The sequence below is a fragment of the Pseudodesulfovibrio thermohalotolerans genome (assembly GCF_021353295.2).
GTDB lineage: Bacteria > Desulfobacterota > Desulfovibrionia > Desulfovibrionales > Desulfovibrionaceae > Pseudodesulfovibrio > Pseudodesulfovibrio thermohalotolerans.
Map to the genome: position 1 here is coordinate 3,075,355 of NZ_CP120635.1, position 56,491 is coordinate 3,131,845.

At 57.9% G+C, this 56,491-nt stretch carries 53 protein-coding genes and 5 tRNA genes (1 of these 58 cut by a window edge); 38 read left to right on the forward strand and 20 right to left on the reverse strand.

Annotated elements, in window-relative coordinates; all coding sequences use genetic code 11:
• The first annotated feature begins 62 nt into the window (after positions 1–62).
• The 4 genes from proB to LF599_RS14435 all read left to right on the forward strand — a co-directional run bounded on the left by proB (position 63) and on the right by LF599_RS14435 (position 3,438).
• The gene (proB, locus tag LF599_RS14420) at positions 63–1,223 is read left to right on the forward strand and encodes a glutamate 5-kinase (RefSeq protein WP_269943473.1); all 1,161 of its coding nucleotides are present in this window, start codon (positions 63–65) and stop codon (positions 1,221–1,223) included.
• Entirely contained in the window at positions 1,223–2,419 is a 1,197-nt protein-coding gene (locus tag LF599_RS14425; protein WP_279521258.1) for an MFS transporter, read from the forward strand. The genes proB and LF599_RS14425 overlap by 1 nt, the downstream gene beginning before the upstream one ends.
• 6 nt (positions 2,420–2,425) lie before the next feature.
• The gene (locus LF599_RS14430; protein WP_269943471.1) at positions 2,426–2,572 is read left to right on the forward strand and encodes a hypothetical protein; all 147 of its coding nucleotides are present in this window, start codon (positions 2,426–2,428) and stop codon (positions 2,570–2,572) included.
• Positions 2,573–2,670: 98 nt separating this feature from the next.
• On the forward strand, positions 2,671–3,438 hold the full coding sequence (locus LF599_RS14435) for a hypothetical protein (protein ID WP_279521259.1): 768 nt from the start codon (positions 2,671–2,673) through the stop codon (positions 3,436–3,438).
• On the opposite strand, the gene LF599_RS14440 is transcribed toward LF599_RS14435, so the two are convergent.
• Entirely contained in the window at positions 3,416–3,760 is a 345-nt protein-coding gene (locus LF599_RS14440; protein WP_279521260.1) for a helix-turn-helix transcriptional regulator, read from the reverse strand. The two genes, LF599_RS14435 and LF599_RS14440, sit on opposite strands and share 23 nt — an antisense overlap.
• 91 nt (positions 3,761–3,851) lie before the next feature.
• On the opposite strand from LF599_RS14440, the gene LF599_RS14445 reads away from it, so the two are divergent.
• Complete coding sequence (locus LF599_RS14445; protein ID WP_269943468.1) at positions 3,852–4,055, forward strand: hypothetical protein; 204 nt, start codon at positions 3,852–3,854, stop codon at positions 4,053–4,055.
• Between the two features lie 384 nt (positions 4,056–4,439).
• Here the strand turns inward: LF599_RS14445 and LF599_RS14450 are convergent, their stop codons facing one another.
• Entirely contained in the window at positions 4,440–5,291 is an 852-nt protein-coding gene (locus LF599_RS14450; RefSeq protein WP_279521261.1) for an amino acid kinase family protein, read from the reverse strand.
• Positions 5,292–5,391: 100 nt separating this feature from the next.
• Entirely contained in the window at positions 5,392–6,585 is a 1,194-nt protein-coding gene (locus LF599_RS14455) for a putative sulfate/molybdate transporter (RefSeq protein WP_269943467.1), read from the reverse strand.
• Positions 6,586–6,764: 179 nt separating this feature from the next.
• On the opposite strand from LF599_RS14455, the gene argB reads away from it, so the two are divergent.
• Entirely contained in the window at positions 6,765–7,640 is an 876-nt protein-coding gene (argB, locus tag LF599_RS14460) for an acetylglutamate kinase (RefSeq protein ID WP_279523106.1), read from the forward strand.
• 3 nt (positions 7,641–7,643) lie between these two features.
• Entirely contained in the window at positions 7,644–8,897 is a 1,254-nt protein-coding gene (locus LF599_RS14465; protein ID WP_279521262.1) for a molybdopterin molybdotransferase MoeA, read from the forward strand.
• 24 nt (positions 8,898–8,921) lie between these two features.
• Here the strand turns inward: LF599_RS14465 and LF599_RS14470 are convergent, their stop codons facing one another.
• From LF599_RS14470 to LF599_RS14480, 3 genes are all read right to left on the reverse strand, one after another.
• Positions 8,922–9,779 carry a discoidin domain-containing protein gene (locus LF599_RS14470; protein ID WP_279521263.1) on the reverse strand — a complete coding sequence of 286 codons (858 nt, stop codon included), beginning with the start codon at positions 9,777–9,779 and terminating at the stop codon, positions 8,922–8,924.
• A gap of 263 nt (positions 9,780–10,042) precedes the next feature.
• Positions 10,043–11,473 (reverse strand): adenosylhomocysteinase, encoded by a 1,431-nt coding sequence (gene ahcY / locus LF599_RS14475; protein WP_269943465.1) that lies wholly within the window; start codon positions 11,471–11,473, stop codon positions 10,043–10,045.
• Positions 11,474–11,501: 28 nt separating this feature from the next.
• Positions 11,502–12,413, reverse strand: coding sequence for an ArsR/SmtB family transcription factor (locus tag LF599_RS14480; RefSeq protein WP_279521264.1), 912 nt, complete (start codon positions 12,411–12,413; stop codon positions 11,502–11,504).
• A 397-nt stretch (positions 12,414–12,810) separates the two neighbouring features.
• Between LF599_RS14480 and LF599_RS14485 the strand changes: the two genes are divergently transcribed.
• The 6 genes from LF599_RS14485 to LF599_RS14510 all read left to right on the forward strand — a co-directional run bounded on the left by LF599_RS14485 (position 12,811) and on the right by LF599_RS14510 (position 15,227).
• Entirely contained in the window at positions 12,811–13,698 is an 888-nt protein-coding gene (locus LF599_RS14485; protein ID WP_269943463.1) for a universal stress protein, read from the forward strand.
• An 8-nt stretch (positions 13,699–13,706) separates the two neighbouring features.
• On the forward strand, positions 13,707–14,129 hold the full coding sequence (locus LF599_RS14490; protein WP_279521265.1) for a PEGA domain-containing protein: 423 nt from the start codon (positions 13,707–13,709) through the stop codon (positions 14,127–14,129).
• A 3-nt stretch (positions 14,130–14,132) separates the two neighbouring features.
• The gene (locus tag LF599_RS14495) at positions 14,133–14,618 is read left to right on the forward strand and encodes a DUF721 domain-containing protein (RefSeq protein ID WP_279521266.1); all 486 of its coding nucleotides are present in this window, start codon (positions 14,133–14,135) and stop codon (positions 14,616–14,618) included.
• A 38-nt stretch (positions 14,619–14,656) separates the two neighbouring features.
• Positions 14,657–15,007 carry an ATP-binding protein gene (locus LF599_RS14500; RefSeq protein ID WP_269943459.1) on the forward strand — a complete coding sequence of 117 codons (351 nt, stop codon included), beginning with the start codon at positions 14,657–14,659 and terminating at the stop codon, positions 15,005–15,007.
• A 60-nt stretch (positions 15,008–15,067) separates the two neighbouring features.
• Positions 15,068–15,142, forward strand: a tRNA-Gln gene (locus LF599_RS14505).
• Between the two features lie 7 nt (positions 15,143–15,149).
• Positions 15,150–15,227, forward strand: a tRNA-Glu gene (locus tag LF599_RS14510).
• A gap of 79 nt (positions 15,228–15,306) precedes the next feature.
• Here LF599_RS14510 and LF599_RS14515 read toward each other — a convergent pair.
• On the reverse strand, positions 15,307–16,362 hold the full coding sequence (locus tag LF599_RS14515) for a tyrosine-type recombinase/integrase (RefSeq protein WP_279521267.1): 1,056 nt from the start codon (positions 16,360–16,362) through the stop codon (positions 15,307–15,309).
• Between the two features lie 562 nt (positions 16,363–16,924).
• Positions 16,925–17,884: an integrase domain-containing protein gene (locus LF599_RS14520; protein WP_279521268.1), complete on the reverse strand. Its 960-nt coding sequence runs from the start codon at positions 17,882–17,884 to the stop codon at positions 16,925–16,927.
• 804 nt (positions 17,885–18,688) lie between these two features.
• On the opposite strand from LF599_RS14520, the gene LF599_RS14525 reads away from it, so the two are divergent.
• Positions 18,689–19,177 (forward strand): helix-turn-helix domain-containing protein, encoded by a 489-nt coding sequence (locus LF599_RS14525; RefSeq protein WP_279521269.1) that lies wholly within the window; start codon positions 18,689–18,691, stop codon positions 19,175–19,177.
• Entirely contained in the window at positions 19,174–19,911 is a 738-nt protein-coding gene (locus LF599_RS14530) for a DNA-methyltransferase (RefSeq protein WP_279521270.1), read from the forward strand. The genes LF599_RS14525 and LF599_RS14530 overlap by 4 nt, the downstream gene beginning before the upstream one ends.
• A gap of 104 nt (positions 19,912–20,015) precedes the next feature.
• On the opposite strand, the gene LF599_RS14535 is transcribed toward LF599_RS14530, so the two are convergent.
• The 4 genes from LF599_RS14535 to LF599_RS14550 form a co-directional block, all read right to left on the reverse strand.
• The gene (locus tag LF599_RS14535) at positions 20,016–21,830 is read right to left on the reverse strand and encodes a response regulator receiver domain (protein ID WP_279521271.1); all 1,815 of its coding nucleotides are present in this window, start codon (positions 21,828–21,830) and stop codon (positions 20,016–20,018) included.
• Complete coding sequence (locus LF599_RS14540) at positions 21,823–24,762, reverse strand: ATP-binding protein (protein WP_279521272.1); 2,940 nt, start codon at positions 24,760–24,762, stop codon at positions 21,823–21,825. Before LF599_RS14540 ends, LF599_RS14535 begins: the two co-directional genes overlap by 8 nt.
• A 64-nt stretch (positions 24,763–24,826) precedes the next feature.
• Entirely contained in the window at positions 24,827–25,933 is a 1,107-nt protein-coding gene (locus LF599_RS14545; protein WP_279521273.1) for a DNA cytosine methyltransferase, read from the reverse strand.
• Positions 25,934–26,011: 78 nt separating this feature from the next.
• Positions 26,012–26,437, reverse strand: coding sequence for a very short patch repair endonuclease (locus LF599_RS14550; protein WP_279521274.1), 426 nt, complete (start codon positions 26,435–26,437; stop codon positions 26,012–26,014).
• 181 nt (positions 26,438–26,618) lie between these two features.
• On the opposite strand from LF599_RS14550, the gene LF599_RS14555 reads away from it, so the two are divergent.
• Positions 26,619–26,693 (forward strand) — tRNA-Glu (locus tag LF599_RS14555).
• A gap of 310 nt (positions 26,694–27,003) precedes the next feature.
• Here LF599_RS14555 and LF599_RS14560 read toward each other — a convergent pair.
• From LF599_RS14560 to LF599_RS14570, 3 genes are all read right to left on the reverse strand, one after another.
• A complete protein-coding gene (locus LF599_RS14560) occupies positions 27,004–28,065 on the reverse strand; it encodes an IS110 family RNA-guided transposase (RefSeq protein WP_269942321.1) in 1,062 nt (353 codons plus the stop codon).
• A gap of 206 nt (positions 28,066–28,271) precedes the next feature.
• Positions 28,272–29,297 (reverse strand): TIGR00341 family protein, encoded by a 1,026-nt coding sequence (locus LF599_RS14565; RefSeq protein WP_279521275.1) that lies wholly within the window; start codon positions 29,295–29,297, stop codon positions 28,272–28,274.
• A 174-nt stretch (positions 29,298–29,471) separates the two neighbouring features.
• Positions 29,472–31,982 (reverse strand): methyl-accepting chemotaxis protein, encoded by a 2,511-nt coding sequence (locus tag LF599_RS14570; protein WP_279521276.1) that lies wholly within the window; start codon positions 31,980–31,982, stop codon positions 29,472–29,474.
• Positions 31,983–32,380: 398 nt separating this feature from the next.
• Here LF599_RS14570 and LF599_RS14575 point away from each other — a divergent pair.
• The 5 genes from LF599_RS14575 to LF599_RS14595 all read left to right on the forward strand — a co-directional run bounded on the left by LF599_RS14575 (position 32,381) and on the right by LF599_RS14595 (position 34,460).
• A tRNA-Glu gene (locus tag LF599_RS14575) sits at positions 32,381–32,458 on the forward strand.
• A 523-nt stretch (positions 32,459–32,981) separates the two neighbouring features.
• Positions 32,982–33,569: an RNA polymerase sigma factor gene (locus LF599_RS14580; protein ID WP_269943441.1), complete on the forward strand. Its 588-nt coding sequence runs from the start codon at positions 32,982–32,984 to the stop codon at positions 33,567–33,569.
• On the forward strand, positions 33,559–33,861 hold the full coding sequence (locus tag LF599_RS14585; protein WP_279521277.1) for a hypothetical protein: 303 nt from the start codon (positions 33,559–33,561) through the stop codon (positions 33,859–33,861). The genes LF599_RS14580 and LF599_RS14585 overlap by 11 nt, the downstream gene beginning before the upstream one ends.
• A 9-nt stretch (positions 33,862–33,870) precedes the next feature.
• On the forward strand, positions 33,871–34,290 hold the full coding sequence (locus LF599_RS14590) for a hypothetical protein (protein WP_279521278.1): 420 nt from the start codon (positions 33,871–33,873) through the stop codon (positions 34,288–34,290).
• Between the two features lie 76 nt (positions 34,291–34,366).
• Positions 34,367–34,460: transfer RNA gene (locus LF599_RS14595), tRNA-Sec, on the forward strand.
• A gap of 135 nt (positions 34,461–34,595) precedes the next feature.
• Here the strand turns inward: LF599_RS14595 and LF599_RS14600 are convergent.
• From LF599_RS14600 to LF599_RS14615, 4 genes are read right to left on the reverse strand one after another with little or no spacing between them, the layout of a single operon-like run.
• Positions 34,596–35,129, reverse strand: a complete 534-nt coding sequence (locus tag LF599_RS14600; protein WP_279521279.1) for a hypothetical protein — start codon at positions 35,127–35,129, stop codon at positions 34,596–34,598.
• Positions 35,130–35,154: 25 nt separating this feature from the next.
• Positions 35,155–35,763 (reverse strand): hypothetical protein, encoded by a 609-nt coding sequence (locus tag LF599_RS14605; RefSeq protein ID WP_269943437.1) that lies wholly within the window; start codon positions 35,761–35,763, stop codon positions 35,155–35,157.
• 10 nt (positions 35,764–35,773) lie between these two features.
• Complete coding sequence (locus LF599_RS14610; protein WP_279521280.1) at positions 35,774–38,143, reverse strand: tetratricopeptide repeat protein; 2,370 nt, start codon at positions 38,141–38,143, stop codon at positions 35,774–35,776.
• Positions 38,136–38,543 (reverse strand): HIRAN domain-containing protein, encoded by a 408-nt coding sequence (locus LF599_RS14615; protein WP_279521281.1) that lies wholly within the window; start codon positions 38,541–38,543, stop codon positions 38,136–38,138. Before LF599_RS14615 ends, LF599_RS14610 begins: the two co-directional genes overlap by 8 nt.
• 129 nt (positions 38,544–38,672) lie before the next feature.
• On the opposite strand from LF599_RS14615, the gene LF599_RS14620 reads away from it, so the two are divergent.
• Entirely contained in the window at positions 38,673–39,671 is a 999-nt protein-coding gene (locus tag LF599_RS14620; protein WP_279521282.1) for a helix-turn-helix transcriptional regulator, read from the forward strand.
• A gap of 624 nt (positions 39,672–40,295) precedes the next feature.
• Positions 40,296–40,658 (forward strand): hypothetical protein, encoded by a 363-nt coding sequence (locus LF599_RS14625; protein WP_269943431.1) that lies wholly within the window; start codon positions 40,296–40,298, stop codon positions 40,656–40,658.
• Positions 40,659–40,834: 176 nt separating this feature from the next.
• On the opposite strand, the gene LF599_RS14630 is transcribed toward LF599_RS14625, so the two are convergent.
• Positions 40,835–41,200 carry a CGGC domain-containing protein gene (locus LF599_RS14630; protein ID WP_279521283.1) on the reverse strand — a complete coding sequence of 122 codons (366 nt, stop codon included), beginning with the start codon at positions 41,198–41,200 and terminating at the stop codon, positions 40,835–40,837.
• A gap of 462 nt (positions 41,201–41,662) precedes the next feature.
• Between LF599_RS14630 and LF599_RS14635 the strand changes: the two genes are divergently transcribed.
• The 15 genes from LF599_RS14635 to LF599_RS14705 form a co-directional block, all read left to right on the forward strand.
• Positions 41,663–41,851, forward strand: coding sequence for a hypothetical protein (locus LF599_RS14635; RefSeq protein WP_272699389.1), 189 nt, complete (start codon positions 41,663–41,665; stop codon positions 41,849–41,851).
• A 495-nt stretch (positions 41,852–42,346) separates the two neighbouring features.
• The gene (hmcA, locus tag LF599_RS14640) at positions 42,347–43,963 is read left to right on the forward strand and encodes a sulfate respiration complex hexadecaheme cytochrome HmcA (RefSeq protein ID WP_279521284.1); all 1,617 of its coding nucleotides are present in this window, start codon (positions 42,347–42,349) and stop codon (positions 43,961–43,963) included.
• A 15-nt stretch (positions 43,964–43,978) separates the two neighbouring features.
• Positions 43,979–45,034, forward strand: a complete 1,056-nt coding sequence (hmcB, locus tag LF599_RS14645; RefSeq protein ID WP_279521285.1) for a sulfate respiration complex iron-sulfur protein HmcB — start codon at positions 43,979–43,981, stop codon at positions 45,032–45,034.
• On the forward strand, positions 45,035–46,210 hold the full coding sequence (gene hmcC, locus LF599_RS14650; RefSeq protein WP_279521286.1) for a sulfate respiration complex protein HmcC: 1,176 nt from the start codon (positions 45,035–45,037) through the stop codon (positions 46,208–46,210). It abuts the gene before it with no gap.
• Between the two features lie 9 nt (positions 46,211–46,219).
• Positions 46,220–46,351: a sulfate respiration complex protein HmcD gene (hmcD, locus tag LF599_RS14655; protein WP_014322179.1), complete on the forward strand. Its 132-nt coding sequence runs from the start codon at positions 46,220–46,222 to the stop codon at positions 46,349–46,351.
• Between the two features lie 53 nt (positions 46,352–46,404).
• Positions 46,405–47,082 (forward strand): sulfate respiration complex protein HmcE, encoded by a 678-nt coding sequence (gene hmcE / locus LF599_RS14660; protein WP_279521287.1) that lies wholly within the window; start codon positions 46,405–46,407, stop codon positions 47,080–47,082.
• A 33-nt stretch (positions 47,083–47,115) separates the two neighbouring features.
• On the forward strand, positions 47,116–48,507 hold the full coding sequence (gene hmcF / locus LF599_RS14665; RefSeq protein WP_279521288.1) for a sulfate respiration complex iron-sulfur protein HmcF: 1,392 nt from the start codon (positions 47,116–47,118) through the stop codon (positions 48,505–48,507).
• A gap of 35 nt (positions 48,508–48,542) precedes the next feature.
• Positions 48,543–49,436 (forward strand): universal stress protein, encoded by an 894-nt coding sequence (locus LF599_RS14670; protein ID WP_279521289.1) that lies wholly within the window; start codon positions 48,543–48,545, stop codon positions 49,434–49,436.
• A 133-nt stretch (positions 49,437–49,569) separates the two neighbouring features.
• Entirely contained in the window at positions 49,570–49,923 is a 354-nt protein-coding gene (gene divK, locus LF599_RS14675; protein ID WP_269943422.1) for a DVU0259 family response regulator domain-containing protein, read from the forward strand.
• A gap of 141 nt (positions 49,924–50,064) precedes the next feature.
• Positions 50,065–50,421, forward strand: coding sequence for a DVU0259 family response regulator domain-containing protein (gene divK / locus LF599_RS14680; protein ID WP_272699380.1), 357 nt, complete (start codon positions 50,065–50,067; stop codon positions 50,419–50,421).
• Positions 50,422–50,508: 87 nt separating this feature from the next.
• On the forward strand, positions 50,509–52,419 hold the full coding sequence (locus LF599_RS14685) for a response regulator (protein ID WP_279523107.1): 1,911 nt from the start codon (positions 50,509–50,511) through the stop codon (positions 52,417–52,419).
• Between the two features lie 115 nt (positions 52,420–52,534).
• Positions 52,535–52,981: an RrF2 family transcriptional regulator gene (locus LF599_RS14690; RefSeq protein WP_269943420.1), complete on the forward strand. Its 447-nt coding sequence runs from the start codon at positions 52,535–52,537 to the stop codon at positions 52,979–52,981.
• A 36-nt stretch (positions 52,982–53,017) separates the two neighbouring features.
• Positions 53,018–55,282, forward strand: a complete 2,265-nt coding sequence (locus tag LF599_RS14695; RefSeq protein ID WP_279523108.1) for a PAS domain S-box protein — start codon at positions 53,018–53,020, stop codon at positions 55,280–55,282.
• A 217-nt stretch (positions 55,283–55,499) separates the two neighbouring features.
• The gene (locus LF599_RS14700; RefSeq protein WP_279521290.1) at positions 55,500–56,072 is read left to right on the forward strand and encodes a NapC/NirT family cytochrome c; all 573 of its coding nucleotides are present in this window, start codon (positions 55,500–55,502) and stop codon (positions 56,070–56,072) included.
• Between the two features lie 11 nt (positions 56,073–56,083).
• On the forward strand, positions 56,084–56,491 hold the beginning of the coding sequence (locus tag LF599_RS14705) for a multiheme c-type cytochrome (protein WP_279521291.1). 975 nt of this gene lie beyond the right edge of the window; the window shows 408 of its 1,383 coding nt (coding positions 1–408); it begins with the start codon at positions 56,084–56,086; the stop codon falls past the right edge of the window.

The following is a 56,491-nucleotide window of genomic DNA, read 5'->3' on the forward strand; positions in this document are numbered from 1 at the left end:
GTCCCGCCGTCCCGGCAAGTCCTTCCTTGCAGGCCGCAACCAGTTGGAGTACCGTGCGCCCCATGACAAAATCGCGCATCACCAGAGATAATCTCCTTGACGACGTCCGCCGTGTGGTAATCAAGGTCGGCTCCGCCGTCATCACCACCGGCGACGGCCTGAACAACGCCGCAATCAATCGGCTCGCGGACCAGATTTCCATCTTGTCCGACAAGGGCCTTGATGTGGTTCTGGTCTCATCGGGCGCGGTGGCGGCAGGCAAGCAGCGCATCCTGGAGCGAACCCGCAGGCAACGACACAACGGCAAGGACATGGCCTCCCGTCAGGCCGCTTCCTCCGTGGGCCAGGGACGCCTCATGCACGACTACGACGAGGCGTTCGCCCGTCACGGCAAGGTCACCGCTCAGGTCCTGCTTACCCGTAGCGGGCTCAAGCTCCGCGAACGGTTCCTCAATGCCCGCAACACCATGGAGCGACTTCTGGAATGGGGCGTCATCCCCATCGTCAACGAAAACGACACGGTTTCCACCCGCGAGCTGGAATTCGGCGACAACGACACCCTCGGCGCCATGTGCCTCGGGCTGATCTGCGCGGACATCTTCATCAACCTGACCTCGGCCGACGGCGTCTTCGACAAGAATCCAGACGGCAACCCGGACGCCAAGCCCATCCCGCTCATCGAGGACATCGCGTCCATGGATCTTGAAGCCATGTGCGACGGCAAGACCAACGTGGGCACGGGCGGCATGTATTCCAAACTGCGCGCGGCCCGTCGGGCGGCCCAGTTGGGCGTGCCCACCCTGATCGTTTCGGGCAAGGGCCAGTTCGACATCCTAGCCGTGTTGAACGGCGGCGCGGGCGGAACCCTCGTCCTGCCCGACGACCGGGTGGTCTCCAACAAGAAATTCTGGCTGGCCTACCACGACAACCCGTGCGGATCCATTCTGGTGGACGAAGGCGCGGCCAACGCGCTGATGACCAAAGGGACCTCGCTCCTGCCCATCGGCATCACCGAGGTGGAAGGCTGCTTCGACCGGGGAGCCCTCATTTTCATCAAGACCGCGGACGGGAACGAGCTTGGAGTCGGCCAGACAAACTACTCAGCGGACGAACTGCGCCGCATCAAAGGCAAACGCACCGACGAACTGGCTGCCATCATCGGCCCCACGGTCTCCGACGAGGCCGTCCACCGCGACAACATGCTCCTTGACGCGGCCATCTGATGCGCAAAATCTACCTCGACCGCAACCTCCAGTTTGTCTTCGGGGTCACGCTCATGGCCGTGCTCGGGGTGTCGTCCATCATCCCGGCGCTGCCGGACATCATGAAGGGCCTCCATCTCGGGCCGGTGCAGATCGGTCTGGTCATTTCCTCGTTCACCCTGCCGGGAGTGCTCTTCTCACCCCTCGTCGGCATCCTGGCCGACCGCATGGGCCGCAAGGTGCTCCTGGTGCCCTCGCTGTTCATCTTCAGCGGCTTCGGCTTCGCCTGTTTCTTCGCCCAGACCATGCAGCAGCTTCTAATCCTGCGATTCTTCCAGGGAGTGGGAGCGGCGCCGCTGGGCGTGCTCTATTCGACCATGATCGGCGACCTGTACCACGGGCCGGAACGCGGCCAGGCCATGGGCTACAACGCCTCGGTGCTGGCCATGGGCACGGCCGGATACCCCGCCCTCGGCGGGTTCCTGGCGCTGCTCGGCTGGAACTATCCCTTCCTGCTCCCCCTGCTGGCCATCCCCCTCGGACTGGCCATCCTCTTTTTCATGAACACCCCGGAGCCGCAGAAAACCGGTAGCCTCAAGGAATATTTCTCCGACGCCTTCCGCCGAATGAAGACTCGCGAGACCATGGCCCTGTTCGCCACAACCCTGCTGACCTTCATCATCCTGTACGGGCCATTGGTCACCTACCTGCCCATCCTGCTCAGCCACAGGTTCTCGGCCTCTCCGGCGACCATCGGCCTGGTCTTCCTGGTCGCCTCGGGCTTCACGGGCATCGCCTCTTTCCAGCTCGGCAAGCTGACCCAGCGTTTCGGGCAGCGATCCCTGCTCATGGCCGCCGCCGTGCTCTACGGTCTGGCCATGGCGCTCACGCCCTACGCCCCGTCCCTGCTCATGACCATCCCGCCGGTCATCTGTTTCGGCCTGGCCCAGGGGCTGAATATCCCCACGGTCATGACCATGCTGACCACCATCGCCCCCATGGAGCAGCGCGGAGCGTTCATGGCCGCCAACGGCCTGCTCCTGCGCCTGGCCCAGACCATAGCTCCGATGATTATGGGCGGTCTCTACGCCCTGTCCGGCATGAGTGCCGTGTACTGGGGCGGATTCGCCTGCGCCGTCGCCATCCTGGTCCTGGCCCGATTGTGCATCACCAACACCATCCCAACCTCTAATCCTTCGGGAAATTCAAACCGATAAGAGAACATGACCTCCTTCAGATCGCGCCTGCAACACCGCCTCAATCCCCTGCACGTCTATTGCAGACTCCGCTCACTGGGCATGGCCCATCGGGCCGCCATCCTGGTTTCAAACTGCTGGGAACGCGCCCTGTACCGCCACATCCTTTCCTGATCCCCCCTGGTGCCAATGCTTCGGCAGGTGCCGATTTCTTGCCCGCCGCCGCAGGCCATGCCATTATGCTCAAAACAGCATAAGAGGGATAAAAAAACATGCTGATATACTTAGGCTTCGACGACACCGACGATCACGATTCGCCCATTGGCACCGGACGGCTGGTACGGGAATTCGCCAAACTTCTGCCAGAGGGGTACGCTCTGCGGGGCATTGTCCGCCATCAGCTCCCCCGGCTGCGCGACATCCCCTTCACCTCCAACAACAGCTCGGCCTGCGCTCTGATCGACATGAGCGCGGACCTGTCCACGGACCCCCTGCTGGAGCTGGCCGCAAGCCATCTCACCACGCATTGCGCACCAGGCAGCGACCCGGGCCTGTGCATGGCGCGGGAGGATGCCGTCACGCCGGGCATGGTGGAATTCGGCAAACAGGCCACCGCCGCCAAACTGACCCAGGGCGAAGCCATTGACCTGGCACTCCCCATAGAACTGCTCGGCCTGGGCGGGACCAATGACGGGATCATCGGCGCATTGGCCGCTGTGGGGCTGACCCGTTTCGGCTGGTGCGGCCGGTTCATTGAATACGGAAAACTGCGGGATCTGCCCGACGCCATGACCGTTGGGGACCTCTTCGCGGCGGGCATCGACGTGGTCTCCGTGGACCGCGACCCGTTGGTGCCCCGGCCCGGCGACGCCGTTGAAAACGCCGCCTGGATACGGCCCTCCCTGTGGGGAGGAAAGCCCGTGTTGCAGGTTCGCGCCGCCGGATTCGGCGTATGGGAACCGGCCCATGGGAAACGCCCCAAGGCCGGGCACGGCCAGGGAGCGCGCAAAAGAGCGGCTACGGCTCCCGGTATCGCCTGATAAAGGCGTCCAGCTTGTCGCGCTGCCTCTCCATGTGCAGTATCCACGCCTCCAGAACCTCCAACCCCTCCGCCGTCACCGAATAGACCCGCTTGGCCGGGCCGTCTCCCTCCGCGTCCCAGGTGGAGGAAACCAGTCCCTCGTCATCCATTTGGCGCAGGTGCCGGTAGATCATGCCCGGAGGCGCGTCCCCCCGCAAAAAACCATAGTCTCCAATGGACTGAATGAGTTGATATCCATAGGAAGGCCCGCTCCTGAGCGCCATGAGCAGGGAGGGTTGCACGTATCGTTGCGGCTTGGAGCCACCCACTTTTTGCGACATGAATGTAAAGTCCTTCTTGACTATATGTGTTTAAAGGATATATGTTCACTATAGACAATTATCCATCAAGGCACAAGCCAAGGAGGCAACAATGAAGATATTCGTTCGTGAACGTTCGAGAGCTGAAGAAGGCACCAGGAGACCCAGATTCCGCGTGGTCGGCGTCCAGGGCGGCGATCTCAAGATTTACGCCAAGCGTGTGCGCAAGTGCGAACTCAACGCACTGGCAGAGCACACCGGAGCAGAGGTCGTCTACCTCCCGCGCGACGGCGAAGGCGCACACAAGAACGCTTAAAACGGCGAGCGACAGCGCGCCCGCACTTTCCCGGGGACTTCCCCCTCATGTTGACGGCTGCTCCCGCACGAAATCTCACCCCGGGAAAACGAGCAGCCGCATTGCCCCTCATCATATCCGTCCGCCCCGGAACACGTTTTCGGGACGCTTTGCAGCGCGGTTCGCCCGGCAAAAAAACAGCGAAAGCCCCGGCCCTTTATGGGCCGGGGCCTGTTCATGCCGTTTGCGTGATACGCATAACTGGCCGGGAAGCCACGGCTGGGGCGGCTGCCGCCTTTTCGCACGCCCGGCCACAGCGGATCGGGGCCGACCCGAAAGGAACGCAGACCGCGAACGGTCCGCCTCCACGGGTTTGCCGCCGTTCCCTTCCAAACAGGGAAACGGCTAATCCTTGTACACGATGGTCCCCACGTGCTCGCCGTCCAGGGCTGCGTGGAGGTGTTCGGGATGCCTAAGGACATCGATGATCTGGAACGACTTGAGGGTCTTGGCGTTCTTGAGGAAGGTCAGGACCGGACGTTCGACGATCAGATCGTCGAGATCGAGTTCAAGCAGTTCGTCCACGTGAATCCTGTCATAAAACTTGAGGGCATCCCTATCCTTGGCCTTCTTTGGGTCGCTCTCGAACATGCCCTTCTCGTCCTTGAGATAGATAAGCGACTTGGCTCCGATGTTCTCGGCCAGAAGGAACGCACCGGAGTCGGTGCGATGGGGCGGTATGGAACCGTGCTCGGCCGGATGCTCGAAAAAGCCGTAAGGCGGGATGCCGGTGGTGATGGGCAGATAGCCGAGCTGGCAGTACATATGCAACTGCTCAAGGTGCGCGCCGTGGCCGATCATGGCTCCGCCGTGCTTGGCGAGCAGCACCGAGAGCATCTCGGCGTTCTGGGCCGACACCTTGTCGCCGAGCTTGGACAGGACGCCGGTGGGCATCCCCAGGTCCACGCCGATGGAGTAGACGTGACGGGCCCTGGTGCCGCCACCGCACATGAGCAAAATCTTGTGTTTTTCCTTGGCTTTGACCAGTTCATCAAGGATGGGAAAGAGAGCCTTGGCCCCCCGGTCCATGATGGACTGGCCGCCGATCTTGATTACGTTGACGTCCGGCTGCATACGGAAATACTCACCGGCCTCAGTGCTCCTAAGCAGCTTGCGGTCCACCAGCGACTCGCCCATGAGCGGTGTATCGATATGCAGCCTGCCCTTCTCGTCCTTTTCCTTTATCAGCTTGCCCATTCGGTTTTCCTCCGAGGTCTGTTTATGGATTTCAAGCCATTGTACCTGCCCGGAGGAAAATGGCAAGCCGCCGGGCATCAAGCCCGACGGAGCATCATGCCTAAATGTTGATCTTGCCCCGGTTGATGATCCAGGTGAGGCACAATCCCACGCCGAACGCCCAGGCCAGGTTGGAGGCCATGGTGATGCCGAGCATGACCATCATGACGAACAGGCCGGAGCGACTCTGGACATCCTGGATGGTCAGGGCCAACTGCGCACCGGCAAAGAAGAGGAGCATTCCGAGTACGCCCATGGGCAGCAGATGCAGGACGTTTATGGACTGGGCCCCCAGGAATACTGCCAGAGCCACGAACAATCCGCCGATGATGATATTGGACCCTGCCGTGCGTGCTCCGAAGGCGTAGTGTGCGGCCAGCCCGCCCGCGCCGTGGCAGAGCGGCATTCCGCCCACCAGGGCCGAAACCACGTTGGCCAGCCCCATGGAGATGCACAGGGCCCTGTCCGTGACCCGGCGGCTCTCGTTGCCGAAATACTCGAAACTGAGATCCCTGTTGGCAATGACCGCGTTACCCATGGTCATGGGTATCTGCGGAGCGACCAAGGCGAGCAGCGCAAAGCTGAAGTCCGGCAGGGCCGGGATGCCGAAGGGCAGGATTTCCGGGAAATGCAGGCCAGGACGGATAACGGCCAGTTCGCGCCACGCCCCGAAAACAGCCCCGAAAACAACTCCGGCCACTACCACCACAAGCCCGGCCGGGAAACGGTTGCTGCGCAGGAGCAACAGCGCGGCCAACCCGAAAACCACCCCCGTCACCACGGACATGGGCACCGGCCCCAGGGACTGGACGGCGAGAAACGGCTCCACCGCGCCGCGCATAACCTGCAAGGGATTCTTGCCCACGATGAGGTGGACGCCCTTGGCGAGGAGCAGGATGCCGGTGGAAAGCTGCACGCCCCGGATGACCGGCTTGGGCACGAGACGGGCCACCTTGTCGACCAGCCCGGTCCCGCCTAGGAAGAGGAGCATGATGGCCAGGAGAATGCCCGAGGCGGTGATGACCTGGGGCGTAAGGGCCATGGCGATGCCGTACGCCGAAATGACTTTCATGGGCTGCACGGCGATGGGCACCCGGTAATAGGCCCCGCCAATGAGGTACATGAGTCCGACGGCCAGAAACAGTCCGGTGGCCGACAGTCCGTTTATCATTATCATGCCGAAGGCCAGCGGCAGCAACGTGCCCAGGTCGCCCATGGACCCGGCCCATTCCATCCTGTCGAAGCGAATTTTCATAAGCCAGTCTCCCGGTTAATTTCCTCGGACTTTAGGAGGATTTAACAGATTCGGCACAATGCACGCAACCGCAATCTGTTGACTTCCCGCCTTCTTTCCATGACAATTCGTCCCAATTCCGGCACGTTTCCGGCAACCAGGAGCCTTTCATGAAACACGAGTCCATCAGCAAACGGGACATGAAGCGATACCAGCTTCAGGCTAAATCCATCATCGAGACCTTGCCGTTCATTACGGAATTTTACGGCAAAACCATCGTCATCAAGTACGGCGGCAACGCCATGATCGACGAGCACCTGAAGCGCGCCTTCGCCCTCAATATCCTTCTTCTCAAATATATCGGCATCAACCCGGTCGTCGTACACGGCGGCGGGCCGCAGATCGGCCAGATGCTCAAGGCCCTGAACATCGAGTCGCATTTTCGCCAGGGCTACCGGGTCACCGATCAGGCCACCATGGACGTCGTCGAGATGGTCCTGGTGGGCAAGGTCAACAAGGAGATCGTCAATCTCATCAACCTGCATGGCGGCCAGGCCGTTGGACTTTCCGGCAAGGACGGACGGCTCATCACCGCCGAGCCCAAGGAACTGGCCATCGAGAAAAAGGACGCCCCGCCCGAGATCATCGATCTGGGCAAGGTGGGCGAGGTCACTTCGGTGAACACCAAGCTCATCGAATCCCTGCTCGGCGAAGGGTTCATCCCGGTCATCGCGCCCGTGGGCGTGGACGACCATGGCGAGACCTACAACATCAACGCCGACTCCGTGGCCGGAGCCGTGGCCACCGCCCTGGGCGCCAAACGGCTCTATCTGCTGACCGACGTGCCCGGCCTGCTCGACGCCAACGGCGAACTGGTCACGTCCCTGACCGCCAAGGAGGCCTTCGAGGCCATCCGCTCCGGCGTGGTCACCGGCGGCATGATCCCCAAGATCAAATGTTGCCTGGAAGCCGTGGCCGGGGTGGAAAAATCGGCCATCATCGACGGCCGCGTGGAAAACTGCATCCTGCTCGAACTGTTCACCAAATCCGGCATCGGCACGGAAATCGTCTACTAAGCCATGCAGCACGGATTCTTCACCATCATCCCGCGTACCGAGTTCGAGGCGCTGCTGCGGGGCTTCCCCGTCCTCGCGGCCGAGACCGTTAACCTAGCCCGCGCGGCAGGACGCGTCCTGGCCGACAACCTGATCGCGCCGCATGACTGGCCCCTGCTCGACCGCTCGTGCATGGACGGTTATGCGGTGAACGCCCGCGACGCATTCGGGGCCGGGGAATCCAACCCGGGCTACCTGGAATGCGTGGCCGCCCTGCCTATCGACAAGTTGCCGGACATCGCCCTCAATCCCGGGGAATGCGCGCGCATCGCCACGGGCGGCGTGCTGCCCGAGGGCACGGACGCCGTGGTCATGGTCGAGCACACCCAGGCCATGCAGGACGGACACGAGGGCGGAACCATCGAGATCAGGAAAAGCGTGGCCCCCTTCGACAACGTCATGCAACGCGGAGAAGACGCCCGCAAGGACGCCGTGGCCCTGCCCGCCGGAACGCCCCTGCGCCCGCAGGAAATCGGCCTTGCCGCAGCCCTGGGTTTTGAAAATCTTTCCCTGCGCAAACGCCCCAGGGTGGGCATCCTGTCCACGGGCGACGAGCTGATTCCCGTCAGCGAAATTCCCGAACCGGGCCAAGTGCGGGACGTGAACACCCACACCGTGGCCGCCCTAGTGGAACAGGCGGGCGGCATCGCCGTTCCCTACGGCATCATCAAGGACGATCTGGAAAGCCTGAGCCGCGCTCTGCAAACGGCCCTGGCCGAGAACGACGCGGTTCTCCTGTCCGGCGGAAGTTCCATCGGCGTGCGCGACCTGACGGTTCAGGCCATCGAGGCCATGGACGATGCCGAGATACTGGCGCACGGAGTGGCCATAAGCCCCGGCAAGCCGACCATTCTCGGCCGCGTGGACGGCAAACCCGTGCTGGGACTGCCCGGACAGGTGACGTCGGCCCTGGTGGTGGTCCACGTCCTGATTCTGCCGCTCATCCGTCACCTTCAGGGCGACCCGAACGCCTTTTCCCAGTCAAAACGCTGCCTGCGCCAGGCGAAGCTCGCCCGCAACGTGGCTTCCAAGCCCGGCCGCGAGGACTATGTGCGCGTCAGGCTGGAGGAACGCGACGGCGAACCGCCCCTGGCCCATCCGGTGCTCGGCAAGTCGGGTCTGCTGCGAACCATTGTCCAGGCCGACGGGCTGGCCACTATCCCGGCCGAGTCCGAAGGGCTGTACGCCGACGAGTTGATTGATGTGTGGATTGTCTAACAGCCTTAGACTGTTGACTTTCGATTAAAATCCGTCTTCCTGGCCGTCCAGCTCGTATATCTTCCAGCCGCCGGTTCCCTTCATAACCACGAAGACCGAGTCCTCTTCCAGGTTCCGGTCGAGCTTGCCCACCTGAACGCGGTAGGTCCCGAAGACCCGGACCTCGGCCACATCCTTGTCCATATAGACCAATTCGAAGCCGAGCCCGGACGGGTCCACTTTGGCCGTGCGCAACTGCTTGAAGGTTCCCCGCTGGCGTTGAATTTCCTTGAAGACCTCGAACTGAAAATCGAACATGTCGCGCACGTGCGGCGCGAACAGAAGATGGTAGTCGTCGTCAAGGGACGTCTGCTTGACGTAAAAATCGCGGAGCAGCTCCTGTATTTCCGAGGGCACCGGATTGGATGTGTCCGCTGGCGGAATCTGAGGCACGAACGTACCATCCGCCGTGGCATCGCTTTCCGGCACGGCCATCAGCGTCAGATACAACTTGACCTCGGACACGGCCAGCTTCATGCGCGCCAGGGGCACGCCTTGGGGAAACACGGAATCCACCACGATCCGGATGGACTTGGCCGGCCTGCCCGGACACCGGATGACCTGCTCGCCTTTTTCGTCGCGCAGCCAAAAGGGAAACTCCCAGCCGTCGGGATAGACGATCCTCCCCGAACGGATGCGCCGAAACTTCTCGAACTCCCCTGCACCCTGGTTGCCGTTGTAGATGCCCAATCCCGTGACCCGCACCGGCATCTCGAAGGAAAACTCCATCCATTGACCCTCGCCCGCGGATACGCTGCCCCCGGCCCATGCCGTGGACGGATCGCCGTCCATGAGGTTTCCGGGCGCATACTTGAACTCAAGGTCCACCTTGAAACTGGACACGGCCACATTCACGTTCAAGGCGAATGCGGGGCCGCAGCAAAAAAGGAATAACAACAGGACGGACGACAGGATGACAAAAGGGAAAGGACGCTGCATGAGCGCACCCATAGCACAACCGTCCGCTCCCAGTCCCGCAGAAAAACGGCTCTTCCCGGGTGGCAGGACGGCCGCTCCCATACAAAGACGGCACGCGGAGGAATTCATAGGCCACAAAAAAGGGAGCCCGTAAGGACTCCCCCGTTTTTTCGGCGAATGCCTGTCCGCTAGTAGCGGTAGTGATCGGGCTTGAAGGGACCTTCGACGTCCACGCCGATGTAGTCCGCCTGCGCCTTGGTGAGCTTTTCCAGCTTGACGCCGAGACGGGCCAGATGGAGACGGGCAACTTCCTCGTCGAGCTTTTTGGGCAGGATCATGACCTTGGGCTCGTAGTCGTTCTTGGCCAGATCGATCTGAGCCAGGGCCTGGTTGGTGAAGGAGTTGGACATGACGAAGCTCGGGTGGCCGGTGGCGCAGCCGAGGTTCACCAGACGGCCTTCGGCCAGGATGATGATGGAGCGGCCGGACTCCAGGGTCCACTTGTCCACCTGCGGCTTGACGACCTTCCTGATGCAGGCCGGATTCTTCTCCAGGTAGATCATCTCAATCTCGGAGTCGAAGTGGCCGATGTTGCAAAGGATCGCCTCGTCCTTCATCTTCTCCATGTGCTCGCCGGTGACGACATGGTAGTTGCCGGTGCAGGTGACGAAGATGTCGCCACGGGAAGCGGCGTCATCCATGGTGGTCACTTCGTACCCTTCCATGGCGGCCTGCAGGGCGCAGATGGGGTCGATCTCGGTGATGAGGACGCGAGCGCCGAAGCCGCGCATGGACTGGGCGCAGCCCTTGCCCACGTCGCCGTAACCGACCACGACCACGACCTTGCCCGCGACCATGACGTCGGTGGCGCGCTTGATGCCGTCAGCCAGGGACTCGCGGCAACCGTAGAGGTTGTCGAACTTGGACTTGGTCACGGAGTCATTGACGTTGATGGCCGGGAAAAGCAGCTCGCCAGCACGCTGCATCTCGTAGAGGCGATGCACGCCGGTGGTGGTTTCCTCGGAAACGCCGCGCACCTTCTTGGCGATCTCGGTCCACTTGGTGGGGTTGGCTTTCACCGAAGCGCCCAGGCGGTCCATGATGATCTGGAACTCGTGGACATCGTATTCCTTGTCCGCGAGGGACGGATCGGCCTCGACCTTGACGCCCTGGTGAATGAGCAGGGTGGCGTCGCCGCCGTCGTCCACGATGAGGTCCGGGCCGGAGCCATCGGGCCAGGTCAGGGCCTGTTCGGTGCACCACCAGTATTCTTCGAGGGTCTCGCCCTTCCAGGCGAAGACTTTGGCCATGCCGGACTCCGCGATGGCGGCAGCGGCATGATCCTGGGTGGAAAAGATGTTGCAGGACGCCCAGCGGATATCCGCGCCCAGCTCATACAGGCACTTGATGAGCATGGCGGTCTGGATGGTCATGTGCAGGGATCCCGTGACCTTCAGCCCCTTGAGCGGCTTTTCCTTGCCGTACTTGTCGATGATGGCCATGAGGCCGGGCATTTCGCGCTCGGAGAGCTGCATCTCCATGCGGCCCCACTCGGCCAGCGACATGTCGGCCACTTTGATCTCGCATTTGGGATCGACGGGCATGACGTTCTTGGACATGAATACCTCCAACTAATGGATTGGATTGTTATCGTTTTTCAGCCTCGTACAGGACTACGACGAGGCCCATATTGACCTCAAATTCAGTAACGGAGCGGACGTTGAAACGGGCTTCTTCAAGCCAGTTGCACATGCTTTCCCTGGGAATGCCGAGCCTGCGGTCGCCGTATTCGGTACGCATAAGCTCGTTTTCGTGCTGGTCGAATTCGGCGATTATCAGCCTGCCGCCGACCTTGAGCACCCTCCCGGCCTCGCGGATTGCGTCCAGCGGTTTGGCCAGATGATGCAGCACCAGGGACATGACCGTGCAGTCCGCTTCCCAGTCGCGAAGGGGCAGGTGCGTCATCTCGCCGATGCGCAGGCTCATGCGCCCGTCACCCGAAAACCGCTCCTCGGCCAGCTCCAACATCTTGGGCGAGTTGTCCACGCCGATGACAGAACTCGACGAACGGGACAGGATTTCAAGCATGTCGCCGGTGCCGCAGCCGATATCCGCGGCACAATCGCATTCGGGCAGCCTGGCCTGAATCTCGCGGCCCAGGTCCAGATCGCCCAGCACCTCGGCTGTCATGCGGTCCCACTCGGGCGCGATGTCGTCGAAGAACTGCCGGGTGGCCGCCGTCCGCTCAAGGATGACCTTTTCAGCCCGGTTGCGGTCCCGCTCAAGCTCCGGCTCGCCGGACATGAGCTCGCTCACGCCGTTCAGAAACGCCCGGCCCTGGCCGTCCTCGTTCGCCCGGTAAAAGGCCCACAGCCCTTCCCGGCGCACGTCCACAAGCCCGGACTCGGACAATATCTTGAGATGCCGCGAAATCCTCGACTGCCCCATCTCCATGACCTGGACGATCTCACCGACGTTGAGCTCGCACTCCAACAGGACATTGACCAGCCGCGCACGCGTTTCATCCGACAATGCTTTGCAATACTTTATTATTTCCATCGCCTTTCGCCTATATCAGGATATCTTGATATACTGAACAATCGTTACCTAGCTTATGCGCCCCTCCCCCGTCAAGCCCGGACAAGCGCGCGTTCCGCCCATTTCCCCCGCAAGCCGCGCATTCCTCCCGCTTCAAGGCCAAAGGCCGTTACACTTTGCCCCCATGAACCTCCTGTTTCCACATGCCTTTTTCTTCACGCGGCGTTCTTCGCCTTTTCCCGGCGCGCAGCACGCGAAAAGAAAGACGCGGAAAACCGGCGCATCGCCTTTTGCGAATTACCGGCGTTTTGGATTATACTTGCGAAGGTCGGACGATTTTTGCGATAGTATGCTAGGCGCATTCGCCGAGCCGATTGACGGAACTGCACGAACCCCACCGGCTGACAAGGAGCATGACATGTTCAATAAGATACTGTTGGCGGCGACTCCCCAGATCGACACCAGAACCGCGCCCAAGGCGGCCTTCGACCTGGCCCGTTCACGAAATGCGGAAATGATTCTGTTCCACACGCTGCCTTTGGACCGCGACAACTGGTGTTCCCTCGACGACCCGGCTATCCGCGAAGAACTGCTGGCATCGACCAAGGCCAAGATCGCGGCCTATTACGAAAAGGACCTCGAAGACATCCGGCATTCCATACGGGTAACCACGGGCGTCGCGCACGAGCAAATGCTCCGGATCATCCATGACGAGCGTGTCGACCTCATCGTCATGGGCCATCACACCAGTCCGGAGCCCCGGGGCAACCGCATGTGGGGGCTGGTGGACACATCCATCCGAAAGGTCTGCGCCAACGTGTTCTGCCCGGTCATGGTGGTGACCAACCCCATGCCTGCCGGAGCGGACATCAAGCGCATCATCATGGCCACGGACTTCTCCACTCCCTCGGACTCCGCCCTGTGCTACGCGGTGCACATGGCCGCGGCCTTCAACGCGCACCTGGACATCTTCCATGTGCTCGACGTGGGCCAGACCAAGCCCAATCCTGAATACTACATGCAGTCCATGGACGTTTTCATCGACAAGGCCCTGAACCGTATGCGCAGCCGCTACGCCAAGGCCCTGGACGGCATCAGCCACGAATTCCACTGCTGGGAAGGACTGCCCTACGTTGAAATTCTCAAGCGCGCCCGCCAGGAGAATGCGGACATGATAATCATGGCCCAATACTCGTCCAGCGAGGACCACGCAAAGCCCTCGGTGGGCTCCACCACCATCCAGGTGGCGCTCTCCCCGGGCTGCCCCGCCGTCCTCGTCAACTACCGCGTGCGCACGTGCATCTAGGAGAACACATGGTCCGAACGGCAGCCATCCTGAGCGCTCTCGCCTGCCTTCTGCTGGTAGCCGCCTGTGGCGTGCCCAAGCAGAAAATCGCCGTGTCCACCGATCCGCTGGGCGCGACCGTGTACGCGGACGGCAAAAAAACCTGCGGGGCAACGCCCTGCTCGGTCAGTCTGGACCGGCAGTCCGACCACCTCCTGACCATCGTTAAGGAAGGATACAAGCAGGAAGAGATAATGATCCGCCGCCGGTTCAAACCGGACCGGGCCATCCGGGACGGGGTCATCTCCGGCATCATCAAGGGCGCGGACCCCAAGGATGTGGCCTCGGAGGCGGCCCGAGAAGTGGATGAACAGGAACGTAGCGGCGAAGCCTACGTGCTGGACCCGTCCATCGTGACCATCAAGCTGACGCCTGCGGGCGCGGGAATCTGAACCATGGCATACCGGCGTACTACCGACCGACCCAAACGGCTGAGGAAGGCGAAAAGCGTCAGCGACGCCCTGCCCGGCTTCCTGAAGGGACTGGACAGGAGCGGCGGACGCGACCTTGTCCGCCTGTGGCGCGCCTGGGACGAACTCTTGGGCGACGTGGCCCAAATGGCCCGCCCGCTTGGCCATCGCGGCGGGAGGCTTGTCCTGGCGGCCGACGATCCCATCGTCATGCAGGAAGCCCATTACCTCGGCCCCATGATCCTCGAACGGGTCAATGGATTTTTAGGCAAGGAAGTCTTTGACAAAGTGGTGTTCGAGTTGCTAAACGGCAGAGTTCCTTTGGACGGAGAAGTCCGGCCGGAGGCTCCCGAGCCTCCGAGGAAACTTAAAAAACCTGAGAAGTTAGGCAGCCTGAATGATAAGCTGGACCCGGATTCGCCGGTTGGCAGATGTTACCGGGCCTATCAGCGATTGTTTGACGACTCGTAACCCACATCCTCTTCAGGATCCTTTTTAAGGAGTACACCATGAGTGAAGAAGTAAAAGAGATTTCCTTTGACGAGCTTGGCCTGACCAAGCCCCTCGAAAAGATGACCGCCAAGGAGCTGCGTGCCCTGTGCATGGAAAAGCTCCCCATGATTACCGGCGCATCCGGCAAGGAAAAGGAAGAGCTGGTTCAGGAGATCAAGGACGTCTTCGGCATCGTCGAAGAAGAGCAGATCTCCCCGTACAAGCGCCAGATCCACGAGATCAAGAAGCAGATCCGCGCCATGCGCGTGCAGCGTGGTGAGATTGAAGACCGTGCCCTGCGCGACCGTCTGCGCCGTAAAATCAACAAACTGAAGAAGCGCACCCGCCGACTCGCCCGGGCTGTGTAAATTTCTTTAAAAAAGAAGTTGACATAAAGAGGCATAGCCCTTAAATCATCTTCTCGCTGCTGGGCTGTCGTTCAATTGGCAGGACGACGGGTTCTGGCTCCGTTAATCAAGGTTCGAGTCCTTGCAGCCCAGCCAAATTTGCGTCCCCATCGTCTAGCCTGGTCCAGGACGACGGCCTTTCACGCCGTTAACAGGGGTTCAAATCCCCTTGGGGACGCCAAGGAAATTAAAGGCCTTACGCACATCGCGTAAGGCCTTTTCCTTTTCACGTGTCACCCGCAAGTGTCATTTTTCCGGGATCAGCTCCCGACCGCATCGCCCAGGGCCGCATCCAGGGCATCCACGGCACCGGTGGTCTTCTTCACCCGGAGGATGTAGCGCTGGGTCGTGGCGATGGACTTGTGCCGAAGCAGGTGCTTCACTTCCATGATGGTCGCACCGTTGTCGATAGCCACTCGGGCCGCCAGGTGGCGGATGCCGTGAAAACCGAACGGCTTCACCCCGGCTTCGGCGCACAACCGCTTCAGCCACCGATTGTTAGGGTCCAGAAGACCGTTGAACCGATTGCCAAAGACCAGGTCCTCGGCGCCGGACACCAGCTTCCATTCGGCCAGCTTGGCGCGAAGCCCTGCGGACATGGGGAGCTCGTCGAATTCCGCGTTTCCGCTTCGCCGCTTCCGTGTCCAGTAGCCGACAAGCCCGGAACCGAAGTCCACTTCGCTCCACTTGAGCTGCCAGAGCTCGCTCCTGCGCGGCGCGGTATGGAAGGCCAGCAACAGCAGTTGCCGACGACGAGGTCCGGCCAAGCCCACCGTCTTGCGGAAGTCGTCCAAAGGCGGGACGTATCGCGGATGGCGATCCTCGGGGAACCTGTCCACATGCTGAAAGGGGATGTCCCGGTCCAGATTGAGGTACTTGATTCCCCACACCCAGGCGGCGGCCAGATTCTTGCGGTCCTTGTTGGCCGAATTCCCGGACACTACCCTGGCTACCCCGGTCAGGTGTTCCAAGGCCACATGAAGACTGATTCGCCCGACCAGCGACCGGTCGTCCCTGAGGAAAGACCCCAGTCGCTGGAAAGCCAACCGCTTTTCGTTGTAGGTCTTCCGGCACATAGTTGCCTCGACGTGATCGAGGTAACGATTCGCCCATTCCGTCACGGTCAGAGCCCGGCCAATCACATCGGCCTTGGCAGGGTTTTTCTGGTCGGCCACCTTCAATGCCTTGACGGTTTCGCCTTCCCAGTCCTCTGCCTGTCTCTTGGTTTCAAAGAACTTCGTGCGCCTGATGATCGGACCATGTGTCGGGGTGAAACGCACCACGCCCCTCCACCGTTTTCCTTCCTTGTAAGGCATATTTTCTCCTGCAGGGAAGGTCGCTTACCATTATTGAAGTTACCAAATGCCATGACGATCCGTCAAATCGGACCGACTTGCGCCTTCGTCCGAGACTGGCGTCTTTTCTGCATGGCCGACCTGGCCCCTGGCGATGTACGCCTTGAGCAGATCATGGTGAAATCGGATGCCCCGTTTCCCAATCCGAAAAGCCCCCAGCGCGGCAAGCATGGCCGGAGTTCTGACCAAGCTTTCCGAACAATTCAGGATTCGGGCGACATCCTTGACCTTCAATGCGTTCGACATGCGACCTAAACCAAAAGGTTAAACACTTGTCCCGGTGCGGGACTCCCAGCCAACCCTTCAGTTTAAGCACGCCGGTATCTTTGAGAGCAAGGAACCGGAAACGGATATTTTTGTTTTTTTACAAGTATTGCTCCTGTCCAGTGAAAGTCCTCCCCACCCATCGGTTTGAGCCGATGGGCGGGGAGGACGGTTCCATGGGTGAGACAAATCGCCTGGGCGATTTGTCTCACCCATGGAACCTCACCCCAAAAGGAAACCCCGCCGAAGCGGGGTCCTGTCACTGACTACTGCCAAGGTAGGCATCGGACACATCCCGCCTTCCTGCGGAATGTCCTGCGGTCACTTCGATTTCGTCACGGGCTTCGGCGTCAAGCCGAGGCCATTCATCCCCTGCCACGTCATAAGCAGTTTGTTGGAAGACTTTTACTGAAGGGTGCTGATTGGGCGGTTGGAAGCCCGTGTGTTCAACGTACAGGCGGTGAAACCGTTCATGACGGTTGCTGTGCAGCGTCCACCCACTTTCTTTCTTGGTGAACCCGCAAAGCCTAGCCGCGTAGGACAGTTTTTCCTGCCACTTGTCGCCCATCCCTTCAGGCATGAGATTATGTACCCCCGGTCTGTTGGATTGGCTGGTATATGGCAACGCCCGTTCCAGGGCTTCCTGCTGCTTGTCGGACAGATTGGTCAGCGTCCTCGGCCGTCCCCCTTTCGTCCCATACTGGACGAGCAGGCTGCGGCCTTCCCTGTCCCAGTCCGTGACCAAATCGACTTTGGCCGACTCTTCTCGACGAAGACCAAGTTCCCATTGCAGGCGAATTTGGGCGGCACACCGGGGACCGTATTCATAGCCAAACTCGTTTTCCAGCTTGTCGATTGCCCCCTGCACGAAGGCGGGGGCAACCGCTTTGCTGTTGGCGTTGGCAATGCTGCCCCGCCGGACGTCAAACGCGTCATTGGTCGGGCTGATGCCAGTATTTCCGTAGGCCTTGCAAAGGTCACGGGCCGCCGAAAAAATTTCGGCGATGCGCCCGTCACCCTTGCCTTCTTCCTGCATTTGCCGGGCAACAGCCGCAAAATGCTTGTTCGTGACATTGGTCCATTTGCGAACCCCGAACCCTTCACGGCGAAGCCGCTTGGCAAAGGCTCGGGCATTCTGACGGACCCTGTGCTGCTTCGAGCGCGAACCGGACAGGGTTGCCCTGTTCGCGCCCAGTACCAGACTGATGGATTTTGTCATGAAATTCTCCTTTCTGAAGTTCGGGGCAGCGCCCCAGGACAAAGCAGGTCGGACCTTCCCCGTTTGCCGGGGAATGACCTGCCTATGGCGCGAATACGCCACACAACAACCGACACGGGACAAATCAATGTCCGTTTCCCACTGAAGGAAAATTCAAGAATCCATTTAATAGGGGGTGCCACCACGCAGACTCGTTCGTCCTGCGCATAAAGCGGTGGCCGTGGGGGAATTTCGACAACGGCAGATTTCTAGATACCTGTCGTTTGTCCGGCGGGGGTGCTGTGTTTCAGCCTGGCGTTTGGCTGTGAAAGTGTGCCGTTTGGAAATGAACGGCAGCGAAGTGTTTGGTGTTACGGCATGTTAGTGCCAACTTAAGCGTTCATCAGTTTAGACTGTCGTCGAAACTTATGAACGCGCCTGAACGCGATTTACCTCCTTTGTATTACCGACGTAACCTATGGTTATGCTCCGAGGATACGACGCCACCAAAGCGGCGCGCAAGAGGCTGCGGCAAAAAATCTGCCTCTCACCGTTTTTATCGCTGCGAGCATGACTCAAGCAGTCGCCGGGGAAAGGCCAAGCCCTTCGGGCGGACCCTTCGCGGTCCGGCCTTGCCCCGACGACTTTGCTTGCGTCGTCATTTACGCAGGCGACGGCGAGAGGGATGGCGACTCCGGCTCAAGGGATATGCCTTGGTCCTGCCTCACCCATTCAAGAAAGGCTAGAAAGTGCTTTGCCATTTTTTTCGATTCAGTTATTAATAAACTAATTGCGTTACGACATTAATAAGGTAGTTAATAAACCATGTCTGAAAATCAAGTCGTCGACCTCACCCCTGAAAAAACCCCGGAACAATCTCTCAAGGAAGAAGTCGGGCTTTATCTGAAGCTTGTCCGGGATACTCAGGGCAAACCTTTGAACTGGGTCGCCCAGAAGTTGGGATACTCCAACTCGTTCATATCCCAGATCGAGAAAGGGCGCGCTCCCATTCCGCTGGATCGGGTCCTAGACTTTTCCTTGGCCTATGACCTCCCCATACCGGAGTTCGTTCGTATCGTTCTCGTCACCATGCACAACGACACGTATAAGGCGTTGATGAGCATACTGGAAAATGATCCGGAAATGGCCCATGCAGCTAAGCAGTGCCACTCGACGAACGATGCGAAACTACGAGCCAAACGACGTAAAGCCCTCAATCCGGGACTGAGCTCAAAGTCCCTTGATCGGATGCGAGAATTCATCCTGAAAAACCAAAAACCGGCATACGGGAAACCGATGGCAGGCGACGCTTGAAAGACCTTCGGAAACAAGACTATCTGGGAGTGACTTCATCTTCGGAAGACGGCGACATCCACAACAATGACGCATACCTGTTTTTGGAGAATTGTCCTGCCCATCGGTACGAAGCCATAATCACGGACCCGCCCTACGAAATCGGAATTGCAAGCAAGGAATGGGATTGTAAAGAGCTACAGATCGACGTCCTGGCTTACCAGTTCCATCGGGTCCTGAAACCTGGAGGCAATGTTTTTGTCTTCTGCTCGGACTTCCAATTCGGCACCTGGTATCGAGAGCTCTCCCGCTACTTCACCAAGTTGCGCAAGTATGCTTGGTGCAAGCCTGATTCGGTCGGATACAACAAAGGTATGTTTCAGGAAAGCTTTGAACTCGGGCTGCATGCCTGCTCGGACGATTCATACTTCGACATGGGGAATTATTATAAAAATCATACCGTCACAGGAAAAACATCGGGAAAGGAACGGATAATGCCAGACCCAGATGAAGAGTGGACAAAGGGAAAAGGCTCCAAGGCCCTTCATCCCACTCAAAAATCTCTGGAGGTAATCAAAAACCTGGTTACCGCATTGAGCAAAGAAGGCGACACGATTCTTGATCCCTTTTCCGGCACCGGTACTCTAGGGGTCGCAGCCAAGCAGTTGGGCAGGAAATTTGAACTGGTCGAGTATGGATTCCGAAACCACATTGCGGCTTGGGATAGGATTCTGGGGAGAGATTTAACCAGCTAGAGGCATTAACAATCAAACGTTCGTTGGTAGCCACCGCAAACGCCCATCAGAGTTTGATGGAAATTTCGTGTGACTTCATTAGAGCTTATAATCTTCGATCCGTCCTACTGTTCCTTTTCCCCCGAGAAATTAACAAAATCGACCCCGATTCTGGAATTCCAATCACCAGTAATCGTTAAAAATCTACTGGCATATTCCGGACGCAACTGTCCTATTACCTCGAATTCGTGTTCATGAAATACCAAAGAAGGACTCCCATCGTGCTCTTCGGTACAAATCGTTTTCAACGTCAGTGTGCTGTCGTCATTCAGATATCCGCCGTCTTGTGTGTAAAAGATATAGGACTGCGGCTGTCGGCTGTTTCCTTGGAGGATTTGGAATGCTTGTATTTTACCATCGACATTGATGAATAAATGGTTAGCTTGCGTCGCAACCGACAACACTCGGTCCAATTTTGCGTCACGCTGAATTCTCAACGCTTCGAAATAGTTGGCCGGAGACAACAGCCCCCTATATCCGCCCCCCTTTTTATCTCTTCCCGGGACAAGGTCGCAGGCAGGCGTAGCGCAAATCCAGATACGATTTTTCTTATCTTTTTGGCGAAAAATCATCCCCGTCGTCATGTGCCCGGTTTCCAAGGGTTGGCAGCAAAGGGTTGCGTTGACGTTTAGGAAAAACTGCCGCTCATCTTCACATTTGAGCTTTTCCAACTTTGTAGCAAGATTGAATTGATTTTCCTCGGCACAAGAGTCGGTACAATGCGATAATAAACGGCTACCAAAATCCGTTGTTCTCTTTTGGACCTCGAAGGAAAGTACCGAAAGTGCCTTTCTCATCAAATCGCCAAATCTCAACTCCGAAACCCTTTCCGAATTCGATGCACGGCACTCGGCCGTCAAGGCACGATAAAGCAAAGCGGCACGGGTTTCCTTGTCCCCGAAGGCTTGTTCGAGAATATTCGTCCCTCCCTCCTTCAACGTGTTGATGCTTTTGTGAATAAGCATCGATATGGGGGATGGGACATACGTCGTCAAACAGTCTTTCAAAATTCCCAGCAGAGTCTTTACAGTGGCTTCTGCTTTGTTTTTATGGACGACGGCGATGAAGACTCCCTTGCCACATATCCAAGGTGACTGGTCCGAGGCCGTCCCGCAGCCTCGCAAAAGGGAATCCACACGCACGGGACTGTTCGGGAATCTTGTGTTCGCGTATGCCTCAAATGCGTTTTCGAGATCCTCTTCTTTCGGTGAGCCTTTCAATTCCTGTTTTTTATACCAATCCGCGAGAGGAGCTAATTCACCGGAAAGATAATCGGCCAAATATCCCCCAAGCACTTCTCCAGGAATTTCCCCGAGACGTCGAGCTGCTCCCTTACTTATTTTTGCCTGCTCGTTTTTCCCGCGAAGGAAATGCGCGATTTCATGCGCGACCTCAAACGGGTCGTTGTTGGTATAAACGACTACCAAGTTGAACCTTTTAGTATTGTTCAACAGTTCGAGGATCTCCAGCGCAGATCGTCCGCTATCCGTTTTGTCATCCAAGATGAAATCAAGAACCACGAAGTCGGCTTTATTGATAAAACTTGCCTCTTTTTCATAGCCGAGCGCGGTTTTGGCAGTATTCTCAACATCGAAGATGTACCCACACTCCCGGCATGACCGGGTCAAATTCAACGCGCGTTCGACATCGGGCAGAATCGGCTCTTCTCCACTATCAACAGAACGCTTCTGCTTGCCTGCGAAGAGGTCTGCATACTGCGCATCATCTTCCTGCTTCAGGGCTTCAGCGTCGGGGACGACCTCTTCGGTTTCAATTCCGTTGATTGCGTCGGCATACGTCGGAAATTTGTCGTCGATGAACAAGACGCTTTTAATCGGGTCGATGTATACTTCCTGGATCAGTTCGGCAGCATTAGGCATTTTCGGCGTCCTTGAATTCGATGACGAAATTTGCTCCTTCCAAAGGATGCGGGTCGGAGTCCTTGGCGTATCTTATCGTATGGTGAGCAACGGCCAGGTTTTGGCGGCACAAATACAGCCCGACACCACGACCGTTGGTTCTTCGTGTAAAAAACAACTGAAACAGGTTTTCCAAATCGTCCTTGTCGACACCCTTGCCGGTGTCCGACACGACGGCTTTCCCGTCTATGAAATCCAATTGGACGATCCGCCTTTCTCCGAACTGGACCCAGTAAAGAGAATTGTTCACCAGATTGATGAAAGTGGGATAAATCCGAGAGGGTAGATCGCGAATGGCCAATCTTTCGAAAGCAGGCGTTACGATGAAATCGATACGGAACTTTTCAAAGGTATCCCCGAAAAACTCGCGGAGATAATCGCCGATCTCTTTGCCTGTGATACGGATACGATTACGATATGCCGTTTTCTTCAAAGGGGTGAGAAAACGCAGACGATCCGTCAGCTGGGAAAAAGCTTCGAGGGCATTTTTGTATGTCGTCAAGTCTCTGACCGCTTTGGGCATTCGACGGAGATAGGTGGAGACTTGCGATTCCAGAGCCTCAAGTTCGTGACCTATGATTTCCACGCTGATACCCAACTGGGCGACGCTATGGAGGAGCTGGACCTTTTCTTCCAGTTTGGCGTTTTCCTGATCGGTCCAGAAAAATGCGCCTTCGATATCCACATCCTCGACGACCTGGGAAAGACTGTTGATGATGGCGGAATACTTAATTTCGAAGTCGTCGCGAAGCTCGGCATGTTTGGCATCCAACAAGTTTAAAACCGGAGCCAACCCCTCGCCTTGCTCCAATCGCTTGACGGCCAACGCTGCATTTTTATTGTAAAGCTTTCTGTCTTCAAACGCATTGTTGTCCCATCGGACACGGAGCGAGTCCAAGTTATCTTTTATCGTTTTCAGATAGCCGTTGATTTGGCTGGAAAGCCGCGATTCGTTACTGTGAAAACGGCTTAACACAATACGTTTAGGATCCCCTAAAAGCCCTTCTGCTTCGCATTTTGCCAAGTCTTTTTTAAGGGTCTCGAGTGCGGAACAAAATTCTCCATATGCGTCTCGAAAAGCCCTGTAGTCTTCCTCATTTTTGCCCAACGTAGCAGGACGGTTGGGCAGTCGAATCTCATCTCTTAATTCGTTGAACTGGTTCAGCCTTTCCTGAATTTGAGCCAACGCCTGGGCATCTCGATTTTTTTGCGCAACATCAAAAAGCTCGATGCACGCTATGGCTTCGTCTCGGCCACCGATAGTTTTGGGAAGAGCCTGCTTCAGGGCTCTAGAAAAGTTCCTCTGATTGCGTTTTCGTGCCGTTTCCGCCGCCCGCTGCATAGCCAAATTACGTTTTTCGATGTCGGGCAGTTCGATGGAGCGCAGTTCAGAGTTCGTTCCAAAAAATTGCCTTGCCGTTTGCTTCAAAACGTTAACGACAAGATCAACCATGTCTCGGCGCGCTTTATTGTCTACAAGCCCCTCGCGCCCTGCTTTATCCTTTAGATATGGATTTTCCTCTGCGGTAAAGGAGACTCGGCCGAAACTACGCCGATAGGAGTAAAACTCACGGCCGGCGTGCCGCGTCCTCCGTCCTTCAATACCAAAGATATCGGCATGTTCTCTCCCGTACGGCATAACACGAAGAGCATCACGGTAAATGCATATTCCTCCGTACTTGTCGGCTTGGGACATTATTGAACTATATTCTTCCTCTGAATGGGTCGTAGATTTGTAGTTTTGCTCAATCGTACCAATGCAAAACTTGAACGGTCCCAACCTTCCTCTGCCTTGGCTTCTGAGGAGCCTGGATGGACGGATTTCAACATCTCCCCTTTCTTTACCAAAGGCCTTTATTGCCCCAGTAAAAACACCTCGTTCATCAAACTGACCATCAACATAATGTTCAAGTGCATGGAGTTCCTCCAGAGAAAAGCAGTCATCGGACCGGACAATCGTATATTCAGGCTTATCTCTTTTATGAATAGTAGTACGGTAATCAAAAAAAAGATCCTGTTCTTCAAAGGGATCAATAAAATTGACTAGGGTTTCAACCAAGGCTTGCTTGACCTTATCGCCGTCCTCGCCCTCGTACTCGTCTCGAACCCAACGGCCCAGTTCGTCATTTACGTCAATGGCAAACATAGCCGTTCCGTGGATGTCGTACTCTGAGGCCTTCTTCATCAAATCCCACCAGGGGAAAACGTGATCCCATTGCAGAATCGAAAAATCGTCAAAGGCCAATATGGCCTCGCGGGTGGTCTGGTCTACCTCTTTGTCCTGCTGTCGCTCCAGTTCGTCAAAGCTGTCCCAGGCAGCGCTCAAACGTTTTATCTTACCTTCATCGGCTCCATCCCAACCAAGATTTTCCTTCAACGCTTGAAACATTTCAGGGAGTTGTTCAGACAGCTCTTTTATCTCTCCAAATTCGGCGATGGGAAATTCAACGTCGGAGATGAGTAGAAAAGGATTTTCAAAAAAACGCCAATCGACGAGAATCGCGGCAAAGGAATTCCCTTCCCGCTTCGTTACGACCAAGGTCATTGGGGCAAGATAGGCAGCGGAAAGCCGGCCTATGCCTTTTTCGCCTTGCGTTTCCCGTTTGGGAAGGCCGAAACGGTCTTCCGGCCTGCTATCTTTGCGGACCTTGCTTTCCGTACCGATAACAAGCCAGTTGTCCAATAACTCCTGCGCGTTCATGCCGTGCCCGTTATCCATGACGGCTGCGATAGGAGTTTTACCGTCGAAGATGTGTAGCTCGACGTTTCGAGCATAGGCATCGTAGGCGTTTTTCCAAAGTTCGCTTACAGCAGTGGGAGCATCGGCAATTTGCCCTCGCCCCAGGTGATCTATGGTGCGCGCACGTGTCTGAAAACTGGCCTTATTTATCATCGTTCAGCCTATATCAACCGATTGTAAAAAAGAAAACCCTCCACACAATGTCGGGCAAATTCAATCAAGCGTCTTGAAGGGCCTGAGTGATGGTCTTCAACACGGCCACGCCCAAGCGTATCGGTACGGCATTTCCTACCTGGGTTCCGCTGGCCATCAAGCCGCCGTGAAATATAAAGGTCTCCGGGAAAGTCTGAAACCGTGCAGCATGTCTTACTGTGATCCCGTGGTGTTCCGTAGGATGCAAAAATCGTCCTTTCGATGGGTTGATGCACGCAGTCGTCATCGTCGGCCCCGGTCGAGTGGGATCAATCCGTCCATATACGTCTTTATGCCCATTATGCTGACGATGGCATGGGAGTATGCGCCCCGATTGTTGCCGGCTTCCGCCGTTTAACGGCGTACTTTCGAATACCTTCACCATTTCCGGAGTATGGTTCATGTGGATGCTGTTCGGATCGTCGGGATCAATCGGAAGGGAGAATACTTCCGAAGCTGTCCGCCAAGCAGGTAGTCCTTCGATGAGCACTTCTTCGGACTCCGGGGCGAAATGGGTCGGGGCCGGCGGCCACTGAAGTCTGTAGGGAACCTTGTCCCGAAAGCCCAAAATGAAAACCCGTTTTCTGTTTTGGGGAACGCCGTAGTCCTTGGCGTTGATGACTTGAGGGGGAAGAACTTCGTATCCGCCTTCGGCGGCCAGCTCATAGAATTTATTCAAATACCGCTCATGACGGGGCCAAAGCAATCCGGGAACATTCTCGACCACGAACGCCTTGGGACGCAACGCATTCAAATAGCTAAAGTAATGCAACAGCAGAGCATTTCTGGGGTCGTCGACACCTGCGTCTTTTATTCGATGCGTGGAAAAGCCCTGGCAAGGGGGGCCTCCCATCAAAACATCGATGCAGCCAGGTTCGATTCCGGCTGATTTTATGAATTTTTCGACGGGAAGTTGTGTGATGTCGTCCGAAAACAGCTTGGGCGGGTTGGGCTTTTTCTCGACAAGATTGGCCCGGTAGGTCTTGCAGGCATTTTGATTGTTTTCAATGGCAGCGACGACTTGTATGCCGCTCTCCTTTGCAGCCTCGGAAAAACCGCCTGCCCCGGCGAACAGGTCCACCGCACATAACCTACGAAGTTCATGACGATTTCGCGCCGAGATGTTGACCATACCCAAATACCCTTCAGTGCTTTTGAAAAGAATTTGGTTCTTTTTTGCAAAAAACTCAAGGATTATTAACTTATTACTCTATTGGATCTTCGTGGGCCCCAAAAAATCCCTTAGTTTCACCAACAGAGCCTCCGGTTGTTTGGTTTCGCATTCCCAAACTATCAAAACCGCCCACCCGTCGTCGTGCAACCCTTGTAGAACAGCCTGATCATGCTCGATATTATGACGAAATTTGTTTTCCCAAAAAGGCACATTGGTCTTGGGCATACTGGCGCGTGGACAACCGGGATGCCGGTGCCAAAAACAACCATGGATGAATATGACCTTTTTCCTCTTGGTGAAAACCAAATCCGGCGTGCCGATCACTCCACGATAGTTGACCCGAAAACGATACCCGTCGGCATGGAGTAAACGGCGAACGACCATTTCCGGTTTGGTATTCTTGCCTTTGATCGAACGCATCATTGCGCTTCGCTTTGCAGTCGAAACAGTGTCCATGAGCATGATAATGCCAAATGTCCCGAGGAAAAACTATCCTAGGGCAAAGTCCTAATCGCCATCGTGGTCGGTCACTTATTTCGCAATAACGATTTGCCCAAAACACGTGTCACCCAAGTGTCATTTTCAGCGGTAACTATGTTTTTTGTGGTGAATATGGCGTTTTCAACCCATTGAAATAACATAGGTAAGCAACCTTCCGGTTGATTGTTTACGGCCTTTCACGCCGTTAACAGGGGTTCAAATCCCCTTGGGGACGCCAAGAGACAGACAAACGGGTTGCGGTACATACCGCAACCCGTTTTTCATTGTCCGACGATGGACAAGAGAAAGCCCCGTAGGTGAAAGTCTCCGGGGCTTTCTTATGCGGCCCCATGTCAAGGACTCCCTATTTACTCGATTTCCCTATTTCTTAGGCCAGACTCCACCCTCACCATAACGGCTATTAGTTTGTATTCCTTTTCTTATTCGTGCTCTACGGCACCAAGTACCTATTCGGTACGTAAATCAGTTTAAGATCGCCATTTCTATTTTCGTGGTCTACGCCACCAAAGCCCCGCCGCGATCTTTGTTCACGACTGCGTTACAGGTAAGCTGAGCTTCCACAAAAGCGCGGCCAATTTACGAGCAAGCGCAGCTATTGCTTTTTGTGCCACACCATGTCGGCTATAAATTCGGTTGTAGAACTCCCTGGCCCACTCATCTCGCTGCTTCCACACCCAAGCTGCTTCAATCAGTAAACTTCGTAATCGCTTTTGACCGACCGGGCGAAGTGTTGCCTTACCCTTGCTGCCTCCACTTTGCCGCATCACTGGCGCAAGGCCCAGGTAAGCTGTCACCTCTTCGCTGCGATTGAAACGTTCCGGGCGGTAAACCTCTGCCGCAAAAGTCGTGGCCACGACTTCGCCAACGCCGGGAACGGACCTCATGGCGGCAATACGTCTTGCCTCGTCTTGTTCCCGGATGCTTATTCGCAAACGCTGATCCACTTTGCGTTGTGCACAAGCGAAGTACTCCAGTTCATCGAGCAAGCTTTCAAGAGTCTCTTTTGCCCCCGAAGGAAGTTCCACCTGATGAAGTGTGAGTATGGCAGCCTTGCTCCAATGGTCCAGATCGGCAGGCTCCTGCGCTCCAAGATAAAGAAGAAGTGAACGAATCCGTTGTTTAGCTCGACGAAGAGAGTCGGTGAGCTGATGCCTTCGACGCTCAAGAGCACGGAAGGCTTCAGCTTCAACGGAAGGAATGGCGATTGGTCTGATCAGGCCGGAGGCTGCCAGCTCTGCCAGTTTGCGGCAGTCCAGGCTGTCGGTCTTGTTGGTAGCGGTGATGGGGCGCGGGATTCGGCTTGGCGCAGCAACGACAACCGTAACACCTTCTGCTTCGAGGCTCCTGGCCAACTCAAAGCCAGTCGGTCCAGATTCATAGCAAACCGCGCCAACCTCAACAGGTAATGACATGACAAGCCGGGTGAGTGCTGTTGCATCAGCCGGACAAGTCCAGTCCTTCACGGCACCATCAGGTCTGAGCAAAGCCACGCTGAAACTCAGCTTATGGACGTCCACTCCTATCCATACCTTCTCGCCGGAAAACGCTTCAACAAACCGATGAACAGATGATACTTTGAGCTTTGCCATGTCGGCCTCCCTTGGTTTTGGGGTTCACTGGTACTGTTACCAGCAAAACTTGGGAGTGCCGACATGGTATTTCTCTTGCTCTGTCCGGGATCATCCCTTCTCTATTCCCCGGCAGGACAGCACTGCACGAGGTCATATCTTGCAGCTTGAGCATCCGCCTCGCCCCTTCCCTATGCAGCGCAAACGGGCGCAACCGCGTTTGTCCGCTAACGGGTCCTGAGGAACATCAGCCCGACGAGTACCGCCAGAAGCACGGTCCAGATGATGGCCGCGCGCAGGGTGGCCTTGTTGGCGCGCTCCTTTTCGTACCAGGACAGGGGGCGGATGCCCTGAGCCAAAAAGGTGCCGACCCCGGCAAGGTTGAGACAAATGACGTTGGCGGCGAAAAGCAATCCGGCCCCGCCCGCCTCGGGGAACAGCCCCGCCCCCAGGAAGAGGCCGCAGGCGATGAGCGGCGGGAGCAGGGACAGGGCGACCATCACCCCGACGAGCGACGTGGGCACGCCCAGGGTGACGGAGATGATCCCGGCCGCGCCTGAAACCATGGCCAGAATGATATCGGAATAGGAGGTCACACTTCGGGCGGCCAGCTCGGGGGTCAGCTCGGGAACGCCCAAAAACAGCCCGGCCGAGGCCGACAGTGCGAGGCAGAGGAACACCCCGACGGCCAGTGTCTTGAGGGATTCCCGACTGAGCCGGGCGTCGCCGAGCGTGGCGGCCAGTGCCAGCCCCACGTTCGGACCGAGCAGCGGCGCCAGAACCATGGCCCCGATAATGATGGCCACATTGTCGCGCAGCAAGCCGATGACGCCCACCAGGGCGGAAAGCAGCACAAGAATAACGTAGTGCTTGGAAAGAAGGGTCGTGTCCAGGACGTCGGCGTACAGCTCCTCGCGGCTGATACGTCCGTTGCGGGGTCTCTCCTTGTCGCCGAAGGGGTCCTTCTCCCGCTCCTCATCCATGGCCAGCTTGTCCAGCCGGGGCAAGGTGGCCTCGGCAGGATAGACCACGATGCGATACTTGTCGGTCCAGGCGAAAAGCTGCTCCAGCCTGTCCAGGACGTTCTCGGTCTCCTGCATGTCCAGGACCAGGCGAAATGACAGGGACTCCCCGTCGTCCAGGGGCGAGGCCCAGAACACGTAGCCCTCGTCCGTCTGCTGCTCCTCCAGGGATTTCTTGACCTCGTCCTTGTCAGAACGGGGCGTAACGACTTCGATCACCCGCAATGCCATGGCGTCCCACCTTGTGTGATTTCCATGACATATGCCTACCACACCGACCGTCTGGAGTACATGCACAACGGACCGCACTCGATAGGTCACCTAAAAATCCAAAAAAGAAGGGGAGGGGAAAGCCGGTCAAACGACTTTTCCCTCCCCTCATTTCGAATTGTGGGACCACCCCGGCTAGGCTGAACCAAGCTCGTTGATGAGTCCGTCGAGCTCCTGGGCGATGGAGTTCAATTCATGGCAGGCCTGCGCCGACTGCGTCATGGCCTGACTGGTGTTATCGGAGATGCGATGCATTTCCTCGGTGGCCCGGGTGATCTGCTCCGAGGTGGACGACTGCTCTTCCGCAGCCGTGGCGATGCCCTGCACCTGCCTGGCGGAACCGCGCGAGAATTCGACGATCTCGGCCAGGGACTGACCAGCCTCTTCGGCCAGGGACGTACAGGTATCCAGCACCTGGGCCACCTTGTCGGTCTCGGCGACGTTGCGCTGGGACATGGTCTGGATGGCTCCGATGGCACTGCCAACCTCGGTGGTGGCCACCATGGTCTTCTCTGCCAGCTTCCGGACTTCATCGGCAACCACGGCGAACCCGCGCCCGGCGTCGCCCGCCCGGGCCGCCTCGATGGCCGCATTGAGCGCCAGTAGGTTGGTCTGGTCAGCGATGTCGTTGATGACGGTCATGACCCGGCCGATATCATCCACCTGTCCGCCAAGTTCGCCCATATTGGCCTTGAGCCGTGAGGCCAGCTCGCTGACCTCGTTGACCGAAGCGACCACCTTGGTCACCACGTCGTGCCCGGCCATGGCCTGGCCCTCGGCCTGCTCCGCGTTCAAAGCGGCCTCGTTGGCGTTGCGCGCCACCTCCAGAACGGTGGCGTTCATCTCCTCCATGGCCGTCGCTGTCTCGGTGGCGCGGTCGCTCTGCTCCTCTGCGCCGCCACGGGATTCCTCCACGCGCACGGAGAGCTGCTCCGATGCGGAAGTCATGCGCTCGGAAAGCATCCCCGCCTGATCGGCAACGCGCTGCATCTTGCGCTGCGAATCGAGAATATCGGTCTGATCCACGATGACCTCAAGCGCGCCCACCACCCTGTCGTTCTCGTCGCGAAGGGGGCTGGCGTATCCCTTGATGTCCACCTCGCCCGAGATCAGCTTGCCCCGGGTGGAGCCCACAACCCGCTCCATGACCTGCATGGCCCTGGTGCAGACGCAGTCCTTTGTCCGGCAGATGTCGGTGTTGAACACCTCGCTGCACGGCTTGCCCATGAGTTCGCCCACCTCCTGCCCGGCAATCTCGCTGGCATTGCGGTTGACAAAAAGGAGATTATGGTCGCGGTCAACGGTGAAGATCGGGAACGGGAAAGAGTCGAAGGTCGCCGTGTAGGTGTCGGCCACGCGGTTCATGCTCTGAATGAGCTGGGCGTAGGCCCCCTCGTAGCGGCTTGCGTCTCCCCGGGACCGGACCACGCCGTGCGCAACCTCGCGGGCCGTGGCCTCACAATCGTCGATGAGCTCGCTGAGCGTCACGGGAATTCGGCTGACGGAACGATGAATGGACCCGATCTCGTCGCGGCTGGTGACGGCCTCGCCCTGATCCAGGTCTCCGCGCGCCACTCGCTCGGCCAGGGCGCGGATTTTATCCAAAGGCCTAAACACGGCGTAGCGCATGACTCCGAGCAGAGAAAGCATGGGCAAAAGCACGGCCAAAGCGAAGAGGACCAGAACCAGGAACACAACGCCGTCCAGAATGGCATTCAGGACGGAAATATCGCGGGCCAGGGTAATAACGCCAATGGGTTGGCCCTGGTAGTCCTGCACAGGCAGATAGACCACTGCATAATTGCCGGCCAGCGTGACGAACCGCCCGCCAGCAGCCTTGTGCAGCATGTCCGCCGTGACCTTGGCATCCAGATCGCCGTTCGCCTTGCCCGCCACGCGAACAAAGGAATTGCCGACCAGGGGATACTTTTTCGGGTCCTGCAATTTGGTTGTGGTAGAAAGCAGGGAGGCGTCCATATATAATGTATAAAAGCTCCCCTTCTCGTCCTTGAAAAGCCTGAACACGTCCTCGTAGCTCTTGAGGACCTCGACCGAACCGAGCTGCCTGCCCGACTCGTCCTTGACCGCCACCAATCCTCGGATGGCGAAACCGCTGCGGCCGGGCTCGATACCCCGCCGAGGCTTGCCGTCACGGTTCACATCCAGAACGGTCTTGCGGAAACTGGAAATGTCATCCGACACGTCCATCCACTTGCCGTTGCGCTTTGCCTGCTTGTCGCGCCACATGCGCGCCAGGCTCCGTCCGTTGGGCAAATGAAAGTGGAGCCTCAGCTTCTCACCGAGCGCGGCCTCGTACCCGTCCAACACGGGCTTGAGCTCGGCTCGCAGGGCCTCGCGGGCACTCTGCACGACCGGGTCGCTTTCGTCGGCGAGATTCCCCTGGTGCGCCAGGGAAAAAGCCCGGATCACGGAAGGCATCCGCCCGAACAGGGCAGCTTCCTCCTGGGCCCGGAGCGCGGCGTCCTCAGTGTTCAATGTCAGGGTCTTGGCCGCATTCCCCACAAGCATCTCGGCGAAGGATGTCCGCAACTCGCCGAATTGCCCGGTCAGCAGATAAACCCCGATGCAGCCTATCAGCAGCACCAGCGCCGCCGAAGGCAACAGAATCTTGTACTTGATACTCATCTTTCCCTTACTCCCCTCAATGGATCACATCGCGGATTTCATATTGTCGCCCCTGGTATCAGGGGTCATTTCAGAACAATTGTTACACCTCTTCTCGTTAGCGTAACACAACTTACTAGCCTTACAACTGGTTAAGACCCACAAATTCAACATAGTTCACAATTTCACAAACTTTTCCCTCTCATTTCCCGATCGCCAAAAAACCGACATTTTCATTTGTGAAAAAAGCGTATAGCGGCCCGTTTACACACAAGATGGCCCTCCTTTTGCCCCGTGTCGGCCATTCGATGCGGAAAAGACTTGCCCTCGACTTTTTTTTATGTAAAAAGCCCGATTCCGCGAATGGCTTGAACCGGCTTCAAGGGCTCACCCCCTGTCGAGACGACCATCGCCCAAGCGTCCCCATCGTCTAGCCTGGTCCAGGACGACGGCCTTTCACGCCGTTAACAGGGGTTCAAATCCCCTTGGGGACGCCAAGGAAATTTCGGGAGGTGGTTGTTCGACCGCCTCCCTTTTTTCATGCCCCGCATCGGACCGCCTCGCCGAATGTGCGTGGGCAACCAGATTCCCTCATCTAACGGCCCCGCAACCCCGACTCAAGGCCATAAAGCCCGGCTGTTTCCAAGACGGCCCTGCCTTTGTGCCGAAGAATCCGACATGATTTAATCAAAGCTCAGTCCGAAATCGTGTAACCGTATCCGCGCAAGCGGCGATACTCTTTTTGTGGACGGTCGGAAGCCGTTCATGGGCCATGGGCCGACATGACGCCAACCCGGCGCCCTCCCCAGTCGCCCGAAGGCCCATATTTCGATCGCCAGCCCAGCACGCGAGGCACTGTCTCCCGCCCCGCAAGGGCTTGATCGATCTCCCGGGGGCCGCGCCAAGCGCGGCCCCGCAACGGAAAACCCGATGCGATCCCGCTTGTGGCATCGCATCGCATGAGGCATGTTGCGGACATTGACGACACGCAAACGATAAAAGGGTCGGATGCCCGAACACATGGACGACGCAGAAGTCATCGAGCGCATTCTTGATGGCGACCGGGACGCCTTCGCGCTCCTGCTCAAACGGCACGAGAGCCTTGTCTCCCGGCTGGTGGCCGCGCATGTGCCGGCCGAGCAAGCGGCCGAAGTGGCCCACGAGGCGTTTATCCGGGCCTTCAAGGGACTGCACAGATACCGCCCGATAAAACCGTTCCGCAACTGGCTGACCACTGTGACTCTACGCTGCTGCAAGGATTTCTGGCGCAGGGCATATCGGAACAAGGAAGCTCCGGTATGCGATTTGAGCGAGGACGGACAACGCTGGCTGGACACGGCTCTGGCGGCAAGATCGAATGAAGAGTTCGAAACCTTGGCGCGGCGGCGCGAACTCGGCGAGATTCTGGAAGCGGTCCTGGCCATGCTCCCGCCCCTGGACAGGATGGTCTTGACCTTAAGCTATCTGGAAGAACGGCCGACCAGGGAAACGGCCGAAATGCTCGGCATCAGCGTTCCGAATGTCAAGGTGCGCGCCTTCCGGGCAAAACGTAAACTCAAGATTTTTCTCAAACGCTACGGCATCCAAGGAGAGGAGCATGAAGCGTAAATCCACCGACAACAACTTTCGCACGCTGCTAAGCATGATCCATGCGGCCCGCCCGGACTGGCGGCCCGACCCAAGCTGGCGCGACGCCGTTCTGAACGAGGCGCTCCGATTGCGCCTGCCCGTGTCCGGAGACCTGGATCGACTGGCCCCCCGGTTCACCCTGGCGGCCGCCGCCGTGTCCGGTGTGAGCCTGCTGACCGCCGTATGGTCCCTCAAGGACCTGTCTTCCCAAATACTCTCGGTCATGACCAGCCAGGCCCTGCACTTCGGCACGACCGGCCTCGGTCTTTAAGGAGAAGCCATGCGAAAATGGAAGATATGGACAGCCTTCCTTGCGGTGTTTCTGGCCGGAACCCTGACCGGCGTTGCCGGGACCGGCCTGTTCCTGAAGCTCCGTTTCGCCCCGCCCCGCGACCACGTGGAGTTTCGGACGAGGATGACCGACCGCGTGTCCGACACTTTGAAACGCGAACTGGACCTGACGGATAAAACAGCCGATGCGATACGCGCCGAGGTGGCGACCACCCTCGACCGACTTGAAACCGTTCACGCCGAACTGCGCCCCAAGGCCCGCTCCATTATCGACGACGGCATCGCCCGGGTAAAGAACCACCTGGACGACTCGCAACGAACCGAACTCGATCGGCTTATCCGGCAGAACCGGCAGAAACCGTTCAGCATTTTCCGTCTACCGCCCCCGCCGCCTCCGAACTTCCCCTAATCGGGTGCAAAACCAAGCCCAAACACAACCCCCTTGTCCCGCCTGAACAAACTTGATAGGGGTTCGTTTCCAGAGAGGAAGCGTTTCGGCACCGGTGTGTCGCTTGGTCTTCAAAACCAATGTGTGGCAGTGATGTCACGGGCAGGTTCGACTCCTGTACGCTTCCGCCATCGTTAACAAAAAATGCCGATCAGCAATGATCGGCATTTCTTATTTCAGGCAGCGTGCCCAACATCATACCCGACAGCTAGCGGAGATTTGAAATCTAGTTATCTGGTACAGCCCCATATTTTTGTTCACAATCCCTACGGCAAAAAATCCATTGCGAGTACTCGCCAAATCCTTTGGAAGCCAAAGGCGTCCCGATTCGACTTCCCATGTCCTTGTTCGAACAGCTCTCGTTGCTTTCGGGCGTCCTCTGCTCTGTCCACTATTTCTGTCACCGAGCCATCATTCAAAGATAGATCCAAAACCGTATGGTGCGCAGCGGCTGCCTGGTATCCATGATGGACGTAATATTTACGATCGAAATCTTTCACAAGGCGGATTTTCCCTGTATACGGCACTTTCATCTTTATCCCTTCATACACCCCATCAACTGGAGTCACGCCGTCGATATTAGGATACAAACCATCCTTCGAATTGATATAGAGCCTTGTGACGTATAACACTTCATCGATGATAGCATAGCTGGCTGAAAACCCCTTTTGTAACGCAGTACATTCGCTTTGGGTTCCCATCCCCCAATCTTCTGGGGAGAAAAGAGACCCGTTCGTCAATCCGTTGAGAACATAATCTTCGCCTAAAAATGAAATATGATCCGGGAACTGAGCTGTCATTTTGATTCTCCTATGAGCCGTTTACCTATGCGTCATCCCCGCCAAAGACGAGCCAACCGAGACCGAAACCAGCCAGCACTGAGCCGAACCCGAAGCCACTTTTCGCCTTTTTGTATCGGTTACACCAGGCCTCGAACGCAGCAGCCTCTTCTTCGACTTCGAGGGTAACGGTGAGGTCGATCACGGACCTGCCGTTGCTGAGTTCCGGGTTCATAACTATCTGATTGAGCTTTTGAAGTTGGGAGAGCACATCCTGAACGATGCGCCCCATCATATTAAGGAGAAGAGGTTTGCCCTCGATCATGCCGTCCAATGGCGAGCATTTAACCTCATCCATGCTGTCCAAGATTGACTCCAGTACGGACTGGACTCCTTTAAGGGCAGGCTCGACGTCTTCCGGAATGGTACAGCGTCCGAGATCGTTAACAGCTTCGACAAGCCAAGGAGCGAACACTTGCAGATCGTCCAACTTGTCGTTGATGAACCACTCGTAGTCAGTGCCATAATAGGCCTCGACGAGATCACAATCGGGCTTGCCGTGGAGCCGCTCCGAAAGCTCCATGACCATCTGGCCAGCCAGCTTTCCCATGAGTCGAAATTCCTCGGGGATGATGTATTCGATTTCTTCTGACATAACCTACCCCTTAGTGCCCACTGTCCATCAGATCTTTCTCAAACGATTCCCAGCCGTGGTAGCTGAACACGTACCCCTTGCCGACATCCTTGTAGCCGACGCCGACGATGTGCAACGGAAGGTCACGCAGTGAGGTCCTGGTCTCCATGAAAGCCGAAGCCTCTTGGATTGCCTGACTCCACTCCTGCTTCTCAACATCGAATTCTTTAATGTAGACGAAAAACCGCTTTCCGTTTTGTCCCTCGGCGACATACTGAGGTTGGTTTTCCAGACGGAACGTCAGCCTGGCATACGACTGCAACCCTTCGGAAGCATTCAGGGCAGCCTCAAGGTGGTTGGTGCCGAAGATATTCGTCCCTCGCTCTTTACTAAAGCTGAGGCGGCCCATGAACGGCGAGTCGACTTCATCCTCCGCTTCTACAGGCACCCCCTCTTCGGAGAGAAGATACCCTTGCAGCCACAGGTTGCCCTGAATGGCATCACCCGGTTTCGGGGTATACTCCGTCAAGAGATGCTCGCCAGCATACAACGTGAGCGGGACCCAATCGTCTTCCCCTGCGTATTGCGTTGAAATCACGCAAACCCGATGCCCCATGAATTCCGTCCAATCCACGTCGAGAACTGAGAGGCGGTAGGAATACTCGGCAGGATATTCGAAATCATCCCAAAGGATGGACATTTCCTTGCCCATGATGACTTTTTGCGGCCCTTTGTCCCTGTACTCGCCATCTTCCAGAAACGTGAGAGGGCCTTCCGTAATCTCAAACTCCTGCTCTTCCGCCTCCTCAAGCCTCCAGGCGAAGGCATTCAATGCAAAGGGATAGTTGTGATCAGGCCGGTAAACAGAGCGATTCTTGAAATGCTTCGGGTCGAACAATGTCAGTGATCTGCCGGAAGGAAGCTCCACGTCGACAGAGCCTTCAACGCCGTTCTCCCATTCCTTGAGACCGACGACACGTAATTCGATACCCTCTCCGCTCGTCGCACTTGGGAATGCGGAATCAAGACGATTGCCGTGTTCGCCTTCGGCCATGGTGATGATCGGCATCGCGAAGAGCTGCTCGTCGACAGGATACACTCCTGCACATGCAGTGTGGGCCACGCCGCGCACCCTTTCGCAAGGCGGGATATCCACCTTTTCGAGCACCTTCATTTTTTCAATAATGCCGGGGAGGTTGTGTTCAAAGAAATCCTCAACACTGGGGACAAGCGATTCCCAGTGGCTGCCATGCCCATATCCCTCAATGAATTCGGTGAGCAGACGATCCGCGTCCTCAACTTCCTGCGGGACGCGAGGGAAAGACTTGAGCTGCGCCTCAAGCGCTTCCTGGCGCTTTGATACATCCTCTTCCTGAAGGCGGTTCAACCCGAGATGAGCTACCAGGTTGTCTTGGTTCTTTTTCCAGGATGCGTGGTAGCAACTTGCCGCTTCATCAAGAAGACCCAACCCTTCACAACACAGACCGGAAGCGGTTTCCGCCATCTCCAAATTTTCCTCTGAAGCCTGTTCAGGATATTTCAAAAGCTGTTCCGCCACATCCAACGCTTCCTTGAAGGCCCGTTTTTCAAGGTGATTCTCAAGGACACGTTTGCCCAGCAGCCAGACGTTCTTCTGGTATTGCGGCTCATCAAGCTTGAGTTTGGCAGCATGGATGAAGGTCAAAAACGCGAGCTCGTAGAGGTTCAGGCGATCGATGGCACAGCCCACGTAGTTCCAGAGTTCCGCATCCTCCAACCCGGAGTCGATTGCCTTGAGAGCGAAAATCGCGGCCTCGACCTCCATGCGCAACTGCGAAGCAAGCATAGCGGCCTCTGCCTGAAGCAGACCAAAATCGAGATACTCCGGCCATCGGGCAGCACCGACGACGTACCGCTTGGCCTGCACCTCATCCGTATCCATCAACTCACGGAGACGAGCGATCCAGATGTATGCTTTCCGGGTTTGTTCGGAAACGCCGTCCGGTTTGTCGAAAGCCCAGGCATGCGTCAGAAAATAAAACTCGTCCTCTGCTGTGATGCCAATGGGCACAGTAATGCCGGAACTCAATATATTCCGGATTTCATCCTCGTAAGGGAACTCTGAATGAGCCTGTCGCTGGATGTCGCCGATATAGCCGTCGGCAACAAACTTCAGAGCAATGACGTCACGAAGATAACCGCTCTCATGCAGGCAATAACGGACAGTCCTCTCTTCACCAGCCCGGCCATGGGAGCTTTCATACCAAACACACTCTCCCTTTTCGTAGGCCAGTTGCAAGCCAGCAGCTTCGAGATGATCTCGATCGTACTTGGCTCCGCAAAAATTATTACGAAGCCGGTAGATCGGATCAGAGTTGTCAACGATAGCATTCAGCGCGGTCCGAATATCGTCCCTAAGCATGACGGACCTCCGTGGTTATGAAAACTTTCACAGTCACCGCGTTCCATGGCGAAGAGCCGGGACAAGCCTCATCCACTTCGCAAGTCAACTCCACCTGGTCCCGAAGCAACCGGCTAATGTGCTTGTTGTCCGTTCGTGGAACGTACCCGAGCTTGGTGCGACCATGGAAAATTTCCACTGCATAATAATCGTGGGGATTGCCCGGCTCGGCCTTGAGGATCAGGCTGTCACCGGGATGCAGCGAATGAATGACTGTCTCCCCCTGGTAGTATTGAAAGCCTGCCACGGAGAATCGGTTGACCATAGTTTTGGTCTTCTGAGGCTGCGGCTGTTCTGCCTTGCCGAAAAGAAAAGGAAACGCGGGGATAGCCCCGAGGAATCGTCTTCTGGATATTGTCATTGTTCGTCTCATCCTGTTTATTTTCCCGATTGTTGACGACAGGATAGTTGACAGGCATTCCAGATTGCGGAACAGAATACAGAAAAAATGATTTTATGAAACCAAGTCGATAAAGGAAGTCTAGACAAAATGCCCGCCAAAAAAGATCCGTACAGTTCCCCATCCCAAAAGGCGCTTAGTCTCTACAGCCTGCTCATGTTCACAGGACGGTCGTACTCTCTTTCGCAATTGGCTCGTGAGCTGCATTGCTCGAAGCAGACGGTCATCCGCATGATCGAACAAATCAGCCACAGCTTCGGCGGGAAGGTGGAGAGCAAACTTGAGAGCGGCAAGCGGTTCTACTGGATGCCTTGCCCGAAGGTCGCGCCAAAGATCAGCCTCCGCCCGGAAGAAATCCAGCAGTTGGAATTGTGCCGGAGGATGGTGATGCATCTGCTGCCCGAAGGTGTCCGGGAACAAGTGCGGCATACTATCGCCAAGACGACCACCCTGCTTTCGAACATGAACGACCGGGACAAGGCATTTGAGCCCGTGGCCGTGGCTGAAATCAAGGGACGCATCGATTACAGCCCGCATCAAGAGCACATCACAACCTTCATCAGGGCCATACAGAGCAAACAGGTCTGCGAGGTGACGTATCATGCTCCCAGCAACCCGCAGGCAAAGACGTATTCATTCGCTCCGATCAAGCTGATTTCCTATCATGAAGCCCTCTACGTTACCGGCTGGCGGGTGGAAGACAAGGGAACGCCGACGCCGAGACACTCCATCATGCTCGCGGTGCACCGCCTCAAGAACGTGACCACGCAGGCCCGGACATTCGACATCCCCATGGACTCGGGAAAGAAAGCCGAGTTGTTCGGCTTCATGGATCTCGAAAAGATTCGGGTGAAGGTGAAATTTGACAAGGAGACCGCTGCCTACATTCGTGAACGCGAATGGAGCGATGATCAGGAAATTCAAGAATTCAAGAACGGCAACCTGGTCCTTCAGTTCACAGCGCGAAGCATGCCGGAAGTAGTCTCCTGGGTGCTCGGCTTCGGTGCGCATGCCATGGTCATGGAGCCCAAGGAACTGAAGGAGCTAATACGCGACGAAATCAGCGCGTTGGCGCAAAGCTATTTGTAATCGGGAAAAGCACTCCCCCCTCATTCCGGAACCTGGACTACCATACCGATTGAATTTCCTCACTTGGACAAAAAACTTATGAAAGAAGTGTGAAGTACTTTCCGGCAAGCGACTCAAACCTCAATCCCCCGTCGGTAACGCATTTGAAAACGTTTCCACGCCCTGGGCAAAGATGGCTTGAGGGTGGAAAATCAAATGAACATCCCCCCACTGGTCGAGTGTTTGCTGACAAACAAAGTACCATACCCCGCAACTTCGGAGTTTGACTGTGAAATCGATCCTGAGATGCTGGCAGGAGCCAAAGACTTGGTCCTCGGCAGCATTGACAGCCAGATGAACGCGTTGCGTGACAAGCTGGCAAGGGCCTGCCATGCAGGCCTTTTTCTTTTTCAGCCCACCTGATGCCTGTTTTCGCGACACGGACAAAGCGCAGAACAAATCACCAACGATCACAAAGCCATAGGCAGTCTTAGAGACACCTTTTACAACAGGCTCCCGTACGCTTCCGGCGATGTTATTAATCGAACCCGATTAGTTTTTTCATCTTCAGATTATAACTCCCATACGAACGCCAATGTGATAATATCGAAGGCACTATAAACCTCAACCCTACGGAGACCGACTATGCCGAATATGGATTACCCCGGGCCATGCCCTAGTTGCATGGGTATCGATGGTTGCCCAACAGAAGCCGGCAAACTTGAGGCTGTGGCCAACTACTGCAAGGGACTGGAGATGGAACTCAACACATGGAAGGCTCGCCTCTATGATGTGTTAGCATCGGAAAAGAGCGGCGACCTTACCGATGAGATCAACCTGATCAAGTCAACGGTAAAAGAAATCGAAGCCATTACCGAGCAAATGCAAGGCACCTGCCCGAGTAGCTTGAGTGACCAAGAGAAGGTTATCGGCGGCAAACTTGAAGACCTTCGAGTACATTACACCAATGCTCTTAAAGTTATTTCGCCCGGTTGGTTTGGCGGATAGCTCCAGCGCATTTATGCCATTAATAAAGCCACCCCTTATCGGTGGCTTTTTCATTTCCTGGAGGTTCCCCAGACCCTTTCATATTGATTGTAGGGGCGGTCGTTCTGCCTGGCATGGAATTATCAAGGCGGCCCCGGCTCATGCCGATGACCGCCTTTACTCATGGCCGCAGAAAATCAGGACCAGATTTTTTCGGGCATGTACGGATGGGTGCCTTCGATTACTTCAATGCCGGATTTGGCCGTGATTTTTGTAATCACGTCATCCGCGTGGGTACAGTGGTCGGACAGGCACGGGCCGATGTGAATCTTGGTGGGCTGCTCGTTCAGGGGCTCGTTCCAGAGCTTGACCTGGGCCAAACGCTGAACGATGGACGCGCCCGGACATCCTCCGCAGTTGAGGATACCCAGGATCTCGGCATCCTGGTCCTTATAACGCTCGAATTGACCTTCACGCCGGTTGAAGGCCACAAGGCAGCGGGAACAACCGATGCAGACGTCGTCCATGGTATTCCGGCAGCCAATGATGAGAATCTTTTCCATGCGAACCTCCTGTGTGTAGTTGTCTTCCGTCATTGTACATTTGAACGATTGAGTCAATATTCATACTTTCCCGGGAATAAATACTTCCCAACGCCCGCTGAAAATCCACGCGGGACACCGGTTCCAGCGCAATACCCCTGTCGCCCGTCCAACGCGACAAAACGAACCGTGACGCCGTCCCCGAGCGCAAATGGAACCGGAACGGGCAGCGAAATGCGCAAACAGAATCGGTCCGTCCGCGCCGGGCGAAGCGCAACCCGTCGAAACGGCACGACTTCATGCTCCAATCCACAAAAAAAGAAGGCGTCCGTCACGCCGAAACAGGTTGAAAACGCTTTTCGACCGCCTATTTTTTAATGATGAAAACGTGTTGGAAAGGGTTGAAAGGGGCGTCAAGTTGTGGTGGACTGGACAGCATGTCGGTGCTAGGTTGCATCCCCCGGCAAGATTGGAGGTCTTTCAATGTTCAGTTTCTTCACCAATTATAAAAAAGCGGCCATGAAATTTCTCTCCCAACACCAGGTCGGCCAACGACTTTTCTCGACTGGTGATGGCGGCCGCAAAATGCGCTACCTGCGCGAAAAAGGCTATGTGGTCTCCGAACGCGTTTCGGAAAACCGCTGGGTCCACGAGATCATCAAGAAGCCCTGACCAGGCCCCTCTCCCGTCCTTTTTCCGTCTAGACGACGGTAACCAGTTCCCCTCGAAAATCGAGGGGATTCTAGTTTCATGACCGGCCCATTGCGGCCGGATTCACTTTTTCTCACACCCCAGCCCCCTACGCGAACTTTCGCTCGGAGACCTTGCCAGCCCTATACGAGGCTCTCCTCTTGAAAACGATTTTCAAAAACCCACTAAAAGGGTTCCTCCATTTTATCAGCAGGTTATCTAAATAGTGATAACAATTCCTATAAGCAATATTTGCTTGACTTGCTGCCCATATTTAACATACCGGGCAAGTAGGTATTAAAACCTCGTTGTCGAGTAGGTAATTTAACCTACCAAAAATAGGGGAATTTAAAACCGAATTTCGCGCGGCGGAGGTGCCGCGCCTGGGGGGCCGGTAGGGTCCGGAAACGGAACCAGGGGAACGGGCCGAGGAGGCCGGTTCATTGCCATCAACGCTTTTTAGAAAGGGATCGACACATGGCAAACGGTAAACGGATACTGCGATTGACCGCCATCGCGATCACGCTGGCCGGGGTGCTCGGCTTCCAGTTGGAAGCCATGGGTATGCTCGGCTCGACGGATGAGACCGCCGGGCGGCCGGACGTGATCATGATCGACACCATCGCCAGGCTGGAGTCACTCGAACAACCCGCGGCCGTGTTCAAGCACGACGCGCACACCAAGGCCCTGAAGGATCAGGGCATGAGCTGCGAATCCTGCCACCAAAAGGATGCCAAGGGCGACTTGACCCTGACCTTCGGCAGGCAGGAAGACGAGAGCGGCGCGGAACCGACCGCGTCCGGGCTCAAGGACATGTACCACGACAACTGTATCTCCTGCCACGTCAAGAGCGAGGAGAAGGGCTTCAAGACCGGCCCCAAGGCCGGTGAATGCCGCGGTTGCCACCAGGTCCGGCCCGAGACCGCCGACCGGGTCCCGGCAGGCATGGACAACATGCTCCATTTCGTCCACTGGGATTCCAAGATCATCCCGGCCGACCAGGGCAAGGAGACCAACTGCGGAGCGTGCCACAAAAAGGCGGGCGAGGAAGACAGTTGGCGTTTCTCCGACCAGGCCAAGACCGAACCGCTCAAGGACGTCTTCCACAGCCAGTGCGTGACCTGCCATCAGAGTCTCATTGAGAAGAAGGCCGAGCGTTCCGGTCCGGTGCAGTGCGCCGGATGCCACGGCGCGGGTGAAATCGCCACGCGCAATGTCGAACTGGCCAAGGACCTGAAGGCCATGGGCGGCACCCTGCCGCGCCTGCCGCGCAAGCAGCCCGACGCCGTGCTCATGGCCCCCGGAGCCAAGGACAAGGAAGCCGAGGCCAAGGCCGGGGACAAGCCCTCGGGCATGGCACCCGTCGCCTTCGACCACAAGCTGCACGAGGCCAAGAGCGACTCCTGCATGACCTGCCACAAGGACGGCGTCAACGCCAAGCTGAACGCCTCTTTCGAAGCCCTGCACAACGTGAACGACCCGGCGACCTGCGTGGGCTGTCACGTGCAGGAACAGAAGAAGCCCGAGTGCGCGGGCTGTCATGAGGCGCGTCCCGCGGCCAAGGCGCTGTCCGAGAACTCCTGCGTCACCTGCCACAACGTCGACGTCACTGCGGAACCCGGCTTCCGGTTGATGGCGAGCGCGCCCGTGAACCCGGCCGCCATGTCCAAGGAAGAGAAGGAAGCCATGGCCGCCAAGGTCATCGCCGCCCGTCCCGAGACCCAGGCCATGGTCGCCGAGAAGGATATTCCCGAGTTCGTGAACATCGAGGCTCTGGCCGATCAATACCAGCCGAGCAAGATGCCGCACCGCAAGATCGTCCTGACCCTCATGAAGGGCATGAAGGACAATCGGCTTGCCGCCACCTTCCACACTTCGCCCGAGGCGGTCTGCGCCGGTTGCCATCACAACGCTCCGGCCACCCTGACGCCGCCCAAGTGCGCGAGCTGCCACGGCAAGCCTTTCGAGACCGAAGGCAGGCCCGGGCTGAAGGCCGCCTACCACGGCCAGTGCATGAGTTGTCACCAGGAAATGAAGCTCGAAAAGCCCGCCGCCACCAACTGCGTCGCGTGCCACGAGAAGAAAACCAACTAGCCGAAGGAGCATACGATGTTACGCAGAACCTTCCTCGGATTGTTGGGTGCCGCAGGCGCGAGCGCAGCGCTGGCCACACCGGCCAAGGCCGCAAACAAGCACTTCGGCCCGCATCCCGACACCCACGGCGTGCTTTTTGACGCCACCCGCTGCATCGGCTGCCGCAAATGCGAGCAGGCGTGCAACGAAGTCAACGAGCTGCCTGAACCGGAAAAGAAATTCGACGACCTGTCCGTACTCGATACGGTGCGACGGAGCGACGAGAACACCTTTACCGTGGTCAATCGGTACCAGACCGCCAAGGGTCCGGTCTTCCGCAAGCAGCAGTGCAACCACTGCCTGGAACCGGCCTGTGCGTCGGCCTGCTTCGTGCGGGCCTTCAAGAAGCAGCCCAACGGCGCGGTGACCTACGACGCCTCCGTGTGCGTCGGCTGCCGCTACTGCATGGTTGCCTGCCCGTTCTCGGTCCCGGCCTACGAATACAACGAGCCGCTGACCCCCCGGGTGCGCAAGTGCACCATGTGCTATCCCCGCCTTCAGGAGGGCAAGCTCCCCGGCTGCGTGGAGAAATGCCCCAAGGAGGCCCTCACCTTCGGCCCGCGCGCCGAGCTGATCCGAATCGCCCGCAAGCGAATCGAGACCTATCCCGACCGCTACGTGAACCACATCTACGGCGAACACGAGATGGGCGGCACGAGCTGGATGTACCTCTCCGGCGTACCGTTCTCCGAGATCGGAATGCGCGAGGACCTGGGCACCGCCAGCGCGCCCGAGCTGACCGCCGGCCCCCTGGCCGCCGTGCCCATCGTGGTCGGCCTGTGGCCCGTGCTGTTGGGCGGCATCTACGCCGTGACCCAACGCAACGCCAAGGTCGCCAACGCCGAACGCGTCAAGGCGGTCAAGGACGCCCTGAAGCGGGCCGGTGACGAGGCCGAGAAGAAACTTCACGAGGAGCTGGGCAAGGCCGAGCAGGCCAGCCAACGTCGCATCGAGGTCGAGGTCAAGAAGGCCGTCGAAGAGGCGCTCGCCCCGAAGGAAGAGGACGCCGGAACCAAAGAGGAGGAGTCCTAGATGTCTGTCGAAACCACTGCGGTAGCGAAGAAGTCCCTCTTCACGCCGTTCAATATTATCGCTGGAATCATTCTCGTCGCCGGACTGGTGGTCACGGTGATGCGCTTCACCGGCGGCCTCGGGGCCGTCACCAACCTGGACCAGAACAACCCCTGGGGCATCTGGATCGGCTTCGATCTGCTCTGCGGCGTCGCCCTGGCCGCTGGCGGCTACACCACCTCCGCCGCCTGCTACCTTTTCGGCCTGAAAAAATATCACGCCGGAGTCCGCCCGGCCATCCTGACCGCCTTCCTGGGCTACGCCCTGGTGGTCTTCGCCCTGGGCTACGACGTCGGCCGTCCCTGGCGGCTGCCCTACCCCATCTTCGTCCAGCAGGGAACGACTTCGCTGCTCTTCGAAGTGGGCCTGTGCGTCATGCTCTACCTGACCGTGCTGTTCATCGAATTCACCCCGGCTGCGTTCGAATGGCTGGGCATGAAGAAGATTCGCAACATCATAGTCAAGATGACCCTCGCTCTGACCATCCTCGGCGTGGTCCTTTCCACGCTGCACCAGTCTTCCCTGGGCGCGCTGTTCACCATCGCCCCTTCGAAGCTCCACCCGCTCTGGTACTCGCAGTACCTCCCGGTGTTCTTCTTCGTGTCGAGCATCGCCGCGGGCCTGTCCATGGTCATCTTCGAAGGTACTCTCTCACACAAGCCCATGCACCACTTGATGGATGAGGAGTACCTGAACAATCACGACGACCTTATCCTCGGTTTCGGAAAGGCCGCTTCCCTCGTGTTGTTCGGGTACTTCTCCATCAAGGTCATCGGCCTGGCCTACGACAACAACTGGCACTACCTGACCACCGGCTACGGCGCGTGGTTCCTGGTTGAGATGCTCGGTTTCGTGGCCCTGCCGTCCTTCCTGTACGCTATCGGCGCACGCGACAAAAACCTGACCGTCATCCGTTGGGCCGCGGGCCTGACCGTGCTCGGCATCATCGTCAACCGGTTCAACATCTCCCTGGTCGCCTTCAACTACCAGCTCCCGTCCGCACAGCGGTACTTCCCGAGCTGGGGCGAGATCACCATCTCGCTGTTCGTGGTGACCATCGGCGTGCTGGCCTTCCGGTTCATCTCCACTCGGATGCCCATTTTCTACGAGCACCCGGACTACAAGGGCGAACACTAGGAGGTTGCCATGGAATTCTATACTCTCCAAGACTACTACACGTTCACCAAGGGGACTGTGTACCTGCTGATGGGCGGGATCCTCGTGGCGGCGACCCTGTACTGGCGCTTCCTCATGGGCGGCAACAAAAAGGACGACTAGCCGCAAGGCCATCGTTTCAAGATTAACGATACGATAATCAAGGAGAAGCGGAAATGTACGATTTCCTGACAGGGCCCATGCTCTGGGCGACGTTTATCGTCAGCTTCGGCGGCCTGCTCGTCCGCAGCGTGATGTACGTCAAAGGCCTTAGCTGGCAACTCGACCGCGTGGCCTACCGTCCTCAAATGAAATACGGCATCCGGGGCGGCCTGCGCTCCATACTGGCCTTCATCATCCCGTTCAGGGCCCGGCTGTGGCGCGTGCGCCCCGGCTTCACCCTCATCTTCTTCGCCTTCCACATCGGGCTGCTCGTCACCCCGATCTTCCTGGAAGCGCACAATGTGATGCTGAAGAACGCCTTCGGGATCAGCCTGCCCACCCTGCCCACCGGCCTGGCGGACGTGCTGGCCTGGACCTGCCTGGCGGGCGGACTGTTCCTGACCCTCAGGCGGATCGCCTTCCCGGAGGTGCGCATCATCACGACCTTCTACGACTACCTGCTGCTGGTCATCACGGTGATGCCGTTCATCACCGGCCTGATCGCCAGGTACGAGATGGGAGATTACAACTTCTGGCTGGCCGCCCACATCCTGAGCGGCGAAATCTGGCTCCTGGCCCTGCCCTTCACCAAGCTCAGCCACGTCGTGCTGTTCTTCATGTCCCGTATGCAACTGGGCATGGACTACGGCATCAAGCGCGGCGGCATGAAGGGCACGGACATGGCCTGGTAACCGGGCTTTACCTGCACAGTACGGAGAATCGAAATGCCTGAAGGAAAATTCTGCAATAAGACGCCGATCAATACCGAGGAGCAGCTCAAGGCGACCCTCGGCGACAAGGGCGGCAAGCAATACTACGAAGAGATGAACCATCTGGACGTGGACTCGGACAAGCTCTGGGCCGCCATCCAGAAGACCATGAAATCCAGGACCAAGACCTGGCTCGAAATCTGCGCCCACTGCGGCCTGTGCGCCGAGAGCTGTTTCCTGTACCAGGTCAACGGCCGGGTGCCGGAGCAGGTCCCGTCCTACAAGATCCAGTCCACCCTCGGGGTGATGGTCAAGAAAAAGGGCAAGGTGGACAACGAGTTCATGCAGATGTGCATGGAGACCGCCTGGTCCAAGTGCACCTGCTGCAACAGATGCGGCATGTACTGCCCCCACGGCATCGACATGGGCGTCATGTTCAGCTACCTGCGCGGCCTGCTCTACTCCCAGGGCTTTGTCCCTTGGGAGCTCAAGATCGGCTCCGGAATGCACCGCGTGTACCGCGCCCAGATGGACGTGACCACCGAGGACTGGGTGGAAACCTGCGAGTGGATGGCCGAGGAGAACGAGGAAGACTGGCCGGGCCTTGAAATCCCGGTGGACAAGGTCGGCGCGGACATCATGTACACCTGCAACGCCCGCGAGCCCAAGCACTACCCCGAGGACATCGCCGAGGCGGCCATCCTCTTCCATGTGGCGGGCGAAAACTGGACCGTGCCTTCCGAAGGCTGGGAGCAGACCTCCCTGTCCATGTTCGCCGGCGACTGGGAATGCTGCAAGGACAACGTCCTGAACGTGTACGCCGCGCTTGAACGCCTCAAGCCCAAGCGGGCGATCGGCACCGAATGCGGCCACGCCCACCGCGCCACGGTCATCGAAGGGCCGTACTGGGCGGGGCGTCCCGACGGACAGCCGCCCGTGCCGTACATCCACTATGTGGAGTGGCTGGCCGAAGCCCTGCGCACCGGCAAGCTCAAGATTGACCCCGCCAAGCGGATCAAGGAACCGGTCACCCTGCAGGATTCCTGCAACTACGTGCGCAACCAAGGGCTGAAGAACGTCACCCGCGAGATCATCAGCTACATCGTCGAGCCGGGCTACTTCGTGGAGATGGCTCCCAACCGCGAGCACAACTACTGCTGCGGCGGCGGTGGCGGCTTCAACGGCATTGGCCTGTACCGCGAACAGCGCAACGTGGCCCTGCGCAAGAAGATGGAGCAGATCCTCGACACCGGCGCCAAGCTGGTCATCGCCCCTTGCCACAACTGTTGGGACGCCATCCGCGACCTGGAGGAAGAGTACAAGATCGGTATCCGCTGGTCCTTCCTCAAGCCGCTCGTCATCAAGATGCTCGACGTGCCCGAGCACCTGCGCCCCACCGAGGAATAACCCGGAGACCGTGTAACCAAAGGACGAGGTGATCTATGTTCAAGAAGATTCTACTGGCGACCAGCGGTGCTCCGTCCACCTTCGGCGCCGCGCGGGTGGCCTTCGACATGGCCAAACGCTACGGGGCCGAAGTCGTGGTGTTCAACGTCATGGGCGTACCCACCAAGGCCTTTTCCCAGGTGGTCAACGACGTGCGCACCGGCGAGGAGATCGAGGTCGACGACGAATACCGCGCCTGGGTCGAGGAGGAACTCAAATCCACCTTCGAGAAGCAGATCGAGTCGGTGGAGTACGCCAAGATCGTGACCACCACGGGCGTGCCCAGCCGCGAGATTCTGCGCGCCGCCCGGGCCGAGGACGCCGACCTCATCGTCATGGGCGCAAGCTCCGGCGATTCGAGCGCCTACCGCAAGGGCTACCCCGGCTCCACCCTGCAACGCGTGGCCAAGGCCGCCCGCTGCCCGGTGATGACCGTGCACCGCGAGACCGCCTCCTACTGGGGCGGCTTCGGAAACATCGTCTTCGCCACAGACTTCTCCAAGCAGGCGGAATACGCCTTCAGGTTCGCCCTGAACGCCGCCAGGGAACTGGACTGCGACCTGACCCTGTTCCACGCCCTGGACATCAGCGGCAAGGTCATGGACCAGAACGCCATCGAAGACAAAATCATCACGGCGCGGAACCGCATCCGTGAGACCTACGGGCCGCTTATGGGCGACTTCAAGAACTTCGACATCGAAGTATGGGAAGGCGTGCCCTACGTGGAAGTCGTCAAGATCGCGCGCGAACGGTCCGCCGACCTCATCGTCCTGGCGCACCACTCCCGCGAGCTCGACCCGGATCTGGCCTCCATCGGCTCCACCATGGAGCAGGTCATCCTGCGGGCAGGATGTCCGGTGGTCAGCGTGAGCAAGCCCGACAAGGTCTAGAAAGTTGATCCGCGCGCCCGGCGGGTGCCGGGCGCGCCTTGACAAATATTAATGCCGCAGCCGGCCTTGGCGGGAGCGACTGCGGCAAATACGGAATCAAGCGAACTGATTCGTGAGTACCAGGAGGAAAGTTATGTCCAAGAAGATTCTCATCGTCGACGACGACCAGGAAATCCGCTCTTATCTGTCCGAACTGCTGAGCGACAACGGGTATGAAACCGTGACCGCCAACGACGGCGCAGAGGCTGTGGAGATCGCCAAGACCGAGAAACCCGATCTGATTACGCTGGACCTTGAAATGCCCAACGAATGGGGCCCGAGGTTCTACCGCAAGATCAGCCAGGACGAGACGCTCAAGCGTACCCCGGTTGTGGTCATCAGCGGCCTCAACGCGATCAAATACGCTATTCCCAAGGCGATCGCAAGCCTCACGAAACCTTTTGAGCCTGCTCAGTTGCTGAAGATCGTCAAGGACGCCATCGGCTAGCCGGCAAACTGGAATGACCCGACGGCCCGCGAGCCGCAAATGGTTCGCGGGCCGAATTTTCCGACTTGAACTAGTGCGCAGGTTGAGTATACGTTGCAGGCGTTGCGGGGTGTTCCCGCCACTTGAAACCAGGTTGAGCTCATGCCAAAGAAAATCATGGTGGTGGACGACGATCCCGATATCGTCGACTACCTCGTAAGCGTATTCGAAGACCACGGATACGATACCTGCCGCGCATCCGACGGAATATCCGCCTATGAAGTCGCCATGGCCGAGAAGCCGGACCTCATCACGCTGGATATTGAAATGCCCCACGAGTGGGGACCCCGTTTCTACCGTCGGCTAACCAGTGAGAAGGAATTCTCCGACATACCGGTGATCGTCATCAGCGGGCTGTCGGGAATCCATCTGGCCATCCGGCGGGCCGTGGCGACCATCAAGAAGCCCTTCGACCCGGCGGATGTAATCCAGATCGTACGAGAGGCCCTGGGCGAATAGCCCTGCCCGAGAATCCTGGACAGGAGAGAGGCCCGCAGGGAAACAGCCGTTACGACGGCCCGCGGGAGGCTCCCCCCGGAGGGTATGATGGATTTCAAACGACTGTTGCTCGTGGATGACGAGGAAGGCGTCCGCCGTTTCCTCGGCCTCTCATTGATGGATATGGGCTACGAGGTTGAGACCGCCTCCAACGGGCGGGAAGCCCTTGATATATTCGACTCCTTCCGGCCGCATATTGTCTTCACCGACATCAAGATGCCCGTCATGGACGGCATCGATCTCCTCAAGGCCATCAAGGAACGCTCCCCTGACACCGAAGTCGTCATGATAACCGGCCACGGCGACATGGACCTGGCCATCGAGTCCCTCAAGTTCGACGCCTCGGACTTCATCACCAAGCCCATCAACAACGACGTTCTGGAAATATCCCTGGAACGCGCCCGTGAACGGTACAACATGAAGCTCCAGCTTCGCGAGTACACCGAGAACCTGGAAAAACTCGTCGAGGAGAAGACCAACAGGATCGTGGAACTGGAGCGGCAGAATGCCGCCTGCCAGGTGGTCCAGGGACTGTCCTCGGCCCTGTCCGACGCCGCCCAGGAGGTGGAGACCGGCTACGGAGTGTTCAACGAACTGCCCTGCCTGGTGTCCATCCACAACCGCTACCTTGAGATCGTGGCCCACAACCGGCTCTTCGAGGAACGCCTCGGCAACCAGGTGGGCAACAACAGTTTCGACATCTATTCCGACCGCACCTCGCCGGGCAACGCCTGCCCGGTGCAGCGCACCTTCCAGACCGGCAAGGGCCAGCGGAGCAAGGAAAATTTTCTGGGCAAGGACGGCGAAGAGATTCCGGTCACGGTCTATACCGCTCCCCTGCCGAACAAGGACGGAGAAATCGAGCTTGTCCTGGACATATCCGTGGACATGACCGAACTCAAGCGGCTCCAGGACGAACTGCTGACCACGCAGTACAAGTACCGCCGCCTGTTCGACGAAGCGCCCTGCTACATCACCGTGCAGGACTCGGACCTGAAAATCGTCGAGGCCAACCGCCTTTTCAAGCGGGACTTCGGCGAAGTCGAAGGGCATTTCTGCTTCGAAGCGTACAAGCACCGCAACGAGCCGTGCGAGGGATGCCTGGTGGACAAGACCCTGCTGGACGGCGAGTCCCGACAGCGTGAAACCGTGGTAACCACCCTGACCGGCGAGCAGAAGCACATGCTCGTCCAGTCCGCCCCCCTGCACGACGCCTCGGGCCGGGTGTTCCAGGCCATGGAACTGTCCACGGACATCACCGAAATCCGCAAGCTCCAGGACCACCTGACCTCGCTGGGCATCATGCTCGGCTCCATGTCGCACGGCGTAAAGGGGATGCTGACCTCGTTGGACGGCGGCATCTACCGCCTGGAATCCGGCCTGAAAAAGGGCGACCGGGAGCGGGTTGAAGCCGCCACCAGAACGCTCAAGGCCATGATCGGCCGGGTCAAGAAGATGGTCCTGGACATCCTCTATTACGCCAAGTCCAGGGAGCTAGAAACCGAGGCCGTGGACGCCACGGCGTTCCTCCGGGACACCGCCGATATCGCCGCGGCCCGGGCAACGGCCCACAACGTGGAGTTCGTCCGCGACATCCCGGACGGCCTGGGACTCCTGCAGGCCGACACCGCGGCCCTGGCCGCCGCCCTGGTCAACTTCCTGGAGAACGGCGTGGACGCCTGTGAGAGCCGGAAAAACGGACGCCTGGAGCTGTCCGCCCGGCGCAGGGACAACGGGCTGGTCATCACCGTGTCGGACAACGGCATGGGCATGGACCGGGAGACCAGGGACAAGATATTCACCCTGTTCTTCTCGTCCAAGGGCAAGCGCGGCACCGGCATCGGGCTGTTCATCTCGAACCAGACCATCGAGCAGCACGGCGGGTCCATCCGCGTGGAGTCCTCTCCCGAGGAGGGATCAACCTTCATCATCACCCTGCCGGACCGCACCGGGCGGTAGCATTTGGCCGGGGGTGGACCAAAAGGTGCGCCCGATTGATTGTCACGGTGTTTTTCCCTATGCTTCCGGGACGCGCGCCGCGCGACCTCCAATCTCACCGCCAGGGACGAAGACAATGAAACTGACTACACGCAGCCGATATGGCACACGATTGCTCCTGGACATCGCCCTGCATTCCGAGAACGGCAGCCCAGTGCCGAGCAAGGACACCGCCGATCGCGAGAAACTGTCCTTGAAGTACTTGGAAAAACTTATCAAAATGCTCAAGCAAGCGGGCTATGTGAAAGGCAAGCGCGGCCCCAACGGCGGCAACGTCCTGGTGCGCGAACCCGAAGACATTTCCATCGGCGAAGTGGCCCGCATACTGGACGGCGAGGAACAGGTCCTCGGCTGCGAAGGCGACCCGTCCACCTGTCCGCGCGCGGCCGTCTGCCTCAAGCGTTCCATCTGGGACGACGCCTCCATGGCCATGTACAAGATGCTGGACTCGTACTCGCTGGCGGACCTGATGAAGGACGCCTACCTGTGCCCGATGAACCCGCCCAAGCGCGACGGGGAGTAGCCCGACCGGCACATCCCGAAGGAGAACGGTGTGAAGATGCTCAAGAGATTCCGTCAGAGCCTCATCGCAAAGATGATCCTGTCGGGCGGCGTGACGCTCATCCTGTGCATCTTCCTGTGGACCGGGTTCAACGTCTACTTTTTCAAGCGCAACGTGGTCTCCAACGCCATGTCGGACATCAATATGGTGTCCGACACGATCATGCTCGCCCTGCACTACGCGATGATGCTCGACAGCGAAGAGGACATCAAAGAGAACATCAACAATATCAGCAAGCAGGAGGAGATCGAGTCCATCCGCGTGTACAACAAGCAGGGACTCATCGTCTTCTCCAACATTCCCGAAGAGATAGGCAAGGTCATCGGCCAGGACGACCCCGCCTGCAACGCCTGTCACCAGTATACCCCGCCGCCTCCGACCCTGCCCCTGTCCAAACGCACCCGGATGGTCGATTCCGACCATCGGCAGATCATGTCCATAATGACCCCCATCGCCAACTCCGAGGGATGCTCCCCCGGCCCCTGCCACGTCCACTCCAAGGACGAACAGGTCCTCGGCCTTCTGGACGTGACCGTGAACATGGATGACAAGAACTCCATGATACTGATGTTCGAGCGGGCCAACCTCGGCATCTCCGTGGTGGTCTTCGCCGCCACCTTCCTGGCCCTGTTCGCCTTCTCCTACAGGTTCATCTTCCGCCCCATCAGGCGGCTCATCGCGGCCACCAAGGGAATCAGCGGCGACAACGCCTACACGGATATCGACATCGAACAGGTGGACGAAATCGGCACCCTGGGCCAAGCCTTCAACATGATGGGCAGGCGGGTCTCGGACAAGCACCGCGAGCTGCTCGAACAGCGCGAGGAGTACCGGAACCTGTTCGACAACGTGCCCTGCCTGGTTTCCGTGGTGGACACCGACTACCGTGTCATCCGTCACAACTCGGCCTATGAACGGCATTTCGGCCTGCCCATGGGCAAGCGATGCTGGCAGGTGAACAAGGGACGGCTCGAAAAATGCGAAGCCTGCCCGGTGGACCGCACCTTCCGCGACGGCATGTCGCACATGAGCGAGGAATCCGGCATGTCCAAGGACGGGCAGCCCATCCACTGGATCGTCTACACCTCGCCGGTCCGCAACGAGACGGGCGAGGTCGTGGCCGCCATGGAGATGATGATCGACATCACCCACCGCCGGGAACTCGAATCCAAGCTGGCCGCATCCGAGCACCGCTACCACGCCATTTTCGACTCCATCCCCAACGCGGTCTTCGTCCTCGACCGGCAGACGCTGACGATCCTGAACTGCAACGACTCTTCCCAGGAGATGTACGGCTGGAGCCAGCTCGAAATGCGCGGCCGCAGCTTCATGAACTTCTTCCGCGAAGGCGAGGCCGGAGACTGGGAAGAGGCCGTGCGCAACCAGGCGGAGATCGAGCTGTGCACCCATGTGGACAAGTCCGGCAAGTCGTTCTTCGTGTTCCTGAGCATCTCCCCCGCCCGTTTCGAGGGGCAAGAAACGCTGATCGTCACCTGCACGGACGTGACCCGCAAGATCGAGGCCGAGCAACAGCTCATCCAGGCCAGCAAAATGACCACCCTGGGCGAGATGTCCACCGGCGTGGCCCACGAGCTGAACCAGCCCCTGACCATCCTGCAGGCCATCTCCAACCTGCTCTCGCGCAAGGTGACGAACAGAACCGAGGTCTCCCCCGAGATCATGCGCGAGATGGCCGAAGGCATTTCCACCCACGTTGACCGGGCCGCCAAGATCATCGAGCACATGCGCGAATTCGGGCGCAAGTCCGACCTGCGGACCATGCCGGTGCAGATCAACGAGGTCCTGGAGCGCGGCTTCGAATTCTTCAGCCAGCAGCTCCAGGTGCACAACATCCGTGTCATCTGGGAATTGGAGGAGGACCTGCCCCTCATCATGGCCGACTCCAACCGCCTGGAGCAGGTGGTCATCAACCTCCTGCTCAACGCCCGCGACGCCATCGAGGACCGTTGGAAGGGCGAAAAGAACAACGCCGACAAGCGCATTCTGCTCCAGTCGTTCAGCACGCCCGAACGCATCGTCTTCCGCATCTGCGACACGGGCGCGGGCATTCCCCCGGCCATCCGCGAAAGGCTGTTCGAGCCGTTCTTCACCACCAAGAACGTGGGCAAGGGCACCGGACTGGGCCTGTCCATCTCCTACGGCATAATCAACGACTACGGCGGAAAGATTCGGGCCACCTCCTGGGAGGAGGGCGGCGCCTGCTTCGAAATCGACTTTCCCAAGGCGGAATGCGAGCTGTAGCAGCTCTCCGTCCATGACTTTCCTTGGGCCGGGAATCCGTTCCCGGCCTTTTTTAGCCTCATTTTCCGCACAACCGCCGAAATAGTCGCAAAAAAGACCAAAAAATAACGGCTCACCCCTGCCTTTTCCCGCCATTTTCTGCTAATTGGGTACTAACCCTCATTTTTCCGGACCGGGGGGCGAATGGTCTGGTAACGGGGAACAGCCAGGAGGAGGTATGGAACGAAAAACAAAATCGATCCTATTGGTCTTTTTCGGCATTCTGATCGCCTTTCCGCTCTTCAGCATGACTTACTACACCATGGTCAGGACTTCGACCCCGGAGTTCTGTGGGAGCTGTCATGAAATCCGCCCGGCCGTCATGGCCTGGAAAAGCTCGACGCACGTGAACAACGCCCAGGGGTTCGTGGCCGACTGCATGGACTGCCACCTGCCCGCCCCGCACGATACCGTCGACTTCTTCTTCACCAAGACAATGCACGGCGCCAAGGATGTGCTCGCCCACTTCACAGGCGGAGCCGAGACCTATGACAGAGCGGTCATGCGGGAAAGGATCTGGGCCACGATGAAGAACGACCAGTGCATGAAGTGCCACCGAAACATCCTGCACATGCCGGGCAAGCGCGGGGCCATGCTGGCCCACCGCAAGGTGCTCTATGCAGGAAACGGCGAGGAGTACCGCTGCACGGACTGTCACCGGGACCTGGTCCACAACGACAGGCAGTTCTTCGAGTACAAGCAGTTCAGCGCCCCCTACCGGGCGAACGGACTGCCCAATCTGGGTATCTAGGAGGTTTGTTTATGTATCGCAGAGTGACGTTCACCCTCGCCGCCATGCTGGCCGTCATCGCCCTGACCGCCATCGCCGCCGGTGCGCAGAATTTCCCCAAGGTCCGCGAACTGCGCATGGAACGGGCCACCCCGCCCCAGGGCACGGCCTGCATCGAATGCCACAAACAGGAAACCCCCGGCATCTTCGCCGACTGGGCCATGAGCCGCCACGCGGCGGCGGGCATCACCTGCCTGGACTGCCACCAGGCCCAGCCCGGCGAGCAGGACATCAGCGTGGCCCATGAAAAATACTACTCCATGGGCGACCTGCCCATGGGCGAGAAGCAGTACTTCGTGCCCGTGGCCGCCGCGGTCACGCCCAAGGACTGTTCCCGGTGCCACCCGGACGAGGCCAAGCAGTACTCCCTGAGCAAGCAC

Excerpts from the sequence above, each read along its gene's own strand:
- divK (WP_269943422.1), top strand. The coding sequence starts at position 49,570 with ATGTCCAAGAAGATTCTCATCGTCGACGACGACCAGGAAATCCGCTCT.
- LF599_RS14610 (WP_279521280.1), bottom strand. The coding sequence starts at position 38,143 with ATGCTTAGGGACGATATTCGGACCGCGCTGAATGCTATCGTTGACAAC.
- LF599_RS14545 (WP_279521273.1), bottom strand. The coding sequence starts at position 25,933 with ATGGTCAACATCTCGGCGCGAAATCGTCATGAACTTCGTAGGTTATGT.
- LF599_RS14550 (WP_279521274.1), bottom strand. The coding sequence starts at position 26,437 with ATGCTCATGGACACTGTTTCGACTGCAAAGCGAAGCGCAATGATGCGT.
- LF599_RS14700 (WP_279521290.1), top strand. The coding sequence starts at position 55,500 with ATGGAACGAAAAACAAAATCGATCCTATTGGTCTTTTTCGGCATTCTG.
- hmcC (WP_279521286.1), top strand. The coding sequence starts at position 45,035 with ATGTCTGTCGAAACCACTGCGGTAGCGAAGAAGTCCCTCTTCACGCCG.
- LF599_RS14585 (WP_279521277.1), top strand. The coding sequence starts at position 33,559 with ATGAAGCGTAAATCCACCGACAACAACTTTCGCACGCTGCTAAGCATG.
- LF599_RS14560 (WP_269942321.1), bottom strand. The coding sequence starts at position 28,065 with ATGGCAAAGCTCAAAGTATCATCTGTTCATCGGTTTGTTGAAGCGTTT.
- LF599_RS14600 (WP_279521279.1), bottom strand. The coding sequence starts at position 35,129 with ATGACAGCTCAGTTCCCGGATCATATTTCATTTTTAGGCGAAGATTAT.
- LF599_RS14425 (WP_279521258.1), top strand. The coding sequence starts at position 1,223 with ATGCGCAAAATCTACCTCGACCGCAACCTCCAGTTTGTCTTCGGGGTC.
- LF599_RS14690 (WP_269943420.1), top strand. The coding sequence starts at position 52,535 with ATGAAACTGACTACACGCAGCCGATATGGCACACGATTGCTCCTGGAC.
- LF599_RS14615 (WP_279521281.1), bottom strand. The coding sequence starts at position 38,543 with ATGACAATATCCAGAAGACGATTCCTCGGGGCTATCCCCGCGTTTCCT.
- ahcY (WP_269943465.1), bottom strand. The coding sequence starts at position 11,473 with ATGTCCAAGAACGTCATGCCCGTCGATCCCAAATGCGAGATCAAAGTG.
- LF599_RS14520 (WP_279521268.1), bottom strand. The coding sequence starts at position 17,884 with ATGACAAAATCCATCAGTCTGGTACTGGGCGCGAACAGGGCAACCCTG.
- hmcA (WP_279521284.1), top strand. The coding sequence starts at position 42,347 with ATGGCAAACGGTAAACGGATACTGCGATTGACCGCCATCGCGATCACG.
- LF599_RS14605 (WP_269943437.1), bottom strand. The coding sequence starts at position 35,763 with ATGTCAGAAGAAATCGAATACATCATCCCCGAGGAATTTCGACTCATG.
- LF599_RS14465 (WP_279521262.1), top strand. The coding sequence starts at position 7,644 with ATGCAGCACGGATTCTTCACCATCATCCCGCGTACCGAGTTCGAGGCG.
- LF599_RS14430 (WP_269943471.1), top strand. The coding sequence starts at position 2,426 with ATGACCTCCTTCAGATCGCGCCTGCAACACCGCCTCAATCCCCTGCAC.
- LF599_RS14630 (WP_279521283.1), bottom strand. The coding sequence starts at position 41,200 with ATGGAAAAGATTCTCATCATTGGCTGCCGGAATACCATGGACGACGTC.
- LF599_RS14580 (WP_269943441.1), top strand. The coding sequence starts at position 32,982 with ATGGACGACGCAGAAGTCATCGAGCGCATTCTTGATGGCGACCGGGAC.
- LF599_RS14590 (WP_279521278.1), top strand. The coding sequence starts at position 33,871 with ATGCGAAAATGGAAGATATGGACAGCCTTCCTTGCGGTGTTTCTGGCC.
- LF599_RS14435 (WP_279521259.1), top strand. The coding sequence starts at position 2,671 with ATGCTGATATACTTAGGCTTCGACGACACCGACGATCACGATTCGCCC.
- proB (WP_269943473.1), top strand. The coding sequence starts at position 63 with ATGACAAAATCGCGCATCACCAGAGATAATCTCCTTGACGACGTCCGC.
- LF599_RS14445 (WP_269943468.1), top strand. The coding sequence starts at position 3,852 with ATGAAGATATTCGTTCGTGAACGTTCGAGAGCTGAAGAAGGCACCAGG.
- LF599_RS14620 (WP_279521282.1), top strand. The coding sequence starts at position 38,673 with ATGCCCGCCAAAAAAGATCCGTACAGTTCCCCATCCCAAAAGGCGCTT.
- hmcE (WP_279521287.1), top strand. The coding sequence starts at position 46,405 with ATGTACGATTTCCTGACAGGGCCCATGCTCTGGGCGACGTTTATCGTC.
- LF599_RS14540 (WP_279521272.1), bottom strand. The coding sequence starts at position 24,762 with ATGATAAATAAGGCCAGTTTTCAGACACGTGCGCGCACCATAGATCAC.
- LF599_RS14495 (WP_279521266.1), top strand. The coding sequence starts at position 14,133 with ATGGCATACCGGCGTACTACCGACCGACCCAAACGGCTGAGGAAGGCG.
- LF599_RS14480 (WP_279521264.1), bottom strand. The coding sequence starts at position 12,413 with ATGGAAATAATAAAGTATTGCAAAGCATTGTCGGATGAAACGCGTGCG.
- LF599_RS14440 (WP_279521260.1), bottom strand. The coding sequence starts at position 3,760 with ATGTCGCAAAAAGTGGGTGGCTCCAAGCCGCAACGATACGTGCAACCC.
- LF599_RS14490 (WP_279521265.1), top strand. The coding sequence starts at position 13,707 with ATGGTCCGAACGGCAGCCATCCTGAGCGCTCTCGCCTGCCTTCTGCTG.
- LF599_RS14695 (WP_279523108.1), top strand. The coding sequence starts at position 53,018 with ATGCTCAAGAGATTCCGTCAGAGCCTCATCGCAAAGATGATCCTGTCG.
- LF599_RS14685 (WP_279523107.1), top strand. The coding sequence starts at position 50,509 with ATGGATTTCAAACGACTGTTGCTCGTGGATGACGAGGAAGGCGTCCGC.
- argB (WP_279523106.1), top strand. The coding sequence starts at position 6,765 with ATGAAGCGATACCAGCTTCAGGCTAAATCCATCATCGAGACCTTGCCG.
- hmcF (WP_279521288.1), top strand. The coding sequence starts at position 47,116 with ATGCCTGAAGGAAAATTCTGCAATAAGACGCCGATCAATACCGAGGAG.
- LF599_RS14455 (WP_269943467.1), bottom strand. The coding sequence starts at position 6,585 with ATGAAAATTCGCTTCGACAGGATGGAATGGGCCGGGTCCATGGGCGAC.
- LF599_RS14635 (WP_272699389.1), top strand. The coding sequence starts at position 41,663 with ATGTTCAGTTTCTTCACCAATTATAAAAAAGCGGCCATGAAATTTCTC.
- LF599_RS14450 (WP_279521261.1), bottom strand. The coding sequence starts at position 5,291 with ATGGGCAAGCTGATAAAGGAAAAGGACGAGAAGGGCAGGCTGCATATC.
- hmcD (WP_014322179.1), top strand. The coding sequence starts at position 46,220 with ATGGAATTCTATACTCTCCAAGACTACTACACGTTCACCAAGGGGACT.
- LF599_RS14500 (WP_269943459.1), top strand. The coding sequence starts at position 14,657 with ATGAGTGAAGAAGTAAAAGAGATTTCCTTTGACGAGCTTGGCCTGACC.
- LF599_RS14515 (WP_279521267.1), bottom strand. The coding sequence starts at position 16,362 with ATGCCTTACAAGGAAGGAAAACGGTGGAGGGGCGTGGTGCGTTTCACC.
- LF599_RS14570 (WP_279521276.1), bottom strand. The coding sequence starts at position 31,982 with ATGAGTATCAAGTACAAGATTCTGTTGCCTTCGGCGGCGCTGGTGCTG.
- hmcB (WP_279521285.1), top strand. The coding sequence starts at position 43,979 with ATGTTACGCAGAACCTTCCTCGGATTGTTGGGTGCCGCAGGCGCGAGC.
- LF599_RS14525 (WP_279521269.1), top strand. The coding sequence starts at position 18,689 with ATGTCTGAAAATCAAGTCGTCGACCTCACCCCTGAAAAAACCCCGGAA.
- LF599_RS14485 (WP_269943463.1), top strand. The coding sequence starts at position 12,811 with ATGTTCAATAAGATACTGTTGGCGGCGACTCCCCAGATCGACACCAGA.
- LF599_RS14670 (WP_279521289.1), top strand. The coding sequence starts at position 48,543 with ATGTTCAAGAAGATTCTACTGGCGACCAGCGGTGCTCCGTCCACCTTC.
- LF599_RS14535 (WP_279521271.1), bottom strand. The coding sequence starts at position 21,830 with ATGCCTAATGCTGCCGAACTGATCCAGGAAGTATACATCGACCCGATT.
- LF599_RS14565 (WP_279521275.1), bottom strand. The coding sequence starts at position 29,297 with ATGGCATTGCGGGTGATCGAAGTCGTTACGCCCCGTTCTGACAAGGAC.
- LF599_RS14625 (WP_269943431.1), top strand. The coding sequence starts at position 40,296 with ATGCCGAATATGGATTACCCCGGGCCATGCCCTAGTTGCATGGGTATC.
- divK (WP_272699380.1), top strand. The coding sequence starts at position 50,065 with ATGCCAAAGAAAATCATGGTGGTGGACGACGATCCCGATATCGTCGAC.